This is a genomic window from Streptomyces bauhiniae (assembly GCF_004784475.1).
GTDB classification, from domain to species: Bacteria; Actinomycetota; Actinomycetes; order Streptomycetales; family Streptomycetaceae; genus Streptomyces; species Streptomyces seoulensis.
The window spans coordinates 57,672-113,209 of the sequence record NZ_SRRT01000005.1 but is presented as its reverse complement, the minus strand read 5'-3'; the positions used below and the strand labels follow the sequence as shown (position 1 = coordinate 113,209).

The window sequence follows — 55,538 nt, the reverse complement described above, 5'->3', positions numbered from 1 at the left end:
GTCGTCGTGTCACGGTGTTGTTCCCTTCTGCGGCTCCCGTCGGTCCGGATGGACGCCGTTCGCATGCCCGGGACCACTGCCACCACACCCGATCCCACCGCGCTCCGAGCCGTTCCGCCAGTCGGAAGCGCCCGGCGGCGAAGGCGTGGGCAGCAGCCTGCCCCTCCACGCACCGGAGTAACCCGATTCCGCACCGGTACACCTCCCGGCGCCCTCACCAGGGCAGGAAGACATGGATGTCCTTGCCGTCCTCGACCACCACCACACTGACCTGGTCGCACAGGGTGTGCACCAGATGCCAGCCGATGCCCCCGCCGCCCGAACTCGGCCTGAACGGGCGCGGCTCGGGCACCACCGTGCTGGTGTCGTGCATGGTGACGTGCACCCCGTCGAAGGTGCGCCGCATCCGCAGTCCGAACGGGCCCGGCGCGAACTGGACCGCGTTGGCCGCCAGCTCCGTCACCACCAGCAGGATGTCGTCCCAGTACTCCGGCGCGCTGGGCGGCGCGTCCCGCGCGAGCCTGCGCAGGAACTCCTCCGCGGCCAGCCGCGCGCCCGTGACGTTCGGAAGTTCGCCGGGAAAGGAGTAGGCACGCTCGTGCGCCCTCTCGGAGGGAGGTGTGCCGTCCCAACGCCGCTCTGTCGCCATCTCGCATTCCCCGGCCCGGTCTCCCGGAGCGGGCCCGGATACGGGCCCCGCGCTCCGGGGCGGTCATCGTCGCTGGTCAGTTCACCAGGGCGGGTTCCCAGCGCGACGCGGATTACGCGTGGTCGTGCCACCCAACGGGCGACGGGCTCACCGGAACACGTCGTCCGGCTCGTCCCAGTCCGCCGGTTCCGGAGGCCGCCCGCCCCGCGCGGCCCGCGAACGGGCCTTGTACATCGCGTCGATCTCGGCCGCGTAGTGCCGCGCGATGACGTCCCGGCGCAGCTTCAGCGACGGCGTCAGCAGACCGTTGTCCGGGGCGAACGGCTCCTGCACGACCCGGTAGACCCGGATCGACTCGGCGCGCGACACCGTGCTGTTGGCCGACGCGATCGCCCGCGCCAGCTCCTCGCGCAGCGCGCTCTCCTCCCGGCTCTCCCGTCCCTCGAAGTCGCCCTGCAGCGCGAGCGCGGCCCGCCAGTGCGACAGGAACTCCGGGTCCAGGGTGATCAGCGCGCCCATGCAGGGCCGGTCCTCGCCGACCACCACCGCCTGATGGATCAGCGGGTGCATCCGCAGCCGTTGCTCCAGCGGGGCGGGCGCCACGCTCTTGCCGCTGGAGGTGACGATGAGGTCCTTCTTGCGGCCGGTGATGGTCAGATACCCCTCCCGGTCCAGCCGCCCGATGTCCCCGGTCGACAGCCAGCCCCCGCGCAGCACGCTCCGGGTGCGCGCCTCGTCGCCGATGTAGCCCTGGAACACCGACGGGCCGTGCACCAGGATCTCCCCGTCCTCGGCCACCCGGACGTCGGTGCCCGGCAGCGGCACGCCCACCGTCCCCGACTTCTCCCGCCCGAGCGGCTGCATGGTGATCCCGCCGGAGGTCTCCGTCAGCCCGTACCCGTCGTGGATGTACAGGCCGATGCCCTCGAAGAACAGCGACAGTTCACGGCTCAGCGAGGACCCGCCCGAGGTGCCGCGCCGGGCCCGGCCGCCGAGCGCGGAGCGGAGCTTGCGGTACACCGTCCGCTCGTACAGGGCGTGTTGGAGCCGCAGATCCAGGCCGGGGCCGGTGCCGATGCCGAGCCGGGCGCGCTCCTCGGCCTCCGCGAAGTCCCGCGCGGTCTGCGCCGCCCGCTCGAACAGCGCGCCCCGGCCCGCCTGCTGAGCCGTCCTCAGGAACGTCTTGTACAGCTTCTCGAACACCGACGGCACGCCGTAGAGGTACGTCGGCCGGAAGGTGCTCAGCGCCGAGGCGAGCGCCTCCTCGGTCATCTCCGGCTCGTGTGCCATCAGGATGCCGCCGCGCAGGCACATCGTCTGGATCATGATCCCGTACACGTGCGAGAACGGCAGGAACGCCAGCACCGACGGCTGTTCGCCGGGTTGTGCCGCCGTGTGGCCCCAGCCGGCCAGCAGGACGTCACAGGGGTAGGCGAGACCGCGGTGACTCAGCGCGCAGCCCATCGGGCGGCCGGTGGCGCCGGAGGTGTAGGTGACGGCCGCGGTGGAGTCCGGCAGCACGATCCGGCGCAGCGACTCCACGGTGGTCAGCGGGATGTCCACGCCCCGCTCGGTGAGTTCGGGCAGCGCGCCCGCGTCCAGTTGCCAGACGTGCCTGAGCCGGGGGAGCGCGGCGCACACGGTGCCGACCGTCATCACGCCCAGCTCGTCCTCGACCGCGATGGCCACACAGCCCGCGTCCCGCAGAATCCACTCGACCTGGTCCCGCGAGGACGTCGGATGGACCGGGACGATCTCCGCGCCCACGGTCCACAGCGCGTGCGCGAGCGCCGTCCACTCGTAGCGGTTGCGGGCCATCAGGGCGACCCGGTGGCCCGGTGAGATCCCGGCCGCCACCAGCCCCTTGGCAAGACCGACCACCTCGTCCCGCAGTTGGCCCGCTGTCACCGTCTCCCAGCCGCCGGGGGCACCCTTCGCGTGCCGGGCGAGCAGCGGGAGTCCGGGGTTCTCCCCGGCTCTCTGGAAGACAATGTCGGCGAGCCCGCCGGCTTGCGGGGGGAACGCTGCCGGAGCGGAGGCGACGTCGCGCATGCGCTGCTCCTGGAAGTACGGAGGGTGACCCCGCCGATCGGCTCTGTGTCGGCGGTGCACGAATGTAGCGCGGGGAAGCGGTTTCGGTGCGGGGAAGGAGAAAGTCGTGATCCCCTGATGACCTGCGGGTGTCCGGTGGGTCCCGGGTGCCGCCGTTCCGTACGGGTATCGGCGCCGCCGCCGGGGCACGCCGAGAGGGGCGGCCGGGGATCGTGGTGACCCCTGGCCGCCCCTCGTCGGGCGCCGGTCGCGGTGGGCTCAGCGGGCGGGCGTGAGCCAGACCGTGGCGAGCGGCGGCAGCGTCAGGCGCAGCCGGCCGTCCTCGGGGCAGAGCTTGCCCGCGTCACCGGCCTGGACACCGCTGCCGCCGTAGCGGACCGCGTCGGTGTTGAGCGCCTCCTGCCAGGCGGGCACCTGCTCGGGCGCCCAGAGCCGGTAGTCCTCCCGGACCACGGGCGAGAAGTTGGACACCGCCAGCAGGGGAGTGCCGTCCTCGGCGTACCGGACGAACGCGAAGACGTTGTCGTCGGCCGCGTCGCACATCGACCACTGGAAGCCGCCCGGATCGGTGTCCCGCTGCCACAGCGCCGGGGCGTCCCGGTACACCGTGTTCAGATCCCGCACCAGATCCCGCATGCCCCGGTGGTCGGCCGCCGAGTGATAGTCGTCGGCCAGCAGCCACCACTCGGGCCCGTGCTTCTCCGACCACTCCGCACCCTGCGCGAACTCCTGCCCCATGAACAGCAGTTGCTTGCCGGGGTGGGCCCACATGAAGCCCAGGTACGCCCGGTGGTTCGCGCGCCGCTGCCACCAGTCGCCGGGCATCTTCGACACCAGCGCCTGCTTGCCGTGCACCACCTCGTCGTGCGAGATGGGCAGCACGTAGTTCTCGCTGTACGCGTAGACCATCGAGAACGTCATGTCGTGGTGGTGGTACTTGCGGTGCACCGGCTCCTTCTGCACGTACTCCAGCGAGTCGTGCATCCAGCCCATGTTCCACTTCAGCCCGAACCCGAGACCGCCGCTGTCGGTCGGCCGGGTCACGCCCTCCCACGCCGTCGACTCCTCGGCGATGGTCACCACACCCGGGCAGCGCCGGTACACGGTCGCGTTCATCTCCTGCAGGAACGCCACCGCGTCCAGGTCCTCGCGCCCGCCGAAGACGTTCGGCGCCCACTGCCCGGAGTCCCGCGAGTAGTCCAGGTAGAGCATCGAGGCGACCGCGTCCACGCGCAGCCCGTCGATGTGGAACTCCTCGCACCAGTACACCGCGTTGGCGACCAGGAAGTTGCGCACCTCGGTCCGGCCGAAGTCGAACTCGTACGTCCCCCAGTCCGGGTGCTCCGCCCGCCGGGAGTCCCCGGGCTCGTACAGCGGGTCCCCGTCGAACCGGGCCAGCGCCCAGTCGTCCTTGGGGAAGTGGGCCGGCACCCAGTCCATGATCACGCCGATGCCCGCGCGGTGCAGCGCGTCCACCAGGAACTTGAAGTCGTCCGGCGACCCGAGCCGCGGGGTGGGCGCGTAGTACGAGGTGACCTGGTAGCCCCACGACCCGCTGAACGGGTGCCCGGCCACCGGCATCAGCTCGACATGCGTGAAGCCCAGGTCCCGTACGTACGCGGGAAGTTCCTCGGCCAGCTCGCGGTAGGTCAGCCCCGGCCGCCAGGACGGCAGATGCACCTCGTACACCGACATCGGCGCCTCGTGCACGGGCGTGTCGCCCCGGTGCGCCATCCACTCGGCGTCGTCCCACGCGTAGCGGGAGGAGGTGACGACCGAGGCGGTGTCCGGCGGGACCTCGGTGAGCCGGGCCATCGGGTCCGCCTTCAGGAACCGGTGTCCGTACCGCGAGGTGATCTCGAACTTGTACTTGGCCCCCTCGCCGATCCCCGGCAGGAACACCTCCCACACCCCGGCCGCGCCCAGCGAGCGCATCGGGTACTGCGTGCCGTCCCAGAAGGTGAACTCCCCGGCCAGCCGCACCCCCTGGGCATTCGGAGCCCACACGGTGAACCGGGTGCCGGCGACGCCCTCGTGGATCATCGGCTCGGCGCCCAGCGCCTTCCACAGCTCCTCGTGCCGGCCCTCCCGGATCAGATGCAGATCCAGCTCACCGAGCGCGGGCGCGAAACGGTACGGGTCGTGCACCGTGCGCTCACCGTCGTCATAGGCCACCACCAGCTCGTAGGCGGGGATCTCCGGGTACGGCAGGACGGCCGAGAAGAGACCGTCGCCCTCCGAGGCGAGCGGCGAGCGCACCCCGTCGGCCAGGACGCTCACCTCCCGCGCGTTCGGGCGCAGGGCGCGGAACAGCACGCCGCCCGGTACCGGGTGCGCGCCCAGCAGGGCGTGCGGGTCGTGATGCGCGCCGCCCAGCAGACGGTCGCGCTCCTCGCCCACGAGGGCGGTGCCCGAGGTGCGGACGGGGCCCGAGGTCTCGGGCAGCGAAGTGTCGCGCAGTGCCATGGTTCAGCCTCTCCACTCGGCGAGCCGCTCGATGGCCGCCATCGGGACCGGAAGCCAGTCCGGCCGGTGTCTCGCCTCGTACAGCACCTCGTACACCGCCCTGTCCGTCTCGTGCGCGCGCAGCAGCGCGTGCTCCTTGCGTGGGTCCCAGCCCGCACGGGTCGCGTAGCCCGCGCAGAACGCCTCCCGGCAGCGGCTCGCCCACTCGGGCCGCCAGGGGCGGCGCTGCCGGGCCGCGTAGTCGAAGGAGCGCAGCATCCCGGCGATGTCACGCACCGGGGACTGCGCGGTCCGCCGCTCGGCGAGCGGACGGGAGGGCTCGCCCTCGAAGTCGATGACGAACCAGTCGGCCCCGGCGCGCAGCACCTGTCCCAGATGCAGATCGCCGTGCACGCGCTGGGCCGCCGGACCGGAGTCGCGGGCGGCCAGCGCTCCGAACGCGGCCCTCAGGCCCGGCACATAGGGCCGCAGCCCCGGCACCGCCCGCGCCGCCGCGTCCAGCCGGACACACATCGCGTCGGCCGTGACGCCGTTCTCGTCCCCGCGGGCCGCCGGGAACGCCCCGGCCAGCGCGAGGTGCACCTCGGCCATGGCGCCGCCCAGCTCGCTCGCCTCGGCGGTGAAGTCGTCGCCCCGGGCCAGCGCCCCGAGCGCCAGCTCCCAGCCGTCGACCGCGTCCGGCAGGAACGGCTGGAGCACGCCCAGGGTCGCCGGGCGCGGCGCGGTGGTGCAGAACCAAGCGACCGGCGCGGGCACCCGCGCGCACCCCTGTGTGGCCAGCGCCTGCGGCACCTCCAGATCCGGGTTGACGCCCGGCTGGATACGGCGGAACAGCTTCAGGATGTACGCGTCGCCGTACACGATCGAGGAGTTGGACTGCTCGCTGGTCAGCAGCCGGGGCGCGAGACCGCCGGGCACCCGGGCGGCCTCGTCCACCTCGAAGCGCAGCGGACCCGCCTTGCCGGGCTGCCGCAGCCGCTCCAGCAGCAGGTGGGCGCAGCGCGGGTCGTGCAGCGCGTCGTACACGGCGAACCCGGCCAGCGGGCCGTGCTCGGCGCGCCCGATGTACGCCCGGTCCAGGCTCGGCTGCGGCCGCTCGCGCAGGCCGAGCAGCAGTTGGTAGCAGTCGCCGGGCGGGGGAGTGCCGCCGGGCGTGGGCACGGGTGCGTGCGAGGCGTTCACCAGCAGGTGCAGGCAGCCCGGGAACAGCTCGGTGACGGACAGCACCGACAGATCGGTGGCCGGGTGGTCCTTGCCCGCGAACCAGCGCTGCCGGGGCAGCCATTCGCGCAGCAGGCCGCCGAGCGAGGCCAGGAGCCCGTCGGCACCGGTCGCCGCCGGGGGGCTGAGGGTGATGGTCTTCGGCATGGTGACGCGTCCTTTCCTCGGCGCCGGGCGCTCAGCGGCGGCGGCCGATGCGGGATGCGGGTCGGGTGAGCCGGAACCAGTAGAAACCGTGGCCCGCGAGGGTCAGCAGGTACGGCAGCTCGCCGATGGCCGGGAACTTCACCCCGCCGATCAGCTCCACCGGGTGCCGTCCGTCGAAGGCCCGCAGGTCGAGTTCGGTGGGCTGCGCGAACCGGGAGAAATTGTGCACGCACAGCACCAGGTCGTCGCCGTACTCGCGGAGGAAGGCCAGCACCGCCGGGTTGGACGAGGAGAGTTCCGTGTACGAGCCCAGGCCGAAGGCGGGGTTCTGCTTGCGGATCTCGATCATGCGGCGGGTCCAGTGCAGGAGGCTGGACGGGGAGGACATGGAGGCTTCGACGTTGGTGACCTGGTAGCCGTGGACGGGGTCCATGATGGTCGGCAGGAAGAGCCGGCCGGGGTCGCAGGAGGAGAAGCCCGCGTTGCGGTCGGGGGTCCACTGCATGGGGGTGCGGACGGCGTCGCGGTCGCCGAGCCAGATGTTGTCGCCCATGCCGATCTCGTCGCCGTAGTAGAGGATCGGCGAGCCCGGCAGGGAGAGGAGCAGGGCGGTGAACAGCTCGATCTGGTTGCGGTCGTTGTCGAGCAGGGGGGCGAGCCTGCGGCGGATGCCGATGTTGGCGCGCATACGCGGGTCCTTCGCGTACTCGGCCCACATGTAGTCGCGTTCCTCGTCGGTGACCATTTCGAGGGTCAGCTCGTCGTGGTTGCGCAGGAAGATGCCCCACTGGCAATTGGTGGGGATCGCGGGGGTCTTGGCGAGGATTTCGGAGACCGGGTAGCGGGATTCCCGTCGCACGGCCATGAAGATGCGGGGCATGACCGGGAAGTGGAAGGCCATGTGGCATTCGTCGCCGCCGGTGGAGTAGTCGCCGAAGTAGTCGACCACGTCCTCGGGCCACTGATTGGCCTCCGCCAGCAGCACGGTGTCCGGGTACTGGGCGTCGATCTCGCTCCGGACGCGCTTGAGGAAGGCGTGCGAGGCGGGCAGGTTCTCGCAGTTGGTGCCCTCGGCCGCGTACAGGTACGGCACCGCGTCGAGCCGGAAGCCGTCGATGCCGAGGTCCAGCCAGAACCGGAGGGCGGCCAGGATCTCCTCCTGCACGGCCGGGTTCTCGTAGTTGAGGTCCGGCTGGTGCGAGAAGAAGCGGTGGAAGAAGTACTGTCCGCGCACCGGGTCGAAGGTCCAGTTGGAGACCTCGGTGTCGACGAAGATGATCCGGGCGTCCTGGTACTGCTTGTCGTCGTCGGCCCACATGTAGTAGTCGCCGTAGGGGCCCTCGGGGTTGGCGCGGGACTCCTGGAACCACGGGTGCTGATCGCTGGTGTGGTTCATGACGAAGTCGATGATGACCCGCATGCCCCGCTGATGGGCCGCGTCCACGAACTCCACGAAGTCGGCCAGGTCGCCGAACTCGGGGAGGACGGAGGTGTAGTCCGCGACGTCGTAACCGCCGTCCCGCAAGGGGGACTTGAAGAACGGCGGGAGCCACAGGCAGTCCACGCCGAGCCACTGGAGATAGTCGAGCTTGGCGGTCAGCCCCTTCAGGTCGCCGACACCGTCGCCGTCGCTGTCGTGGAAGGAGCGGACCAGCACTTCGTAGAAGACGGCGCGCTTGAACCACTCGGGGTCCCGGTCCTTGGCCGGAGTGTCCTCGAAAGTGTCCGGCACGGGTTCGTTCACGGTCATGACGCTGAAGGCCCTCCGATCTGTGACGTCGCCGGCTCGGCACGCAGGACGTGCGCGGGGGCGCGGCCGGGGCTCAGGCGGACATAGTTGTCGCGGCCCCAGTGGTAGGTCTCGCCCGTCAGTTCGTCGTGCACGGACAGGGCGTCGTGCCAGTCCAGGCCGAGTCGCGGCAGGTCCAACGAGACCGTGGCCTCCTGGGTGTGGTGCGGGTCGAGACTGACGACCACGAGGACCGTGTCGTCGCCGGTGCGCTTGCTGAACGCGAGCACCGCGTCGTTGTCGGTCCGGTGGAAGCTGAGATTGCGCAGCCGGCGCAGTGCGGGGTGCCTGCGGCGGATCTCGTTGAGGCGGGTGATCAGGGGCGCGATGGTCCGTCCCTCGCGGGCGGCCGCCTCCCAGTCCCGGCGTTCGAGCTGGTACTTCTCGGAGTTGAGGTACTCCTCGCTGCCCGGCTGGAGCGCCTGGTTCTCGCACAGCTCGTAACCGCTGTAGATGCCCCAGGTGGGGGAGAGGGTCGCCGCGAGTACGGCACGGATCTCGAAGGCGGGCCGGCCGCCGTGCTGGAGGTAGCCGGGCAGGATGTCGGGGGTGTTGGCGAAGAAGTTGGGCCGCATGTAGGCGGCCGATTCGCCCGACAGCTCGGTCAGGTACTCGGTGAGTTCCTGCTTGCTGTTGCGCCAGGTGAAGTACGTGTACGACTGCTGGAAGCCGATCTGGGCGAGGGTGTGCATCATCGCGGGGCGGGTGAACGCCTCCGCCAGGAAGATGACGTCGGGGTCGGCGCGGTTGATCTCCCCGATGACCCGTTCCCAGAACACCACGGGCTTGGTGTGCGGGTTGTCGACGCGGAAGATGCGGACGCCGTGCTCCATCCAGTGCCGGAGCACTCGTACGGTCTCGGTGACCAGGCCGTCCATGTCGGCGTCGAAGGCGATTGGGTAGATGTCCTGGTACTTCTTCGGCGGGTTCTCCGCGTACGCGATCGTGCCGTCCGGACGATGGTGGAACCACTGGGGGTGCTTCTCCACCCAGGGGTGGTCCGGGGAGCACTGGAGGGCGAAGTCCAGGGCGACTTCGAGGCCCAACTCGCTTGCCCGGCCCACGAAGTGGTCGAAGTCCTCGAGCGTGCCGAGATCCGGGTGGACGGCGTCGTGGCCGCCCTCGGGGGAGCCGATCGCCCACGGGACGCCGACGTCGTCCGGGGTCGCGGTCAGGGTGTTGTTGCGGCCCTTGCGATGCGTGGTCCCGATCGGATGGATCGGCGGGAGGTAGACCACGTCGAAGCCCATCTCCGCGATGGCCTCAAGACGCTTCGCCGCCGTACGGAACGTGCCGTGGGGCTGGTCGACGGTGCCCTCGGAGCGGGGGAAGAACTCGTACCAGGAGCCGTAGAGGGCGCGCTCGCGCTCCACCAGCAGCGGCATCGGGTCCGAGGCGGTCACCAGATCCCGCAGGGGGTACCGGGCGAGGACCGCCGCCACCTCCGGGCCCAGGGCGTCCTTCAGCCGGTGGTTCACCGAGAGGGTGTCGTCGCCGAGGGCGTGGGCGGCGGCCAGGACGAGGTCGCGCTCGGGGCCCTTGGGCGCTCCGGCGGCCGCGCGCTCGTAGAGTTCCGCGCCCTCCTCCAGCACCAGGCCGGTGTCGATCCCGGCCGGGATCTTGATGCCGGCCGCGTGCCGCCAGGTGGCGATGGGATCGGACCACGCCTCCACGCGGTAGGTCCAGCGGCCGGTGGCGTCCGGGGTGATGTCCGCGCCCCACACGTCGCTGCCGGGGAACAGCTCGCGCATCGGGGTCCACGGGCCGCGCCGGCCCTTGGGGCCGCGCAGGACCACATTGGCGCCCACCGCGTCATGTCCCTCACGGAACACGGTCGCGGTCACCTGGAACGTCTCCCCGGCCACCGCCTTCGCCGGGCGCCTGCCGCACTCCACGGCCGGCCGGACATCACGTACCGGTACGCGGCCGATGGCCGGGGTCCTGCGCATGGATCTCACCTCCGCCGTGCGCGAAGCCGGGCACACGGGGCCCGGCTTCGCGGTCCTGGATACGGGGCCGGCAGGTGCCGTCCCGTAGGGGAACGCCAGTTACGGTGCCAGGTCAGGGGCTTGGCGCCGTGGATCGCCGCTCCGGTGACTGCGCGCGTCGCGCCGCCCGGCCGGGCTGCGGCCGCCCGTCCTGCTCGCTCAGCCGGCCGGGCGGGGTGGAGCGCAGATACCGCTCCGCGGCGTCCGCCGCCTCCCTGGCGCAGCGTTTTCCCATCAACACGCACAACGTGTAGCCCGAGTCCTCGAAGGTGCTCCGGACCGTGCGGTCGTGGGGCGAGGCGAGCATCACGCGCTCCCACGCCCGGTAACGCCGCAACTGCCGGGCCACTTCGGCCTTGGCGGGTAGCAGCATGGTCCCCTTCACCTTCCACGGCTCTCGACGTCGCGTTCCCGACGGTCGGGTGGTGTCCGAGCACAGGGGGGCGCGGAACCGTTACGGCGATCGAGGGCTTTCACTCATGGTGCACGTGTAAACACACTCCGTCCTGTTGGAGCTTCAACGACCCCGCCGTTCGTGATGCTCGTGTTGCACGAATGGCGTAGCAGTCGCAGTGTGGATGGTGACTCAGAAGCGACTGGCGTTCACGCTGAGTGTCCGGTGATCCCGCCGGACGGCCGTGGAGCAGGAGCTTCGCCGGTGAGGAGCAAGCGACAATGGAGACCGCAGTGCCTCGCTACTACCACCTCGACGTGGAAGTCAGCCCGGAACGGGTGGGACAGGTCAGCCGCATCCTGGCCGCCCACCTCAGTCACTGGGACCTCGACAATCTCGTGGACCCCGTCCGCCGCGGCACCGAGATTCTGCTGCGCGCCATCGACCAGCACGCCCCGGACACCACCACCTCCATCGAGATGTGGTGGAACGGCCAGCACCTCATCACCGCCATCGGCGGCGGCGACCGCGACCTCGGCCCGGACGAGGGTCTGCGCGCCTGCCTCGCGGACATCGCCGCGATGAGCGACGGATGGGGCTGCTGCGCCACCGAGACCGGGGCCAGGATCATCTGGTTCTCGCAGCGTGCCCGCGCCGACCAGCGGGTCCCGCTGGTCCCGACCGCTCCCTCGCCGCACATCCGCCGGATGCTGCGCGTACCCCGCGCGGCCCCGGTACCCGAACGGGTCGCCGAGGTGCCCGCCGGCGCTCTGGCGGGCGCCCGGTGACGGCCAGGAAGTCCCGGAAGGGGGTGCCCGTGTGGAGCGGGCACCCCTATCCGTTGGGCGCCTCCTACGACGGCCAGGGCACCAACTTCGCGCTGTTCAGCGAGGTCGCCGAACGCGTGGAGCTGGTCCTCGTCGACGACGCGGGCGCCGAGACGCCCGTACCCCTCCACGAGGTCGACGGCTTCGTGTGGCACGGGTATCTGCCGGAGGTCGGACCGGGCCAGCGCTACGGCTACCGGGTGCACGGCCCCTGGCAGCCCTCCCTCGGCCACCGCTGCAACCCGGCCAAGCTGCTGCTCGACCCCTACGCCCGTGCCGTCGACGGCCAGATGGACAACGACCTCTCGCTGTACGAACGCGACCCGCACGGCCCGGCGCCCGCCGACAGCGCCGGGCACTCGATGCTGGGCGTGGTCACCGACCCCTACTTCGACTGGGGCGACGACCGCCCGCCGGGGCACCCGTACTCCGAGTCCGTCATCTACGAGACCCATGTGCGCGGCCTGACCCGGACCCACCCCGACGTGCCGGAGCGGCTGCGCGGCACCTACGCGGGGCTGGCGCACCCCGCGATCACCGGGCATCTGACCTCGCTCGGGGTCACGGCGGTCGAGCTGATGCCGGTCCACCAGTTCGCGCAGGACGGGGTGCTGCGCGACCGGGGCCTGTCCAACTACTGGGGCTACAACACCATCGGCTTCTTCGCCCCGCACAACGCCTACGCCGCCCTCGGCTCGCGCGGCCAGCAGGTCAACGAGTTCAAGGCCATGGTCAAGGCGATGCACGCGGCCGGCCTCGAAGTCATCCTCGACGTGGTCTACAACCACACCGCCGAGGGCAACGAGATGGGCCCCACCCTCTCCTTCCGGGGCATCGACAACGCCTCGTACTACCGCCTGGTCGACGGCGACTGGGCGCACTACTACGACACCACGGGCACCGGCAACAGCCTGCTGATGCGCCACCCCTACGTACTCCAGCTCATCATGGACTCGCTGCGGTACTGGGTCACCGAGATGCATGTCGACGGCTTCCGCTTCGACCTCGCGGCGACCCTGGCCCGGCAGTTCCACGAGGTGGACCGGCTCTCGGCGTTCTTCGACCTGATCCAGCAGGACCCGGTGATCAGCCGGGTCAAGCTCATCGCCGAGCCCTGGGACCTGGGGGAGGGCGGCTACCAGGTCGGCAACTTCCCCCAGCTCTGGTCGGAGTGGAACGGCAAGTACCGGGACGCCGTACGGGACTTCTGGCGGGCCGAGCCCGGTTCGCTGGGCGAGTTCGCGTCCCGGCTCACCGGCTCCTCCGACCTCTACCAGGCCAGCCGGCGCCGCCCTAGGGCCAGCGTCAACTTCGTCACCGCGCACGACGGTTTCACCCTGCGCGACCTCGTGTCGTACAACGACAAGCACAACGAGGCCAACGGCGAGGGCAACCGGGACGGCGAGAGCGACAACCGGTCCTGGAACTGCGGCGTCGAGGGCGACACCGACGTCCCGGCCGTGCTCGAACTGCGGGCCCGCCAGCAGCGCAACCTGCTGGCCACCCTGCTGCTCAGCCAGGGCATCCCGATGCTCGGCCACGGCGACGAACTCGGCCGCACCCAGGGCGGCAACAACAACGCCTACTGCCAGGACAACGAGGTCTCCTGGATCGACTGGGACCTCACCGACGAGCAGCGCGCCCTCGTCGACTTCACCCGGCGCCTGATCGGCCTGCGCGCCGAGCACCCCGTGCTGCGCCGGCGCCGGTTCTTCCGGGGCGAGACCGCGACCAAGCGGAAGCAGCCGCTGCCCGACCTGATCTGGCTGCGGCCCGACGCCCGCGAGATGACCGACCAGGACTGGCGGCGCGGCGACGCGCACTCGGTGGGCGTCTTCCTCAACGGCGACGCCATCGCCGAGCGGGACGCCTACGGCGGCAGGGTCGTCGACGACTCCTTCCTGCTGCTCCTGAACGGCTTCTGGGAGCCCGTCGACTTCCGCCTGCCCGCCGCCTCCTACGGCGAGCGCTGGACGACCCTGATCGACACCGCCGACCCCGAGGGCGTGCCGGACGAGCGGGAGCGCAAGGCGGGCACCCGGCTGCGGGTCGAGTCGCGGAGCCTGGTCCTGCTGTCCCGGCCGTCCCGCGTCGGCTGAGCGGGGACAAGAAGAGGGCGCCCACCGGAATCCGGTGGGCGCCCTCTTCGCCGTCCGTCAGCGCGGCTCGCGCGCGGTCACCGTGAACTGGGCGCCGTCCTGGTCCCGCAGGACCGCCTCCCGCTCGCTCTCGCTCAGCACACTGCCGCCGTGCTTCTCGGCGCTGCGGGCGCAGCGCGCCACGTCGTCGACGGAGAAGTGGATCTGCCAGTGCGGCCGTACCGAGGGGTCCGGGGCCGCCTCCACCGCGCCGGAGTCGATCCGCGCCACCACCGTGCCCTGGCTGCGCAGCACGACCTCGCCGCCCTCGTACTCGACCTCGCAGCAGCCCGGCTTCCCGGTGGCCCAGTCCAGCACCTCGCCGTAGAAGATCGCCGCGTCGAAGGCGTTGCGGGTGTGCAGGCGGATGAAGGCGGGGGCGGAGCGGCGCCAGGACTCCCAGTCGGAGAACAGCTCGCCCTGCCAGATGCCGAAGGTCGCCCCGTCCCGGTCGGCGAGCAGCGCGCCCCGGCCGGGCGGGAAGGACAGCGGGCCCACGGCCGCCGTGCCGCCGCGCTCGCGGACCCGCGCCACCGCCACGTCGGCGTCGGGGACGGCGAAGTACGGGGTCCAGGCCACCGCCGTCTGCCACATCCCGGCGACCGCGGCGATCCCGGCGATCGGCACGCCGTCCGCCAGCGCGATCCGGAAGTGGTCGCCGAGGCGGGCGTCGCGCCAGCGCCAGCCGAGCACGGCGCTGTAGAACTCCTCGGTGGCGTCGAGGTCGCGGCTGGTCAGGCTCACCCAGCAGGGGGCGCCGAAGACGGAGTGCGTCGAAACGGCGTCCTTCTTCTTCCTCAAGCCACCGCTGACGGATGTGTGGTGATTCATGACGGTCGCGTCCTGCTCTCGGGGCCCGGCGGCCACCGGTCTCGACCAGTGTCCGGCCGAAAAGGGGTCGGCTGCCTCCCGACTACCCCGCGGGAGGGCCCTGATGTGCGGTGACATCCCCCGGCCACGCAGCGCGTCCGGGGCGTCACGAAGACGGGCGGCTCTCGCCCGAAAGAGTGAAAGGCGCGGTGACGCGGGAGAGACGGGGCTTCAGCCGGACTCGGTGAGCAGTTCCTCGCGCAGCCGGTCGAAGCAGCCGCTCAGCAGCCGGGAGACGTGCATCTGGGATATGCCGAGCTGCTCGGCGATCCCGCTCTGCGTCATCCCCCGGAAGAACCGCAGGTAGAGGATGGTGCGCTCCCGCTCGGGCAGCGCCGCGAGGCAGGGTTTCACGGCCGCCCGGTCCACCACCAGGTCGAAGCCCGGGTCCGGCTCGCCCAGGGAGTCGCCGAGCGCGTACCCGTCCGTACCGGCCACGTCGGCGTCCAGGGACAGCGCGGAGAAGCACTCCAGCGCCTCCATGCCGGTGCGCACCTCGTCCTCGCTGAGCCGGGTGTGCGCCGCCAGCTCCGCCACGGTGGGCGGGCGGCCCGGGATGGTCTGCGCCAGTTCCTTGCCGGCGCTGCGGACCCGGTTGCGCAGGTCCTGCACCCGGCGCGGCACATGCAGGGTCCACATGTGGTCCCGGAAGTGGCGCTTGATCTCGCCGGTGATCGTCGGCACCGCATACGCCTCGAAGGCCCGGCCGCGCTCGGGGTCGTAGTGGTCCACGGCCTTCACCAGGCCCAGGGCGGCCACCTGGTACAGGTCCTCCAGGGACTCGCCGCGGCCACGGAAGCGGACGGCGATCCGCTCGGCCATGGGCAGCCACAGGCGCACCAGCTCGTCCCGCAGCGCCGCGCGCTCGGGACCCTCGGGGAGCCCGGAAAGGCGCTCGAAGGCATGGGCCGTGTCAGGGGCGTCGTCGTGAGGGTGGGTTTTCGTGCTGCCAGTTACAGACATCGCGTGCACTTCTCTCGCGGGCTGGGGCGACAGGCACATTCAGCACTGCAGTCCCTCTTCCCCAGTGTGCGGCAAAAACAAACAAACATGCCAATAAGGGACGAAACCCGTGTCGGTCTTGACCCGGTTTTGGACTGGGTGGCTCCATGGACGCGGGCCGTGAGAGGCGGTCGCCCGGAGTGATGTGCGGCACGCGCGCGAGCGGTGCCCGCGCACCCGCCCGGACGGTTTCTCCTGGGCACGGCTTGATCACCGAGCGAAGCGGGCGAACCGCCTGGCCATGTGGCATTCCGCTCATTTGACAGTGTGCTGAGCACACGGATAGACAGCAGCTCGCGGATGGTCGAGAGGGGCACTGTGTACGAGCCGAACGTGGTCGGTGACTGGCAGGAATACGGCGAGCACGCCGGTCTGCGGGTCCGCGTCCACCGTCTGGAGACGGCCGAACCGCCCCGGGGGCGTGACGACGCCGCGGCCGGGCTGACGTACTTCAGCGTCCGGGTGACCATCGAGAACCGCGGCACCCGCCCGTGCAGCGTCCAGCTCGAGGACGGTCAGATCGACGTCCGGGTCGGCGCCGACGGCGAGGGCGCCTTCATCGACTGGCGCAATTCGCAGTTCATCGAGGGCTTCGACGTGTACCCGCTGCGCCGGGCCACCGCCGTGGTCCACGCGGCCGCCGCCGAGGACGCGCTCACCCATGTCGACGTCCAGGTCCATCTGCGGGTGGACGACGAGTGGACCGACCGCAGGCTGTGGGCCGGCGGCATCGGCCTCACCGAGACCGCCCAGGTGGCCACCGCCGCCTGCGGGCCCGACAGCCTGGCGCACCAGCTCACCGCGTACCTGGAGGAGCGGACCGAACCCGGCACCGCCTGACGGGTGCCGGGCCGGCCCGCGAGAGGGTCAGGCGTTCGGGTCGAAGGGGATGCCGGCCGGCTTCGCCGACGCCAGGTGCGAGGCGAAACTCGCGTCCTTCAGGCCGAAGTTGGCGCTGCCGAAGTCATACGTGCTCAGCTTGTCGCGCAGACCGGGCGGGTAGCCGTCCCAGCCGACCAGCGCCGGGTACTGCCAGGTGTGCTTGTGGTTCTCCGGCGGGTCGTCATTGGTGTTGGCCAGCCGGAAGCAGTGCGTGCCGATGCCGTCCTTGTGGTAGACGACCTTGGCGTGGGTGCCCTCGAAGCGGACCTCGGAGACCGGGTGCACGGTGAAGGAGCCGTGGTTGGACGTCGACACGTACCGCGTCTGTCCGTCCTGCACCCACACCACCACGTGCTCCCAGTCGTTGCGGTGGCCGCCGATGCTGCTGCCGGGCAGCGCCTGGTCCTTCTCGAAGTACAGCCCGTAGAGATAGCCGCACCAGCCGTTGTTGCACTTGGCGCGCGAGTAGCCGTTGGTGTTGTCCAGGTCCGAGGCGTCCCGGCAGTTGCCGTTGAGCGCGCCGGTCGGGTTCAGGCCGGGGTTGACCGTGCCGTCGGGGCCGATCGCGGGCGTCGAGTAGCAGCCGTCGGTGTCGTAGTCGAACGCGGGCTGGTACTTCAGCTCCTCGGCCGTGGCGTTGACCGGGAGGGCGAGCGGGGGAGCGGCGAAGGCCGCGGCCGGGAAGGCGATCACGAGGGTGGCGGCGCCGGTGAGCGTGGCGAGCCATCTGCCGCGCCGTCGGCGGGACGTGGACGAACCCACTTCAATCTCCAACTGCGTTGGGGGACAAGGCAGTTCAGCATCCCGGCCGAAGGCCCCGCTGTGAAGCCGTCCCACCTGTCCCACAGGTGAAATCCTGTCAGCCGAGTGTTCAGAGATCCTCGGGGAGGTCCGCCGTCGACTCCTCCGGGGTGAGGTCGGTGCGCAGCCGCAGCCAGCTCGGCTGGCGCAGCAGCCCCGCCCGCGTCCGGGTGCTGAAGCCGACCTCGCCGACCAGCCGGGGCAGCACCCAGCGCGCCCCCGGAATCCGGGGCACGGGGTCGAAGGGGCACCGCTCGCTCGCCGAGGCCGCCAGCAGTGCGGCCAGCTCGGTGCGCTCCCCCTCGCTCCACCCCGTGCCCACCCGGCCCGCGTACACCAGCCGCCCTCCGGCCCGCCGGCCGACCAGCACCGCGCCCGGCAGCCCGGACAGCCGGCCCTTGCCGGGCAGCCAGCCGCCGACGATCACATCCACGCTCCGGGTGTTCCGGATCTTGATCCAGTTCCGGGAGCGGGTCCCCGGCTCGTACACCGAGTCCAGCCGCTTGCACACCACCCCCTCCAGGCCGTGCTCCCGCGTCATCCGCAGCGCCTCGGCACCGTGTCCCACCACCGCGCCCGGCACCGACCAGCGCGGACCGTTCAGGTTGAGGCCCGCCAGCAGGTCCCGCCGCCGCGCGTAGGTGGCTGCCATCTGGGGCCCGGAGAGGTACGGCACGTCGAACAGCACCAGGTGGACCGGTGCCCGTGCCGCCCGGTGTGCGGCCAGGGCCGGGGTGTGCGCGAGGCCCATCCGGTTCTGCAGCGCCTGGAAGTCGGCCCGGCCCTCCGCGTCCAGCGCCAGCACCTCGCCGTCCAGGATGGCGGGCGTGTCGCCCAAGGCGGCGGCCAGTGGGCCGAGTTCAGGGTAGGCGGCGGTGATGTCCTCCCCGGAGCGGGCGCGCAGCAGCAGGGTTCCGTCGCCGGGCAGGTAGACCATCACCCGCTGCCCGTCCTGCTTGGTCTCGTACGCCCAGCGCGCGTCCTGGGCGGGCGGCGGCAGGGTGCCGGGGGTGGCGAGCATGGGGCGGACGAACGGCAGCGGGGCGACGGTCACGGCAGAACATGTCGACCACGCCGGACGCCACCACGCCCACCGCGCCGAGGGTTCCCCCGAACGGCTGCCGCCGCCGCACCCGTACCCGAGCCGCCGACCTGCCCCTACCGTCAAGTAATATCCGGCGGCAGGCCATCGAAGGAGACATCGTGCCCCCACGCTCGCCCCTGCTGCTCGCCGGTCTGCTGGCCTCGGCCGGGATCGCCCACTTCGCCGCCCCCAAGATGTTCGACGGGCTCGTCCCCCGCTCCCTGCCCGGCTCGCCCCGCACCTGGACCCACGTCAGCGGGGTCGCGGAACTCGCCCTGGCCGCCGGGATCGCCGTGCCCGCCACCCGCGCACCGGCCGCGAAGATGGCCGCCGCCTTCTTCGTCGGGGTCTTCCCCGCCAATGTGAAGATGGCCGTCGACTGGCGGCACCGCCCCGCCCCGCAGCGCACCGCCTCCCTCGCCCGGCTGCCCCTCCAGGTGCCGCTGGTGCTGTGGGCCCGGGGCGTCGCCCGTACCGCGAAGGGACAGTCATGAGCCTCCAAGTCGGCGACACCGTCGAGGACTTCACGCTGCCGGACGAGACCGGCACCGAACGACGGCTGACGGAACTCCTGGCCGACGGCCCGGTCGTGCTGTTCTTCTACCCGGCCGCCCTCACCGCCGGCTGCACCGCCGAGGCGTGCCACTTCCGCGACCTGGCGAGCGAGTTCGAAGCCGCCGGGGCCCGGCCCGTGGGCATCAGCGGTGACACCGTCGAGAAGCAGCAGGAGTTCGCCGGGCGCCACACCCTCGGCATGCCCCTGCTCTCGGACACCGACGGCACGATCCGTGAACGCTTCGGCGTCAAGCGGGGCTTCACGCTCGCGCCCACCAAGCGGGTCACCTTCGTCATCGGGCAGGACCGCACGGTCCTGGAGATCGTCCGCAGCGAACTGCGCATGAACACCCACGCCGACCGGGCGCTGGACGCGCTGCGAGCGGCGAAGGGCTGAGCGCTGCTTTTGCATGGCAGGTGTCAGCCGTCGCGCTCGCCAAGGGCGCCGTCGGGCTGACACGATCACGGTGAGGCCCGTACGACGACCTTCGGGAGCGCACACATGACCACGGACAGCACCTCGGCGGAGCGGCCCGAGCGCAGCGCGGGCGTGGCGGTGAAACCGGTCGCGGGGCACATCGGCGCCGAGATCACCGGCGTCGACCTCGCCGCACCGCTCGACGACTCCCTGGTGGCGCTGATCAGGGACACGATGCTGCGCTGGAAGGTGGTGTTCTTCCGCGACCAGCGGCTCGACCACGCCGGGCACGTCGCCTTCGCCCGCCGCTTCGGCGAGCCCGTGGTGCTGCGCAAGCGGGGGAGTGCCTCGCCGGAGGGCTTCCCCGAGGTGGAGACGACCGCCGACCGGCTGGAGCTGGGCGGCCGGTTCGGCATGGAGCACGAGGAGTGGCTGCGCCGGCGCCGGCACACCCTGCTGCGCGGCTGGCACTGCGACCACGGCGCCCGGATCGACCCGCCCGCCGCGACCATCCTGCGCGCCGAGACCGTACCCCCGTACGGCGGCGACACCACCTGGGCCAACCTGGCCGCCGCCTACGCCGGGCTCTCCGCGCCGGTGCGCGCCTTCGTGGACGGCCTCAGGGCCGAGCACCGGCTCGGGGTCGGCTACCAGCCCCGGCCCGGCGACGACGCGTACCTGCGGCATCTGCTGGACCACCAGGTCGCCTCCGAACACCCCCTGGTGCGGGTGCACCCGGAGACGGGGGAGCGGGTGCTGTTCGTCAACGGGTATTACCTGGAGCAGATTTCCGGCGTCTCCCGGCCGGAGAGCGCGGCCCTGCTGGAGATGCTGCTGGAGCAGGTGGTACGGCCGGAGTACACCGTCCGCTTCCGCTGGGAGCCCGGCAGTGTCGCCTTCTGGGACAACCGGGCCACCGTCCACCTCGCCCCCAGCGACACCGCCCACGTGGACCACCCCCGGATCATGCACCGGGTGATGCTCCAGGGCGACGTGCCCGTGGGTGTGGACGGCATCGCCTCCAAGCCGCTGGTGGGCACGGAGCCCGGACGCTGGTAGTCCCGCCGGGTCACCCCGGTGTGACCAGCCGCGCCTCGTACGCGAACACCGCCGCCTGGGTGCGGTCCCTCAGGCCCAGCTTCACCAGGATGCGGCTCACATGGGTCTTGACGGTGGAGTCGGCCACCACCAGCCGCTCGGCGATCTCGGAGTTCGACAGGCCCTGCGCGATCAGCACCAGCACCTCCGTCTCCCGCTCGGTCAGCTCGCCGTAGGCCGCGTGGGCGGCCGGCATCAGGCGCGGAGCCTCGGAGAGGCGGGAGAACTCGTGGATCAGCCGCTTGGTGACGGTCGGCGCGAGCAGCGCCTCTCCGGAGGCCACCACCCGCACGCCGTCCGCGAGTTGGCGTGCGGAGGCGTCCTTCAGCAGGAAGCCGGAGGCCCCGGCCCGCAGGGCCTGGTACACGTACTCGTCCAGGTCGAAGGTGGTGAGCACCAGCACCTTGGCCGTCGCGTCTGCCGCGATGATCTCGCGCGTCGCCTCGATGCCGTTCATCTCCGGCATGCGGATGTCCATCAGGACGACGTCCGGGGCGAGTTCACGCACCCGCGCGACGGCCTCGCGGCCGTTGACCGCCTCGCCGACGACCTCGATGTCCGGCATCGCGTTCAGCAGGACCGAGAAGCCCTCGCGGACCATCATCTGGTCGTCGGCGATCACCACGCGGATCGTCATGCCCCACCCTCGCTCGGGGCGGCCGCCGGGACCGGCAGGAACACGGCGACTTCGTAGCCGCCCTCGGCCGTCGGGGCCGCCGTCATCTCGCCGTTCAGCATGGAGACGCGTTCGCGCATGCCCGTGATGCCGTGCCCGGCGCCGGGGGAGGGCTTGATCAGACTCGGCGCGGGCGGCGCCCCGTTGACCACGCGCAGACCCAGACCGCCGAGCACGTACCCGATCTCCACCTTGGCGTCCGCGCCCGGCGCGTGCCGCAGGGTGTTGCTGAGCGCCTCCTGCACGATCCGGTACGCCGACAGCTCCACGCCCTGCGGGAGTTCGCGCACCGCGCCCGTCACCGTCCTGGTGACGTCGAGCCCGGCGTCCCGGACGTTGGCGAGCAGGGCGTCCAGGTCCGCGAGGGTGGGCTGCGGGGCGTCCGGTGCCTCGTAGTCCTGGGCGCGGACCACGCCCAGGACCCGGCGCAGCTCGGTCAGGGCGGCGACCGCGTTCTCCCGGATGGTGGCGAACGCCTTCTCCAGCTCCGGCGGCGGGTTCTGAACCCGGTAGGGCGCGGCCTCGGCCTGGATGGCGACCACCGACATGTGGTGGGCGACCACGTCGTGCAGCTCGCGGGCGATGGTGGTGCGCTCCTCCAGCAGGGTGCGCCGCGAGCGCTCGTGCGCGGTGACGGTCTGGTGGACGCTCACCTCCCGGCGGGCCTGCCTGAGGGTCTGCCGGACCGAGACGGCCAGCAGGAAGGCGCCGGCGAAGAACAGCATCGGTCCCAGGTCGGACCCGTGGCCCAAGTCGTCGCTCCAGCCGAACAGACCGTAGGTGAAGAACCCGTAGACCGCGGTCAGCAGCCACATCCAGGCGGCCGTCCGGGGGCGGGTGCGCATCGCGACGACCGTCACCACGGCCAGGTGCGCGACGAAGCCGCCGGGCAGCCAGGGGGATTCGCGCGTGGTACCTCCGTCGAGGAACAGGGCCAGGGCGTTCCCCGCCAGGGAGACCCAGAAGGCCCCCACCGGACGCACCAGCGTCAGCAGCACCGGCGCCCCGGCCAGCAGCGCGCACAGCAGTCCGAACAGGCCGTCGGTGTACGTGCCCACCACGGAGACGAACGCCGACAGCCCCGCGACGGCGGCCACCGCCATGTGCGGTGCCCAGGCCCCGTACTCCCGCATACGCGCGGAGCCGCTCCGGGTGAAGCGGCCGCCGGGTTCGGTGGGCGGCAGCGGGCGGTAGGCGAAGGCCTGGTGGAACAGGTCCTGCCGCAGCCCGCGCAGGGCGTCCGCGGCGAACCGGAACTCGGGGCTGCGCTGCCGCGCGGTCCGGCCCGGCGGTATCGGCTGGGTGTGCGTCGTATCGGTCACGGAAGAGACGGTAGGGGGAGAGCGGGGGTGCGGTCGTCCCCTCACAGGCGGGTTCTCGGGGGTCCGTCTCAGGGGGGAGGCGGGGTACCCCTCGGAGACCCGCTCCGGGAAAACCGGCACTCCGGAATGCGGACGGTCATGGTGATTTCTTTGTCCGGTTGTCAAAAAGGTTTTACACAGCGAGGTTTGAGGTCGAATTCATTCGCCGGAATCCCTGCGACCTCCTAGGGAAAACCCTCGCTTGCCCCGGCGCTTGGTGACATGACCTAGTCAAGGTGCCATTCTCGCCCCGTACGCGCATCCTCCCCACTCCCTTCACAGGAGGAGTACGAGTGAGACGCCTTCCCCACAGACCCCTTTCCGGCCGGGTTTCCCGCAAGGGAGCCACGGTCGGGGCCGCCCTGCTGTCCACGGCGGCGCTCCTCGCCGTGGCCGTCCAGGCGACCCCCGCGGCCGCCCGGCCCGCCGCCCCCCACGCCCCGCTGCGCACCGGCGCCCTGGAGGCCAGGCTCAGCCCCGCCCAGCACGCGGCGCTGCTCAAGACCGCCAAGCAGGGCACCGACGACACCGCCCGCTCCCTCGGCCTCGGCGCCAAGGAGAAGCTGGTCGTCCGGGACGTCGTCAAGGACAACGACGGCACCGTGCACACCCGTTACGAGCGCACCTACGCGGGCCTGCCGGTCCTCGGCGGCGACCTCGTGGTGCACACCCCGCCCGCCTCCGTGGCCAAGGGCACGGTGAGCACCACCTTCAACACCAAGCGGGTCATCAAGGTCGCCTCGACCACCGCGGCCGTGACCAAATCCGCCGCGCAGTCCACGGCGCTCAAGGCCGCCAAGGCCCTGAAGGCGGAGAAGCCCGCCGCCGACAGCGCGCGCAAGGTGATCTGGGCCGGCTCCGGCACCCCGACGCTCGCCTGGGAATCCGTCATCGGCGGCTTCCAGGACGACGGCACCCCGAGCAAGCTGCACGTCATCACCGACGCCACCTCCGGCAAGGAGCTGTACCGCTACCAGGCGGTGCAGACCGGCACCGGCAAGACCCAGTACAGCGGCACGGTCAGCCTCAACACCACGCTGTCCGGGTCGACGTACCAGCTCTACGACACCACGCGCGGCGGCCACAAGACGTACAACCTGAACAAGGGCACGTCGGGCACCGGCACCCTGTTCACCGACGCCGACGACGTGTGGGGCTCGGGCGCGGGCTCGGACACCCAGACCGCCGCCGCCGACGCCGCCTACGGCGCCCAGGAGACCTGGGACTTCTACAAGAACACCTTCGGCCGCAGCGGCATACGCAACGACGGCGTCGCCGCCTACAGCCGCGTCCACTACAGCAACGCCTACGTCAACGCGTTCTGGGACGACTCCTGCTTCTGCATGACCTACGGCGACGGCACGAGCAACACCCACGCCCTCACCTCGCTGGACGTCGCCGGCCACGAGATGAGCCACGGTGTCACCTCCAACACCGCCGGGCTCAACTACACCGGTGAATCCGGCGGGTTGAACGAGGCGACCTCCGACATCTTCGGCACCGGTGTGGAGTTCTACGCGAACAACACCAGCGATCCCGGTGACTACCTCATCGGCGAGAAGATCGACATCAACGGCGACGGCTCGCCGCTGCGTTACATGGACAAGCCGAGCAAGGACGGCGCGTCCAAGGACAGTTGGTCCTCCAGCCTCGGCGGCCTGGACGTGCACTACTCCTCGGGCCCGGCGAACCACATGTTCTACCTGCTCTCCGAGGGCAGCGGTACCAAGGTCATCAACGGCGTCACCTACAACAGCCCGACCTCGGACGGCGTCGCGGTCACCGGCATCGGCCGGGACAAGGCCCTCCAGATCTGGTACAAGGCGCTGACGACGTACATGACGTCCAGCACCAACTACGCGGCCGCCCGCACCGCCGCCCTGAACGCGGCCACCGCGCTCTACGGCGCCAACTCCGCCGAGTACGCGGCCGTCGGCAATGCCTTCGCCGGGATCAACGTCGGCAGCCACATCAACCCGCCGGCCAGCGGGGTGACCGTCACCAACCCGGGCAACCAGTCCGCCACCGTGGGCAAGGCGGTCAGCCTCCAGATCCAGGCCAGCAGCACCAACAGCGGCGCGCTCAGCTACAGCGCCACCGGGCTCCCGGCCGGGCTGTCGATCAACGCCTCCACCGGCCTGATCACCGGCACCCCGACCAGCGCGGGCTCCTCCAGCACCACGGTCACCGTGACCGACTCCGCGGGCAAGACCGGCACGGCCGCCTTCACCTGGACGGTCAGCGCCACCGGCGGCGGCTGCTCGGCGACCCAGTTGCTCGCCAACCCCGGCTTCGAGTCCGGCAACACCGGCTGGACCGCGAGCAGCGGCGTCATTACCACCGACAGCGGCCAGGCCAGCCACGGCGGCTCGTACAAGGCTTGGCTGGACGGCTACGGCTCCACGCACACCGACACCCTGGCCCAGTCGGTAGCGATCCCCGCGGGCTGCAAGGCGACCCTGACCTTCTACCTGCACGTGGACTCGGCGGAGACCACCACCAGCACCCAGTACGACAAGCTGACGCTCACCGCCGGTTCGACCACCCTGGCGACCTACTCCAACCTCAACAAGGCCACGGGGTACGTCCTGAAGACCATCGACCTGTCCTCGCTGGCGGGCTCGACGGTCAGCCTGAAGTTCACCGGGGTCGAGGACTCCTCGCTCCAGACCAGCTTCGTCATCGACGACACCGCCCTGACGACCGGCTGATCCGCACCTCCCCGCACGACAAGGGTCCCGCACACGGGTGTGTGCGGGACCCTTCGCGTTCCCGTCAGTTCAGCGGGTCCAGCGTGAGGTACGCCTGCTGCGGGTTGCCGTCGTTGACGAGCGACTCGTGGGCGCCGACGTCGTCGAAGGCGAAGGCGTACGCCTTGCCGTCGGCCATCTGCGCGTGGATGGCCTTCGCGTACTGGTTGGTGACCCCGTCCTGGTAGAAGCCGGCGTCGGAGCTGTCCGGCTGGTTGGGGTTGCTCAGCAGCGTGGAGCGGTTGTAACCGGCGCACAGGGTGCGGGAGATGGGCCCGCGCACCTGGTCGTTGGGCGCGTCCAGCAGCTTGTGGCAGCCGAAGATGCTGGAGGCGTCCGGCTTCTGGAAGCTGGTGACCACCGCGCCGGAGGAGTTGGTGAAGTTCATGACGTTGCCCGAGACCCGGCCGAAGTACTTGGTGTTCGGCTGGTCGGTGAACGGCGTCACGGTCAGGGTCTGCGAGGAGTACTTGGACCAGACCCGGTTGACGTAGTCGTCCATCACGTTGGCCGGCAGCGCCCCGGTCTCCACGCCGTACAGCGGGGAGAGGGCGCGCAGCACGGTGCCGTCCGAGCGGGTCTGCACCAGGCCCGACCAACCCGACTTGCTCTTCAGCGAGTTCATGACGGCCGAGTAGCCGCCCGCCTTCAGGTGGCCGGTGGTGGCGACCTGGCCGTTGCCCCGCTTCACACCGACCGCGTAGGGCGCCGAGAACATGTCGACCTGGGTGCTGTTGAGCCAGAGCCCGGCGTCGTTGAGCGTGTACTCGGACCAACTGAACAGGATGTCCCGGTTCGGGTCCGAGGGGTTCTGCACGGCCGGCTGCACCAGACCGCCGGTGGTGAGGCGGAAGTCCAGCTTGCGGCCGTAGGAGAAGTAGATCCGGCCGGAGAACTTCGGTATCCGGATGGTCGTCGACTGGCCCGGACCGGGCCCGGCGATGGCCGCGTCCGGCGCCGGGGTCGGCGGGTTGCCGCCGGCCGGCCAGGCGTGGAAGGTGCCGCCTGCGTCGGCCCAGCCCTGCTGCCCGGAGGACAACTGGGTGCCGAGGTCGTAGATGTACACCGGCTCGGAGCGGCCCGAGTTGTTGGTGATCTGGAGCGGGATCGTGTCCGGCACCGCGGCACTGGCCTGGCCGGCGGCGCCGAACGTCAGCACTGAGCCGACCAGGGCGGCCGTGGCCGTGGCCGACAGCGCGGAACGAGCGATTCTTCGAGTCAACTCTCCACCTCCGTGTGGGGGTTCGGGGCGGCACGGATACTGGTCCGTACCTTGTTGAGAGCGCTCTCAGAGTGCTTGTGTGTCACGGACGTGTCAATCAGTTGAACCGAACACGTTCCGTGACGTGAGCAAGCGTCAGAAAGTGCGCCGCAGAAGGGAGTTGAGTGCCGCCCAGTGACGCTCCTCGGCCGCCGCGTCGTAGGACGGGGTGTCCTTCTGGGTGTAGCCGTGCGGCGCGCCCTCGTAGACCTCGCTGGTGTGGCGTACCCCGGCGGCCGTGAGCGCGTCGTCCAGGCGGCGCATCTGCTCCTCGGGCATCGAGGAGTCCTGGTCGGCGTGGCCGAAGTACAGCTCGGCCGTGATGCGGCCGGCGCCCAGGTGCGGGCTGTCCGGGTCCTCGGTGGCCAGGTTGCCGCCGTGGAACCCGGCGGCCGCCGCCACCTGCTCGGGATGCGTGGCCGCCGCGCGCAGTGCGAGCCGGGCGCCCATGCAGTACCCGGTCACCGCCACCGGCCCGGCCGCGACCAGCGGGGACTCCTCCAGCCAGCCCAGGAACGCGTCCGCGTCCACCTCCGCCTGCTCAGGGGTGAGCGAGTGCACCAGCGGGCCGAGCCGCTCCCAGATCGTCGGGTCGGACTCCGGGTCGATGAACTCGGGCAGGTCCAGCACCGGGGCCGTGCCCTGCCGGTAGAACACATTGGGGACCAGCACGGTGTACCCCCCGGCGGCCAGCCGGTCGGCCATCCCGTTCAGCCAGGGGCGCAGCCCGTAGGCGTCCTGGTAGAAGAGGACACCGGGATACGGACGTCCGTCGGCGGGGTGGGTGAGATAGGCGTCGGCGTCCCCGTCCCGCGTGGGGATGGTGACGGTCGTTCCCTGTACGTCGGTCATGATCAGCACGCTTCCTTGTCGGTCTGGGCCGGGCTCGGCCGGTCTATTCGAACCGCGCGGGGTCGCCCGCGCCCACCCGCACGATCTCCGCCTCGCCGCTGGAGAAGTCCACCACCGTGGTCGGCTCGGTGCCGCACTCGCCGGAGTCCACCACCGCGTCCACCACGTGGTCGAGCCGGTCCTTGATCTCCCAGCCCTGGGTCAGCGGCTCCTCCTCGTCCGGGAGCAGCAGGGTGCTGGACACCAGCGGCTCGCCCAGTTCGGCCAGCAGCGCCTGGGTCGCCACATGGTCGGGGATGCGCACACCCACGGTCTTCTTCTTCGGGTGCATCAGCATGCGCGGCACCTCGCGGGTGGCCGGCAGGATGAAGGTGTAGCTGCCCGGCGTCGCCGCCTTCACCGCGCGGAACACGTCGTTGTCGATACGGACGAACTGGCCGAGCTGCGCGAAGTTCTGGCACATCAGCGTGAAGTGGTGCCGGTCGTCCAGCTTGCGGATGGAGCGGATGCGCTCCATGCCGTCCTTGCTGCCCAGCTTGCAGCCGAGCGCGTAGCACGAGTCCGTGGGATAAGCGATCAGCGACCCCGACCGGACCGCGTCCGCGATCTGCGCCACGGCGCGGGGCTGCGGGTTGTCGGGGTGCACGTCGAAGTACTTGGCCATCCGCCGAGCTTAAGCGGTTCCCCTCCGTCACTCGCGCACCCCCACCCGGCCAGGCGTAGGACGCGCGGACCGGGGCATCCGCACGTCGAGGCACCCGGAGCACTCCCCCCCCCAGCTCCGGGCCCCGCCGTCTCCGCCGGTGGCCAACGCCCCCCAGGCCACCGGCGGAGCTTTGTCCGCGTTCACCCGGAGACGCGCGGCGGAGGTGTCGGGTAACGTCGGCCGTCGAACGTCGAGGCCGAGACGGGACGAGGTGCACGACGTGGCCGCCCGAGCCGGCGAGGGCACCCACGCCCCACCGCCGTACGACACCGCCGCCACCTGGGCGGAAGAGCTGCTCGACCAGTTGCGGCCCGCCGTACGGCACCCGCGCCGGGTCATCGCCTGGCTCGCCCGCACCGTCCACGCCACCGCAGGACTCGAGGACGCCGACGGCCGGCTCCTCGCCGGCGACCGCCTCCCCGCCGACACGGCCGTCCGCGCCGACGTGGCCACCGGACGGATCTCCGCCGCCGCCCTGGAGGACGGCGGACGCCATGTCCACCTGGTCGGCATCCGCCACCCCGGACCGGGCCGCGCGGCCGGTGCCGTGCTCACCGTGGCCCGGCCCGAGCCCTTCGACCGGCGCGCCGCCGAGATCGTCCACCGCACCGCGGGCGTCCTCGGCCTGCTGCTCCGGGAGGGCGAACTCGCCCGCTCCGCACGCCGGTTGCGCCGCGCCTCCGCCGATCTGCGCCTGGCCATCCTGCAACTGCTCATGGTGGAGGACGTGGTCTCCGCCCGCCGCGTCGCCGCCGGACTCTGGCCCGGCCTGCTCGAACAGGACACCGCCCGCGTCTATGTCGTCGAGGGCACGCCCGCCGGACGCGACGCCCTCGCCGAGGAGTGCGCCGACGTCACCGAGGGCCGCGCGCTGGTCGTGCGCTGCCCCGCCATGGACGGCCATGTCATCGTCGTCAGCCCCGCCTCCGCGCCGGGGGAGCGGCTGCGCACCCTCGTCGCCGACCGTCCGGACACCTACCTCGGCGGCAGCCTCCACCAGCGCCTCGCCCGGACCGCCACCGCCTACGGCCAGGCCGTCAGCGCCCTCGCCGTCGCCCGGTTCAGCCCCGGCCGCAGCGCCGTCTACGCCGAACGCACCCACCCCGAACGCCTGCTGGACCCGGCCGCGCTGCGCACCTGGTCCGCCCGGACGCTGCGCCCGCTGGACACCCTGCCCCACCACACCCGCGCCGAGCTGCTGGCCACCACCCGGCTGGGCCTGGACTTCACCGCGGTCAGCGCCGCCAAGGTGCTCGGCGTCAGCCGCAACACCGTCCGCGCCCGCATGGACCGGCTGCAGACCCTCCTCGACACCGACCTGACCGACCTCACCACCCGCACCGCCGTCCGCCTCGCCCTGCTCACCGAGGCGGCACACGGCCCCTACGCCCCCGGCACCACCCCGCACACCGGCCCCCGCTTCACCGACCTGCTCGACTCCGCCGCCCTGCGCGACTGGGCCCGCGACCTGCTCGGCCGGCTGGACGGCGACGGACGCGACCTGCGCGCCACCCTGAGCGCCTGGATCGCGGCCGGCGCCAACGCCGAACGCGCCGCGAAACAGCGGGGCGTGCACGCCCAGACGGTCCGCGAACACGTCCGCGCCGCCGAACCCGTCCTGGAACGCCAGCTCCTCGCGGGCGGCAGCGACCTGTACGAGGTGGTCCTCGCCCATCTCGCGGACGGCACCCTCGCGGCCCCCGAGGCAGCCGCGAACGGGGACCAAGCGGACGCACCTGTGCACGGCTGAGTGCTCACCGGCGCCGACCGGGCACCGCTGCGATGGCCACCGCCGGGCCCCGCGGTTAAGTTCGGCAGTCCAGCGGGGGTACGACCGGAGCGGGGGACCGGTCGTACCCCTCTCGCATGCCCGCGCACCGGCCGCGTGAGCGGGCTCAGTGCTGGGTGTTCTGCGCGGGCAGGTCGTAGACGTGGCCGGGGGAGATGACCTTGGTGACGGCCTGCCCGAACAGGGTGCTCGGCTCCTGGCCGTTGTGCGAGATGTCGGTGTTCAGCAGCACCACCAGCGAGGTGCTCGCCGAGGGCAGATACACCGTCAGCGACTCGTACCCGGGCAGTGAGCCGTTGTGGCCGATCCAGCCGTGCACATTGAAGATGCCCAGGCCGTAGCCCGCGTCGGGGTAGCCGGTGGGCGGGGTGAGCAGGCGCTGGCGCTGGGTGGCGGGGGTGATCATCCGCTCGCCGTCCGGGAACCGCCCGGTGGCCACCGTCCGGGACCACACCCGCATGTCCTCCAGGTTGGAGACCATCGCGCCGGCCGCCCAGCCCCAGGACGGGTTCCAGCCGGCCGTCTCCGCGATCTTCCCGTCCGCCGTCTGGTCGGTGTACCCCTGCGCGTGCGGCTTCGGGAACTCGGTGCCTTCGGGGAACGAGGTGTGCTTCATCCCGGCCGGGTCCAGCACGTGCTGCTGGATGTAGTCCCCGAGCCCCTGCCCGCTCTGCTGCTCCACGACCAGGCCCAGCAGGATGAGGTTGGTGTTGGAGTACTCGAACTTGGTGCCCGGCTCGAACTGCACCGGGTGCTTGAAGGCGTAGTCCAGCAACTGCTGCGGGGTGAAGGAGCGTTGCGGGTCCGAGGTGAGCGCCTTGAAGAAGTCCGGGTCCTGGGAGTAGTTGAACAGCCCGCTGCGCATGTCGGCGAGCTGGCGCAGCGTGATCTTGTCGCCGTTCGGTACGTCGGCGATGTACCGGCCGATGGGGTCGTCGAGGTCCACCTTGCCTTGGTCGACCAGTTGCAGCAGCGCGGTGACGGTGAACGTCTTGGTCTCGCTGCCGATCCGCATGTAGAGATCCGGGGACATCGGGCGCTTGCTGCTCTTGTCGGCGACACCGAAGGAGCGGACGTAGTTCCCCTTGTCGGGCGTCCAGATCCCGACCGTGACACCGGGGACGTTCGCCTCGCGCATCACCCGCTGTACGGCGTCGTCGATCTGCCGGTTCACCTCGGGGGTGAGGGCCTGTATGTCGGGGCCCGTGGGGGAGGGGGAGGGCGCGGCGGGCGGCGCCGCCAGAGAGGGGGCCGCGGTGAGCGGGACGACGAGTGCGCCGAGCGCGGCCGCGGTGGCGAGCCTCCGGCGCAGGCGTGCTGGGGAACGGGGCATGGCTGACTCCAAGCACATGAGAGCCGGAGCTGCGGCGGGGCTGACGCCCTGGGCTCTCAGCATAGGAGCGCTTCTTCCGCCCCGCCCGTCGGCCGTTCGGGTGAGCGCCGGGAATCAGCGGGGCGACGACGCCGGGGCCAGGACCAGCACGCTCGCGTCGTCGTCCACGCGGTGGCCGAGGTGGCGTACGTCCTCCCAGAGGGCGTCCGGGAGCGCGGCCGTGCCGGTGTTCGCGAGGGCGGCCAGGCGCTCGGGCAGGGGGTAGAAGCGGCCGGAGGTGTCCCGCGCCTCCCACAGGCCGTCGGTGGCGATCAGCAGGCGGTCGCCCGGGTCCAGCGTCACCGTGACCTCCTTCGGCGGCTCGACCCCGAGGAGGCCGATGCCCAGCGGCGGTCCCGGCGCGACCGGCAGCTCCCGCGCCCCTCCCGCGCGCAGCAGTACCGGCGGCGGATGCCCGCAGGTCACCACCCGTACCGTGCGGGTGTCGGCGGAGAACTCCAGCAGCACCGCCGTGGCGAACAGCTCCGCGTGCCGGACCCCGGAGGAGTCCACCACCAGCCTGCGGTCCATCCGGGCGGCCACCGCCTCCAGCGCCCGCTGGTCCAGCGCCGCCTCGCGGAACGCGCCCAGCAGCGCCACCACCGTCCGCACCGCCGACAGCCCGTGCCCCTGTACGTCCCCCATCACCGCCCGCACCCCGTAGGGGCCGTCCCGGACGTCGAAGAAGTCCCCGCCCAGCAGCGTCCCGTCCTGCGCGGCCCGGCTGAACCCCACGCACCGCAAGTCCCCGACGCGCTCCGGCAGCGGCGGCATCACCGCCCGCTGCACCGCCTCGCCGATCTCCCGCTCGGTGTCCAACTGGGCGTCCCGGTGGCTGCGTACATAGGACACGAACACGCTCAGCAGGGCCACGAAGGCGATGGTCAGCAGGTCGGTGTCGCCCGGCCGGTCGAGATGCGTCACCGGCAGCAGCAGCGACACGATCACCAGTACGCCGAGCCCCGCCGTGGCCAGCGGCCCGTACGACAGGACCGCCAGCGGCGGGATCGCGCCGAGCAGGAAACCCAGATCGCTCGCGTGCGGAGTGACGAGGGTGGCCAGCGTGACCGCGATCAGCAGCAGCACCGGAAGCACCCGCACCCACAGCGGCGGGGGAGCACCCCGCAGCCAGCCGCGCCGCTCCCGCGTTCGGCCCGGTGACCAGCCACGCAGCGATCTCACACGCCCACGCTACGCCGCGCCCGCCCCCGCCGCCCGCCCCGTAAAACCCCTGGACGCCCGCGCGGACGTCCCCCTACTGTGGCGTGAGCACGCCCGAGACGGACCGGGAAGGAGGCGAGCGTCATGTACATCACCCAGCACGCGCGCTCCCTCCACTCCGTCATCCGGGTGTGCCCCTGACCGGACCGGGAGCGCCGCCACCGCAGGCACATCTCCCGGAGGACACCTTGACCGCACCGGTCATCCGCACGCTCGACCCGAGCAGTGCCCATCTGTTCCACGACCTGCCCGACCCGCTCGGCCTGAGCGAGCGGCACCGCACCACCCACCACCGCCCCGACTGGCAGCGCGTCGCCCTGCGCGACGGACGCCCCGTCGCCCGCGCCGCCTGGTGGGCCCGCACCGAGGACCCCGCCCCGCTGCTGATCAACTGGTTCGACGTGGCCGAGGGCGAGGAGGCCGCGGGCGCCGAACTGCTGCGCACCGCCCCCTGGACCACCCCGGAACTCGAACTCGACCTCCCGCCGGGCTGGCGCGACGACCCGGCCCTGGCCTCCGCCGTCGCCACCCGCACCGCCGCCGCCCGCCTCGCCGGGTACGAGCCCCTCGTCGAGCGCTTCCTCTACCGCTGGACCCCCGAACAGGGCCTGCCCGAGCAGCCCGGCCGCCTCAAGTTCACCCCGGAACCGGACGACGAGGTCTTCCTCGACGCCCTGCGCCGCATCCACTCCGTCACCCTGGACGCCCACGCCCGCCGTGCCGTCGAGCAGGGCGGTGTCGAACTGGCCGCCCAGGAGGAGCTGGACTTCTTCCACTGGTGCCCGTCGCCCCGCGAGTGGTGGCGTCTCGCCCGTACCCCCGAGGGCGAGACCGTCGGCATCCATGTACCGGCCCGCAACCCCTCCGGGCCCTGCGTCGGCTTCATCGGCGTGGTCCCCGAGCAGCGCGGCCACGGCTACGCCTACGACCTGCTGGCCGACTGCACCCGCTTCCTCGCCGCCCGGGGCGCCGACTTCATCGCGGCCGCCACCGACCAGGGCAACTTCCCGATGGCCGCCCACTTCACCACGGCCGGCTATCCCGTCGTACGGGAGCGCGTGAACTTCTGGGCGGAGAGGGGACCGGCTGCCTAGTCGACCGGTTCGCTCAGGCGCGCCTGTGCCGTCGCGAGGATCTCCGTCACCCGGAGTCCGAACGCGGCGTCGCAGGCGTGCCGGCGGCCGGTGCGGGCGGCGGCCGCCAGCGCGTCCACGGCACGGGCCAGCGCGGGCACCGCGCCCTCCGAACTCCTCGGCAGCAGCGCCACTCCCGACTCGCCCCGCAGCTCCACATCGGCCCCGGCCGCCGAGGGCGGCGCCGACAGACTCAGCGTCAGCGTGCTCGACGCCCCGGTGGCATGGTCCAGCACCAGATGCACGGTGTCGGCGGGCCCGTGCACCGCCGCGAGCACCTGCCGTACGTCCCCCAGCACCGGCAGCAGCACCGACAGGGCGTGCGGGCCCACGTCCCACAGCGCGCCCTTCTCCCGCCGCCAGGGCGACGCCGCGAACGGGCTGTCGCTGGTGAACACCGAGCCCATCCACTGCGCCCGCGCCGTGAACCACCCCGCCTCGGCGGCCTGTTCCTCGATCCACGCCTCCGGCTCCTTCTGGAACCGGGTGGTGAAGAAAACGACCGACGCCACCTGGGCCCGCTCCGCCGCCTCGGCCACCGCCCGCGCCTCCGCCACGCCCAGCGCCAGCGGTTTGTCCAGCAGCAGATGGCGTCCGGCCCGCGCCGCGCGCACCGCCAACTCCGCCTGCACCGACGGCGGGAGCGCCACCGCCACCGCCTCCACATCGGCCAGCAGCTCGTCCACGTCCGGGTACGCCCGCACCCCGTACTCCCCGGCCAGCGCGGCCGCCGCCTCCGGGCGGCGCCCCCACACCCCGGCAAACTCCACACCGGGGTGACCGGCCAGCGCCGGTGCGTGTGCGGCGCGCGCCCAGGGGCCCGTTCCCAGCAGTCCGATGCGCATCGAGCGCTCCCTTCTCCCAGCCGTGCTCCACGGCATCAGGGCACGGCGTCCCTGTTCTCGTGGGTATACGGCTCCACGGGCCGGTCGTCTCCGGCCAGCCAGTGGGCGATCGTCTCCGCGATCGGCTGACCGGTGTCCAGCTCCACGAAACCGAACTGGCCCGACTGATTGCACTCCAGGAACCACCAGGTGCCGTCCGCGTCCTCCGCGAAGTCGAAGGCGCCGTAGGCCAGCTCGGCGCTCTTCAGATAGCGGCGGACCGACACCGCCACCCGAGGGGGCACCTCGGCGGCGAGCCAGGGGGAGACGGACGGGGCGAACCGGACGTCCACATGGTCGGGGTGGGCATCCGGATCGACCGGTTTGCGCGCCGCCAGCAGCCGGTCCCCAACCGCCGTCAGCCGGATGTCGGCCCGCTTGGCCACCCGCCGCTGCAGCAGCGTCGGCCCGAAGGCCACCGCGCTGAAGTCGGTGCCCGGTGCCACCCGGCTGGTCGGCACCGCGCGCGGCGGCTCCTGCGGATGCGCGCCGGAGACCGGCTTGACCACCACGTCCCGGTGCCGCTCGGCGAACTCCCGCGCGGTGTCGGGGAATGTGGTGATCAGCGTGGCCGGCACCGGCAGCCCGCTGCGCTGGGCGAGCCGCAGTTGCCACGGCTTGTGCCGGGCGCGGCGGGCCGCGTCCGGATGGTTCATCCAGCGGGCGTCGCTGCACCGCAGCATCCCGTACAGCGCCTGCGCCGACTCCTGGGTCAGCCAGGAGGACGGCTGGGCGGCACGGGCGGCCGCGTCGCCCGGCCTGCGCACCCAGATGGAGCGCAGGCCGCTCATCCCGACCAGACGTCCGCCGACGGACAACTGCCCGCCGCAGTCCTCCCCGGCGTACTCACCGGAGAGCGCCACCCCGTTGGTGAGGTCGGCGGGGTCGAACCGGACGACGGGCACGCCCGCCTCGCCCAGCCGCAGGACCACCATGTCGGCCGTGACGTCCTCGTCACTGGTCAGGATGAGCACGGTCATCGTCGAAGGCCCGCGATCAGTCGTCGAAGTGCGTCTTGGAGCCCGCCGTGGAGGTGGTCGTCCCCAGCGTGAGCAGGATCGCGTGGTCGGTCGCGGCGATCCGCCCGTCCGGCAGGACGTTCAACTGCAGCGTGGAGTCGTACGCGTACGGAGTGGTGACATCCAACTGCCCGGCAGGCCGTGCGTAGTTGAGCGTGAACGGTTGCATGGTCTCTCCCCTGTTTCGTCCTTCACGTCCTTATACGAATCGAACGAGTGGTTGGTTTCCTCACACTCCGTGACCAGAGCCCGGAGGGAGGCACCGTGAACCGATGGGTCAGCAGGAAGGACGCCGCGCGGGGCGCGGTGGCTGCGCCCCACCGCACATTCGTCTGCCCCGTCGGCCCTCGGTGCGACCCTGGTTCACCCGGCCAAGGTGGCGCGTGCGGCGGACAGGGCCTGTTCCGCGTAGCCCCGGCCGAACAGCACCGCGTGCACCAGCAGCGGGAAGAGCTGATGCGCCCCGACCCGGTCGCGCCAGCCGTCGGCGAGGGGGCTCGTCTCCTCGTACCCGTCCAGCACCTGTTCCAGGTGCGGGCAGCCGAAGAGGCGGAGCATGGCCAGGTCGGTCTCCCGGTGGCCGCCGTGCGCGGCCGGATCGATGACGCGGACCTCGCCGTCGGCGCCCCACAGGACGTTGCCCTGCCACAGGTCGCCGTGGAGGCGCGCGGGGGGCTCGGCGGGCCCGGCGAGCGCGGGCAGCCGCTCGCACACCGCCTCGATCACCCCGGCCTCGCCCAGCCGGACCGTCCCCGCGTCCACGGCGGAGCGCAGGTACGGCAGCACCCGGTGCTCGGCGTACCACGAGGGCCAGTCGTCGCCCCGGACGTTCCGCATCGGCGCCCGGCCGATGTACGCCTCCACGGGCCCGTCGGGCGGGGCGGCGCCGAACGCGGGGGCGCCGGCGGCGTGCAGCGCGGCCAGCGCGCGGCCGAAACGCGTCGCGGCTCCGGGATCGGCGGCGCCGGTCGGCACCCGTTCGCTGACCAGGGACCACTCGTCGTGCCCCAGCACCTCCGGCACCCGCACCGCACGCGCGGCACCGAGCCAGCGCAGCCCGGCCGCCTCGGCGCGCACCGCGCCGGGGCCGTCGCCGTGCTTGACCATCACCGTCGTGCCGTCCTCGAGGGTCACCTCGGCGGGCGATCCCGCCCCCACCGGGCCGCCCGTGACCCGGCGCCCGGTGAGCCGGGACGCCGTCAGCGCTGGATCTTCGACTCGCTCGACCACGGCCCCAGAGTACGGCCCGCAAAAGCCCCGCCACGTCAGGAACTTCGAGCATTGCTACGACGGTTTTCGGCCAAGTTTGCCCGGAATGCCGGGCGGTGACGTCCGTTTCGCCCCCGAGGGCCGACCGGGGCCCGCGTCCGCCCGCCGGACGGGTAATCGGCTGGCCCGTTCGGGGGTCGTACCGGCGTGTCGCTGCGACAGACGGGTGGAGAGCTGACCCGGCTGGACGGCCCGGATGGTGCGCGGCGCCGGGCGGTCCGACGGTGGATCATGTCGAGGCCGGGTCATGTCAGCCGATGAGGAATCCGCTGCCCGGCCGCGGCGGAAGGACACCGACATGCGCTCTGCCCGCATTCTTCTCGCCACGGCGGCCGCGTCCGCCGCCCTCGCCCTGGCTCCCGGCGCCGCGCTCGCCGGGGACGACGGCGGCCGGGACGACTCCGGCTACAACAAGCAGCACGACAGCGACTCCGACCGGGACAAGGGCTCCGGTGACAAGGAGTCCGGCGGCCGGGACTCCGGGGGCGAGGACTCCGGCGGCAAGGACTCCGGCCGCGACTCCTACGACTCCGACTCCGACAGCGACGGCCCGCGCGGCGGCATGCACACCGGCGGCGGCGCCCTCGCGGCCGTCAGCAGCGACGACTGGAGCTCCGACTCCGGCGACGACAGCCGCTTCGACCCGGAGAGCTACAAGGACAAGGGCGACGGCGGCGGCAGCGGAGGCAAGGACAGCGGTGGCAAGGACTCCGGCGGCAAGGACGACTCCGACGAGCCGCGCGGCGGCATGCACACCGGCGGCGGCGCCCTCGCCGGCTCCGGTGGCGTGACCACGGGCGGCGTCGCCGTCCTCGCCGCCGGTGCCGTCGGCGCCTACGCGCTGCGCCGCAAGAAGGCCGCCGGTTCGGCCTCCTGATTGTCCCGAACCCCAGGGGCCGTGGCCGCCGTCGACGCCGTACCGCGTCGGCGGCCCGCGCCCCCCTGACCCAGATCCCTGCGCTGCCGTGCCCGAGCGAGGTGGTGTCCGATGGCAGCAGATCCTTCCGGTGACAACGCGGGCCGGGGCGGCCGGCTGACGCTGTGGGGGGCGGCCGTCGCGATCCTGGCGCTCAGCGTCTTCGGCGGCCACCACGGCACGGGCGACGGCACCGACACGGCCCGCACCGAGACCGCGACGGCGGGCGCGGTCCAGGCGGGAGCCCCGCTGCCCCGCTCGGCGCCGACCCGGCTGCGCATCCCCAAGATCGGCGTGGACGCGCCCTTCACCGCCCTGGTGCTCGCCTCCAACGGCCAGTTGGAGCCCCCGCCCGCGGGCAACACCAACCTCGTCGGCTGGTACGGCAAGGGCGCCTCGCCCGGCGAGAAGGGCACCTCGGTCATCGCCGGCCACGTGGACACGACCACCTCGGCGGCCGTTTTCGCCAACCTCGACGACCTGGTGCCCGGCGACCGCTTCTCCGTGGAGCGCGCCGACGGCAACACCGCCAACTTCGTGGTGGACAGCGCCGACACCTTCGCCAAGGACGACTTCCCCAGCGAGCGGGTGTACGCGAACGCCAAGCGCCCCGAGGTCCGGCTCATCACCTGCGCCGGGGACTACGACCACTCGGCCAAGGACTACACGGAGAACCTGGTCGTCTTCGGCCACCTGGTCTGAGGCCCTCCCCTCACCGGGTACGGGGCGCCAGCGGGCCGTCGGAGGCGAAGGCGAGCTTGGCGAACCGCTCGCCGATCCGCCGGTGCGCGGCGCCGTCCGGGTGGAGCCCGTCGGGCAGCGGCAGCTCCGCGAAGTCGGCCTGACCGTACAGCTCGCGCCCGTCGAGCAGGTGCAGATGCGGGTCCTCGGCGGAGCGCTGCGCCACGATCCGGGCCAGCTCCGCCCGTACGGCGTTCAGCGTCAGCTTGCCCTGGGCGGCCTCCGCCGGGTCCCCGGCCGCGCGGAACGCGAGCCGGCCCTCGCTCAGCGCGGCGAGGTCCGGCATGGTGGGGCCGGGGGTGTCCTCGTGCATCGGGCACAGGATGGGGGAGACCACGAGCAGCGGGGTGTCCGGGTGCCCCTCGCGGACGGTGTCGAGGAACCCGTGCACGGCGGGCCCGAACGCGCGCAGCCGCATCAGGTCGGTGTTGACCAGGTTGATGCCCAGCTTGACGCTGATCAGGTCCGCCGGGGTGTCCCGCAGCGCGCGGGCGGTGAACGGGTCCAGCAGGGCGCTGCCGCCGAGGCCCAGGTTGACCAGCTCGACCCCGCCGAGCGAGGCGGCGACGGCGGGCCAGACACCGGTCGGGCTCGCGGCGTCCGAGCCGTGGCTGATGGAGCTGCCGTGGTGCAGCCACACCGGCCGGTCCGAGGCGGGTACGGGCTCCACGGGCGCGTCGGTGCGCAGGGCCACCAGCTCGGTGGTCTCGTTGTGCGGCAGCCAGATCTCCACGGCCTTGTCCTCGGCGGACAGCCCGTCGAAGCGCGCGGTGCCGACCGGGCCGGGGGTCAGTTCGGCGGCCCCGGTGGTCATGTCGATGGTCAGCGTGTCGCCGCCGGTGACCGTGGCGCTGCCCGCCGGGCGGCCGTCCACCAACAGGTCGTAGACACCGTCCGGGCGCGGCGGGACGCCTGGGTAGACCCGCTTCGTGGGCACGGTGTCCAGCTCGATCGAGGTGGCACGGGTGCGGAACACCAGCCGTACGCCGGAGGGCTGGGACTCCACCATGTGCAGTTGCGGGTCGGCACACTGGGCGCGGGCCCGCGCGGGCAGCCGGTGGGGGAGCAGACCGCGCTCGGTGCGCTCCAGCTCCAGGGCGCCCCGGACGAGGGCGGCGGTGAGGGGAGTGGTGGTCCAGTCGGTGGTCATCAGGGGTCCGTCGGCAGTAGGGGCGGGGGAGTTCAGTTCAGGGGGCGGGCCAGTTGCGCAGGAGGGTGTCGAGCGCGTCGAGGACGCGGTCCCAGGACTCCTGCGAACCGGGGGCGCTGTGGTCGAACCCGCCCGCCGACTCCAGGCCGACATAGCCGCTGAACACACTGCCCAGCAGGCGTACGGCATGGGTCTGTTCGGGCTCGGCGAGGTCGTAGCCGCGCAGGATCGCCCGGGTCATCGCCGCGTGCCGGACGCCCGCGCTCGCGGCGGCGGTCTCCGGGTCGAGCCGGTACCGGGCCGCCTCGAAGCGGCCGGGGTGCGCGCGGGCGTAGTCGCGGTAGGCGTTGGCGAACGCGGTCAGGGCGTCCTTCCCGGCCCGGCCGGCGAGGGCCTCGGCGGCGCGGTCGGCCAGCTCCTCCAGGGCGAGCAGCGCGATCCGGGTGCGCAGGTCGTGGGAGTTGCGCAGATGCGAGTACAGGCTCGCCGTCTTCACGTCGAACCGCCGGGCCAGCGCCGACACCGTCACCTGCTCGAACCCGGCCTCGTCGGCCATCTCCGCCCCGGCCCGCACCAGCCGCTCCGCACTCAGCCCCGCCCGCACCATGAACCCGCCTCCTTTAGGAACCTGACCGATTATGTATTTGCCTAAAGGATTTAGGCAAATGATGGTCAGTCTTAGGAAGGAACGCCGACGGCCGCCGACCAAAGTGCGGTCGGCGGCCGTCTGGAGCGGGGTCTCTCAGACCTCCGGTGCGGGGGTCAGTAGCTGCGTGGCCGCGACCGCGCAGAGCGCCGGTCGAGCGGCGATTGACAGGGAGGCGAGCAGACGGTGATGGTGACCACGCCGGTCCCGGTCTCGATGTGGATCACTTCCGGCTTGCCCTGAACGGGCCGCCCGCATCGGTCGCAGAGCATCAGTGGTTCGTCTCCATGGCGCGGTGGGCAATGGACTCGCAGCCGGTGCCCGGTTGGCACTGAAAGACGGGCACTGCCACGACGTGCGCGCCGATCTGCCCGCGTGCTCGCCCGGCGGGAGCACCGCCCCGCCAGAGAGGGGCGCCGCACCAGGTGCAGTCCTGGCCGGAGTACTGGGCGCTGGTCAGCGCGTGGGTGGTCGGAAGCGGGCGGGTCGCCGTCGGGTTCATGCGGGTCGCTCCTCGCCTACGCGGGGCCCGAAGGCATCGGTGACAGCGGCCGCGAGGGCGCCGGGGTCGGTGAGCCAGCTGTTATCGCCCGGGCAGACTCGCCAGTACGCCCCAGGCCCCTCGGTGCGGCGCGTGGGCGGGATGGTGACGGCCGTGCCGATCGGGAGCGCGACGGTGTTCTCGACAGCCCACGTGCCAGACGTGCCCGCGAGGGTGAAGAAGTAGAGCACCCCGGAGGACGTCAGCGGGTCCTCAATAGCAGCGGCGCAACGAGGCCCCAGGATCGCCAGAGCCGACAGGCCGACACTTCGGGGCACCCGGATCGCATCCCAGTCCAGGCCGGACTTCACGAGCTTGGCTCCGGCGGGGGACGGCAAACGCGTACTGGGCATCGCGGCTCCTGAATATCAGGCGGTGACTGTGGTGCGTACAAGCGTGGCCCTAGGCGGTGCCGTCCCAGGCCACCGCCGTGCAGCCCGCCACCGCCGCCGACGACTACGAGGCCGTCACCCGCTCGCACCGGCGGCTGTACTGGTCCGTAGCCCCGGCCACCCTGCACCCGGCCGCCGTCGCGCACGCCACGCTGGGCTGCGCGCTGCTGCCGGAGACGCACGGGCAGACACGGGCGCGGGTCGCGGCCGCGCTGGCGGAGACCCTGTTACTGGCGGGCCGCGTCGAGTTCTTCGACATGCGCGAGCCCGACCGCGCCGCGCACACCCTGCTCCGCGCGCTCCAGGCCGCCGGCGAAGCCGACGACGTCCTTCTCGGCGCTGCCATCCTGGCGCACTCCGCGTTCATCCCGGCCTGGACGGGCGAGCGGGAAGCGGCCGTTGAGCGGATGACGGCTGCCCGGACCTACGCCCGCAGGGGCCCCGCGTCGGCCGAATTGCTGGCGTGGCTGGACGCCGTTGAGGCCGAGTGCGAGACCCGCTGTGGGCACACGCGGACCGCACTGCACCTGATCGGGCACGCGGAGGACGTCCTCGCGCGCGGCGGAGAAAACCCGAGCCCGGAGTGGCTGGACTGGTTCAGCCCCGTCCGGCTCGCGGCGTTCAAGGGCAACGTCCAGCTCAAGGCCGGGCACCTGCCGCAGGCCCGGACCACGCTCCTTCAGGTCCTGGACGCGCTCGATCCGAGCGAGGAGAAGCAGACCACGGTCATTCTCGGCGACTTGGCCGCTGTCGAGGCTAGGGCCGGTGAGCCTGAGGCCGCGTGCGGGTACGCGGTCCGCGCCCTGGAGCAGTTGGAGCGGACCTGGTACGCGACGGGCATGGAGCGGGTGCGGGACGTGCGGCGGGCGCTCGTGCCGCACCAGCACGAACGGTGCGTCCGGGAGTTGGACGACCGGCTGTACGGCTGGTCGACGACAGTCAGCGCTCTCGCTCGTTGAAGTCGCGGATCAGCGGCGACAGTTCGAGGAGGCTCTCCACCCGGAAGGTGGGGAGCTTCTTCGCGTCCTGGTTGTTCCATTGGATCGTCGCCCACGGGCCACGCCGTACGAGCGCGGTGTGCATGCCGGCCGTGCGGGCGGGTGTGATGTCGTTGTCGACGCGGTCGCCGACGTACAGCATCTCGCCGGGCTCGGCCGGAACTACCTCGGCAACGCGGTCGAAGAACGCCTGGTGGGGCTTGGAGGCGCCCCAGTCGTCGCTCGTGCCAATGAGGTCGACGTTCGGCGTGAACAACTCGCGGAGGATGCCGCCGGCGCGCACGGTCTGGTTCCCGGCGATGCCGAGCCACAGGCCGTCCGCGCGGAGGGCGGCGAGCGCGTCGCGGACGTCGGGGTAGAGGTCGTCCTCGTCGAAGTGCTCCGGTTTGCCCGCAGCCGCGCGCTTCTCCCGCTCCTTGTAGAGGTCGAAGCCGGGCTGGAACTCCTGGAAGACCTCGCGGTAGTCCCGACCTTGGGCGATGACGGCGCCGAACATGGCGGCGAAGGTGTGGCGGGGGACGCCGAGCCAGTCGGCCCAGGTGCCGTACTCGGTGGTCTCGTCTACCAGACACTCGCCAACGTCGAAGATCACAGCGCGAATCATGGGCCGAGAGTAGCCTGGCCCCGGAACACTAAGAAATGTCCCCGGCCTCCGAAGAGGGCGGGGACGCGTACCGAGCTTTACTGAACGGGATTCTCATCCAGCCAGTCCGACAGGTCATGTGCAGTCCCGAGCACGGTGGCCCGGTTTCGGTGCTTGAAGTCGGCGGGCTTGTCGGCGCCTTCGTCGTCGCCGACGGCCATCCCGTCTTCCATCGTGTTGATCAGGGCATAGGCCCCGGACCAGAATTCAGCTCCCACGGACTTGTCCGCGTGCATAGCTGTCCGCAGCGTGCGAGCTGGCTTCATGACCGACTGCATTACGTCCCAGCACGTGCCCGGGTCGGGCGAGTAGCACTGCCCAGAGCTGTTCATCACCGCCGTCTGGAACTGCTCAGTTGCCGCGGCCACGCTCACGGTCTTGGGCTTCGCGGCGAAAGGCTTTGCCGCCGCGTCGCTTGATGAGCTGCAGCCGCTGGCAGCCGCTATGACTGCCAGGCTGAGAGCCCCAGCCCTGATCCCCCACATATGATTCCCCATAGCCAGTGATCATCGCACGGTGATGCGCGCAGGTCACCAGCTTGCCGCCGCTGATTGAGACCTCAATTTGATGGCATGAGAACGGAGAAGAGCCCCGCCCTCCCGAAGGAGAGCGGGCCCATGGTCACAGGTGAGTGAGATCAAGTTCGGCGGGCGGGTCCGGCGCTGGGCCTGCCGGAGTGTTGGGGCCGACGCGCCGAGCCCAGCCCTGAAGCTCAAGGTAGCCGCGGGTTACCAGGGGCAGCCGCTCCTCACACTTCGCCAGGTCCCGGTCGAGCCGTCGGTGATCGCCTGGAAATCGGACCTCCTGTTGGCAGCCCGGTTCTGGGTTCAGCCGAGCACTCCGACCACCAGGGCGACGGCGTCGCCGCTCAGGGCCGCGATGTCCATCAGCGACTCCTCGCCTTTCTCAGGTACGGCGGAAGCGAGTCGTCCATGCCGGACACCAGCATCACGCCGATGGTGAACGCCCCCCACCCACACGCGCTGCCCACGGTGGGCGGGTAGCTGGTGGCTGCCGAGTAGGCGAACGCCCACGACCACAGTCCGGCAGGGGTGCCGAGCGCTGCGTAGTCGGGGGCGTGCATGCGCGAGTGTCCAGCGAGTAGGCCAGCCACGTCTGCCATGGTGTCGTACACCACCCACATCCAGCCGAGCGTGTTCAGGGACACGTGTCGGGTGATGTCGGCGAGGCCCCTGGTGGTGCCGTACCTCGGGTTGCCGATGATGCCGAGTCCGCCGTACAGGGCCCAGCCGGTGCCGGCGACGGTGAGGAAGGCGCGTCGGCGCGAGATCACCGGTCGCGCCGACGCGCCCCACATCACGCGTCCGGCTTCGGCGACACCTGGCCGCGAGTCACCAGACCGAGGACGGCCAAGACGCAGGCGTTCAGGGCGCCGACGGTCTCGGCGGAGACGTTCAGGCCATACGCCGCGAGGAGCGCTACGGCCGCGACGATCGCGGCGGCCTGCTCGGCGGTGAGACCGAAGACGAAGCTGACGACGAGGGAGAAGGCGGCGCTGACGGCCGCGAGGATGAGCGCGGGCTCTCTGCCGAAGATGCGCATGGAGGGCCTCACTTTTGAGGAGCTGGAGCCTCTGGCCGGGCGCGATGTCGTCGGCGTTGGCGAGGTGGTTGAGGGTGGCGATCTCGCGCCAGGCGGGCTCCGTCGCTGAGCCGGGAGGCGGCGATGGACCAGAGGGTGTCGCCCTTGGCGACGGTGTACGTGGTGGTGCCACCCGGCGACCAGGACGCGGGGTGCTTGAGCCGCTCGGCCGCCCGCTCGCGGGTCCACCTTGCCGGGCTGTCACTCCTTGTGGCCGATGATGGAGGTCAGACCGTCCTCGCCCCAGCCGTGGTGGCGGTAGACCGCGGCGGAGGTCCGCACGATCGCCTCCACCTGGACCTCCGGCCAGGGGTCCTCGCCGTCGCCGAGGTTCTCGCACTCGAAACCGTAGAAGTGCCGGTTGCCCCCGGTGTTCGCCTCGTTCGCGGGCGGCAGGGCCTTCTCGGCGATGACGGCCTGGAGGACGTCGTCGTCGCCGAGTCCGGCGTGGTTGGTCCGGCCGTAGCCGACGAGGAACATCGAGGCCGTACGTGTCGGCGATTGCCCGATCCCCGGGAAGAGTAGGCGCACCCGCAGCGTCACCCGGCCGCAGGCCATCGACGCTCTCCGCGAGCAGGTTCCGGCCTGCCCGCTATGCCGCCCGGATACCGCGCTCGGCATCCTCGACTAGGCCCCTGAAATCCGAAACGCGATTTTCTGGACGACGCAGTAGCGGGGGTCGGATGCTGTCCGTATGACCACGCTGAAGATCGCCATCGAGGTGACCCAGGGCCAGGTGCCCCCCTACGACGAGGGTTCCGTCGTCCACGCCCGCGACACCGAGAAGGGCACGTTCCCGGCCCACGAGTCGATGGACATCACGTACACCGTGCTGCCCGACGTGAGCTGGGAGTTGGCCGTGGCCGAGCGGCGGCCGAACCTCTGCAACGTCTGCAAGGCGTACACGCAGAACTGATCACGGCCCGGCCGATAGGTCGGGCGTCTCGGGGTGCGGGCCCGCAGCAGGGCCCGCACGCTGGGGCCATGACAGCAGTGATCGTGTACCCGCCGAACGACGAGGGCGGTCGGCGCGTCTGAGCTCGGCGGCGAGCCCGCGCACCAGTTGCTCGCCACCGCCTTCACGGACCGCGTCTGCCCGCCCTAGGAGCACTGCTTGTCGAGGGAGGACAGCTACGCCAGCGTGGACATGTATCCCCTGCCGTGGAAGGCAGGTCTGCTGCTGGAGCCGGGCGGCGCTCCCCGGCCGCTGCCCGACCACCTGACGCCGGAGCAACGAGACCTCGCTGTGCGAACGGCGACCAAGGCAGTCTGGATTCGACGCGAGGCGCACCGTCGAGGCATAGGCTGATCAGCGAGGTGCGGTCCATGTGTCTGGTCCTCCGCCGCGCCACTCGATCAGGTCGAACCGGACCACGTCCATCTCGTCGAAGCCGTGGAGGCTGACCTCCTGCATGAACGCCGCCACGCCCGCGCGCGGAAGGCCCGGCCGGGGATTGTGCCGTTGCCTCACGGTCTCGTGAGGCTCCGGCAGAAACCGACTGATGAACTTGGCGGGCGCTATGCGGCGGCCGTAGACCATGGGATCTCCCATGCGAACGCAACCGTGCCTCGGCTGCTGTAGGCCCGCGCCTGACGCCACGGTACAGCCCGGCACCGACAAGCGTTCCCTGCGCTCCAGTTGGCCGTGAGCCCGCTGGGGCCCAGTAGGCGGCGCGCTCTGGACCTGGCCACTGGAAGCGCTGACGGCCCGTTGTCGATGCTCCGGGCTATCTTCCTCGCATGAACTGGGGAGACATACCGGCGTGGGTTGCCGCCGTGATCGCGCTCGGCGCTCTGTGGGTAAGCCTGAAGGCACGCAAGGACTCATCAACTTCCGCTGGGGCCTCCGTGAGGTCCGCTGAAGCTGTCGAGGCGTCGCTGGGTCTACAGCGTCAAGTGGCGCGCGAGCGCCGAGGGGCCGAGATTGAAGCTGCACGGCCGCGGGTCGAACTTCGGGTGGAGAAGGTGGGGGGCGTGCTGTACCGACTGGTCAACTCGGGCAAGGCGTCTGCAACGAACCTCTCGTAGGTCACTCCTCACGAGCTCGTCCGTGGTCTCTCGGATTCGTTCAACGTACCGAAGGGCGAGGCCTACGAGTTCCGAGTCTTGTCGGCCATGGGGTTCGCGCCTCCCACCGCACTGAGCTTCACCTGGGACGGACAGGAGGAGCCCGTCCGGCTGCTGATGCCGCCCGTCTAACTGCGCCGCAACCGCGCCGCCCTCTGCCCATTTGCAGCATGCCGTCTCATTCCTGAGCGGAGAGAGGGCGAGGCCTGGAGATGGGACCCGTGCCGGGAGATGATGCACCACCGGTGGCGGCGCACGTACGCCAGCGTGCAGCTCGGTGCGGGGGAGGATCCGGTCTCGGTGTAGCACTGGATGGGGCACGCCTCTGTCACCATCACGCTTGAGACGTACGCCCACTTCATGCCGGACAACGGGATGAAGGGGCGAACGGCCATGGAACGCCTGACTGGAACGACCGGCAGGCCGCACACCCGCCGCGGACCTTCGTACTGTGGAACCCGTTGCCTTCGTCGAGTTGAGCCCCATTTCGCTGTCGGCCGACAGGCTCGGCGGCGAGGTGGAGCTGGTGCTCACGGGCGCGCGCTACGGCGGGGCTTGGGCTGTGGGCGTACAGCTTGCATCGCTGGGCGCGCGGAGCGTTCTGCTGGGGGAGATCCGAATAGAAATCATCAAGGATCCCGATTAGGCACTCGCCGCTGGGCTGGCGTGGGTGGAGGAGGACTGTGCGTGAGAGGGGCTTGCCGTGGCCCGGGTTGTGAACCGGAACGGCGATTTCCCGGAGGCGGCCCGGCCCTTTCAGGCGCTCGGGCGTCTGCGTGTCGTTCCCTGGGACGCCTAAGGCGCGGACCGGTGGAGACCCCCTGAGAACTCCCTGAGCCTTGTGACAAGACCCAAGGACCGCCACCCGACTTCGGGTAGGCGGCCCTCGGCGTATCCGTCTTTCTGGTCAGTTTGTGCAGCTCAGGGAGCCTGTTTGGGTCGCTATGCCTTGGTCTGAGTGGTGCGCGCTTCGGCGGCTAAGGGGTCTCTCAGACCTCCGGTGCCGGGTACGTCGGGTACTCCACGCCCGAGACGTGCTGGACGACGCGGACGACCTGGCAGGAGTAGCCGAACTCGTTGTCGTACCAGAGGTAGAGGATCGCGTTGTCGCCGTCGACCTTCAGGGCGCCGCCGTCGACGATGGAGGCGTTGCGGGAGCCGATGAAGTCGCTGGAGACCGCGTCGGGCGCCGTGGTGAAGTCGATCTGGCGCTTGAGCGGGGAGGTCAGCGACACCTCGCGCAGGTAGTCGTGGACCTCCTCGCGGGTGGTCTCGCGGCCGAGGCGCAGGTTGAGGATGGCGATCGAGACGTCCGGCACCGGCACCCGGATCGAGCTGCCGGTGATCGGCGCCTTCAGCTCCGGCAGCGCCTTCGACACGGCGGACGCGGCACCCGTCTCGGTGATCACCATGTTGAGCGGCGCGGACCGGCCCCGGCGCTCGGCCTTGTGGTAATTGTCCAGCAGGTTCTGGTCGTTGGTGAACGAGTGGACCGTCTCGACGTGGCCGCGCAGCACCCCGTACTCGTCGTCCATGGCCTTCAGCGGCGGGACGATGGCGTTGGTGGTGCAGGATGCGCAGGACAGGATCTGCTCGTCCGGCTTGATGGTGTCGTGGTTGACGCCGTGCACGATGTTCGGCACGTCACCCTTGCCGGGCGCGGTCAGCACGACCTTGTCGATGCCGGGCCGCAGGTGCTTCGACAGGCCCGCGCGGTCACGCCAGTTGCCGGTGTTGTCGATCAGGATGGCGTCGCGGATGCCGTACTCGGTGTAGTCCACGGAGGACGGGTCGTCGGCGTAGATCACCTTGATCTCATTGCCGTTGGCGATGATCGTGCTCGCGTCCTCGTCCACCGTGATGGTGCCCTGGAACTGGCCGTGGATCGAGTCGCGGCGCAGCAGCGAGGCCCGCTTGACCAGGTCACCGGCGGCCTTGGCGCCACCGCCCCGGACCACGACGGCCCGCAGGCGCAGACCGTTGCCCGAACCGGCCTTCTCGATCAGCAGGCGCGCGACCAGCCGGCCGATCCGGCCGAAGCCGTACAGCACCACGTCACGCGGCGCGCGGCGCTCGATCTTCTCGGCGCCGGTGGCCCCGGCGACCGCCTCGGCGGTGAACTCCGCCACGCTCAGTCCCCGGTCGTCGGCCTTGTAGGTCGCGGCCAGCATGCCGAGGTCGATCTGGGAGGGGCCGAGGTCCAGGGCGGTCAGCGCCTGGAGGAACGGCATCGTCTCGGTGACCGACAGCTCGGCTCCCGCGATCTGCCGGGCGAAGCGGTGGGTCTTGAGGATGCTGACCACCGACTTGTTCACCAGGGAGCGGCTGTGCAGCAGGACGGTCACGTCCCGCTCGCGGTGCAGCTTCCCGATGATCGGGATCATCGACTCCGCGATCTCCTCGCGGTGCATCCAGTTCGTGAACGAGTCGTCGTTGACAGTCACAGATCTATCTTTCGAGCTAGGCGGCGCTCATATGGTAGGCACACCCTACTTTGATCACCAGAGCCGCCCCTCAGGGGGGTCGGCCGGGACGCCGTTCCTGAATCAGGGTGGAAGAACGCGCGACACCCTGGCACCGCATTGCACCGCCCCTACCCCGTGACCATGGTCGGAGCGTGATCACGTCTTCCGCACCCCGGCCCGGAGCGGCCACCGCCCCCGGCCCGGCGCGCCGCCGCGCCCTGCCCCGGATCGTCCGCCACCGCGCACCGCACGGCGCCCTTCTCGCCCTCGCGCTGTTCGCCGCGGTCCGCGCGGCGGGCATCGCCGCCGTGATCGCCACCAACGCGCTGACCGACCGCCCCCTGGTGCGCAGCCTCGCCCACTCCTGGGACTCCCGCTGGTACCTCAACATCGCCGCCCACGGCTACGGCCGGCTCATCTGGATCACCCCCACCGGGGGAGTGCAGAGCGACTGGGCGTTCTTCCCGCTCTACCCCGCCCTGGTCCGCGCCGCCGGCACCGTCCTCCCGCTCACCCCGGCCGCGGCTGCCCTGCTCGTCTCCTGGACGGCCGCCGTCGTCGCCGCGTACGGCGTCTACCTCATCGGCCACCATCTGTACGGCCGCGCCACCGCCACCGCCCTCGTCGCGCTGTGGGCCGCGCTGCCGCACGCGGTGGAGCTGACCATCGCCTACACCGAGTCCCTCTTCGCCGCCCTGGCCGCCTGGGCCCTGTACTGCGTGCTCAAGGACCGCTGGCTGTGGGCGGGCACGCTCGCCCTCCTGGCGGGGCTCGCCCGGCCCACCGGCTTCGCCGTGGCGGCCGCCGTCATCGCCGCCGCCGCGCAGCAGCTCTGGCTACGGCGCGGGCAGGTCGCCCCCGGCGTATGGGCGGCCGCCCTGCTCGCCCCGCTCGGCTGGCTCGGCTACGTCCTCTGGGTCGGCCGGTGCACCGGCGACCTGACGGGCGGCTACTTCGCGGTGCAGGGCGCCTGGGGCTCCCGTATCGACTTCGGCGCCGGTGCCGCCCGCTTCGTCGGCGCCCTGCTCGCCCACGGCGGCCAGGTCATCTATCCCGTCGCCCTGGCCCTCGTGCTGATCAGCCTGGTGCTGTTCGCGCTGCTCTGCCTGGAACGCGCCCCGCTGGCCCTGGTCGCCTTCGCCGGTGTCCTGGTGCTGCTGGTGGTCTTCGGCTCCGGTTCCTTCTCCTCCAAGCCCCGTTTTCTGCTGCCGGCTTTTCCGCTGCTCATCCCGGCCGCCCGCGCCCTCACCCGCACCTGGCGCACCCGCCCCGCATCGGCCCTCCTGGTCGGCGGCGCCCTGGCCGTCGTCTCCGTGCTGTACGGCGCCTACGTCACGGTCCTCGTCCATTCACCCCTGTGACCCACGCCGGTGCGAAGGCCCGGAAAGCGGGTAGGCGGGGGCTTCGAGGAAAGGACGACCATGACGACCTACGTGATCACCGTGCCCGGCACCTTCACCGCGGACATCGAGGCCGACACCCGTGCCCGGCTGGGCAGGGCCCTGCGTCCCGCCGACCCGCACGGCACCGACCTGGGCAGCGCCGAGGACCTCGACACCGTCAACGTGAACGAGGACGGCACCTTCACCCTCCACCTCACCGTCGAGGCCGACAACAACAAGCACGCCGAGCAGGAGGCCCGCCGCCTCGCGGACGAGGCCCTGCGCACCGTCGGGCTGGACGAGAACACCGCGCCGCTCGGGCCCGCCGTGATCACCGGCATCGACTCCCAGGTGCACTGACGGTCCGGGGCGGGCCGTCCCGGACGCCGAAAGCGCCCGAATGGGTAAAATCCAGACAACGGCCCGCCAGGATCACCGCCCACCGGAAGTGAACGATGTTCCGCAAGCGCCCCACGGACGACGGCGACGAGCTGCTGGCCAGACTCGGCTCACTCACCGCCCAGGCGCGTGAGCGCGCGGAACAGCAGCGCAGCCAGGTCGAGCTGGCCATCGCCCTCCAGCGCGGCATGCTCCCGCGCGACCTCCCCAGCCGCCCCGGCCTCCACCTCGCGGTGCGCTACGCCCCCGCCAATCAGGGTCTCAACGTGGGCGGCGACTGGTACGACGCCTTCGCCATGCCGGACGGCAAGATCGGCCTCACCATCGGCGACGTCCAGGGCCACAACATCGAGGCCGCCGCCTTCATGGGCCAGGTCCGGGCCGCGCTACGGGCGCTCGCCTCCGTCACCAGCGAGCCGGGCGAACTGCTCGCCCGTACCAACGACCTGCTGCTCACCCTCGGCAGCGATCTCTTCGCCACCTGCACCTTCCTCCGGCTGGACCCCGTCACGGGCGTCCTGGAGAGCGCGCGGGCCGGGCACATCCCCTTCGTCTGGGCCACCGCCGACGGCAAGTCCGGCGTCGTCCACGACATGGGCGGCCCGCCCCTCGGCATCCAGCCCGGCATGGACTACCGCGTCACCCGGCACCGGCTCTCCACCGGCGGGGTCTTCGTCCTGCTCACCGACGGCGTGGTGGAAGGGCCCTCGCTGCACGTCGAGGACGGTCTCGCCCAGGTGGTCCGCCTCGCTGGCATCGCCGCCGTCGCCGGCCTCAAGGTGCACGCGCTCGCCGCCGCCGTGATCAAGGGCGCCGACCATGTGGGCCACGACGACGACGCGGCCGTACTCGTCGTCGGCCACGACGGCCCGAACACCCCGCCACCGCCCGCCCAGCCCCGCGTCGTTAGGCCATAGGCGCCGTTCGCCTCGCCGCGCCCGGCCGACCGGTGTGAGAGTTGCCGGGTGGTGGCATTCCCTGAAGCGCGTCGGCCGGGCGGCCATGTCGCCCTGGTCGTGGCCGTCGCGGTCTGCTACTTCGCGGCCGGACGCCTCGGCCTGCTGTGCAAGCTCACCGTCGACGGCGCCGTCGTCACCCCAATCTGGCCGCCGACCGGCGTGGCGGTCGCCGCCCTGCTCATCCTCGGCGTGCGGTACTGGCCCGGCGTCACGATCGGCGCGTACCTGATCGTGCTGTCGCTGGACACGCCGGTGCTCTACTCGCTCGGCTACATGGTCGGCAACACCCTCGCCCCGCTGGTGGCGGTGGCGCTGTTGCGCCGGGCCGGGTTCCGTACCGATCTGAGGCGGCTGCGGGACGGGCTCGCGCTGGTGTTCTTCGGGGCGATGGGCGCCATGCTGATCAGCTCGACCCTGGGTGTCGTCCTGCTCGTGGCGACCGACCGGATGCCCTCGCACACCTTCTGGACGGTGTGGCTCGCCTGGTGGGTGGGCGACGCGATGGGTGTCCTGCTGGTCACCCCGCTCCTGCTCCTGTTCAGCCACGCCCAGGGGCTGCGGCCGACGCCCCGCCGCTGGGAGGCCGCCGCGCTGGCCGTGGCCGCCGTCTGCGTGGTGCCGCCCGCCGTCTACAGCCACCTCAGCCTGCTGTTCCTGGTGTATCCGCTGATCATCTGGGGTGCGCTGCGCTTCGAGCTGGTCGGCAGCATGCTCTGCGCGCTGGCGACCTCGGTGCTGGCCGCCGTCGCCGCCACCGACGGGGCGGGCGCCTTCGGGGGGCTGAGCCGCGTCGAGGTCATGGCCAAGCTCCAGGGGTTCAACGGCACCATGGCGCTGACCGCGCTGCTGCTGTCCGCCGTGATCACCGAGCAGCGGCACACCCGGCGCTCCGTGGAGAAGGCGTGCGAGGAACTGGTCGAGGTGCTGGAACACCTCACCGCGGGGGAGGCCCCGCCACCCCGCCCGGCCCCCGAGGACGCCGACCCGCTGCTCCGGCCCGACCGACGGGACCCTCTCTAGGCCAGCGCCACCGACGCGGTGACCCGCTTGCCGCGGCCCAGTGGAGTCACCTCCAGGGAACCGCAGAGCAGGCTCACCAGCCGCAGCCCGTGGCCGCCGACCCGCTCGGGGTTGGGCGGGCGGTGCCGGGGCGGGCGCGGTGAGGAGTCCGTGACGCTGATCCGCAGCGCCGTCGGCTCCAGTACCACTTCCATGTGCAGCGTGAACGGCCCCGGCGCGTGCTTGAGCGCGTTGGTCACCAGCTCGCTGGCGACGAGCTGCGCGTCCTGCACCGCACGCGCCGAGGGGGTGGGGCGGACCCGTGCAAGCAGGTCGGCGACCGCGTCCCTGGCCTCCGGGAGGGACGCGGTGTCGGTGTCCCAGCGGCGGCTGTAGCGCGGCAGCTCCGGCGTGGTCCGCGTCATGGTGTCTGCCGTGAGGGGGAGGTCCATGCGGAATCGCCCTTCTCCCGTGGTGGCCGGTCAAGGCCCCGTCGTGCGATCGCGGAGGATCGTCCCTTCTTCACCCGGCTACCCCCAGCTCGGCCGATCAAGGGGCGTCCGGGCGGGAATCCCCCGGACGCGTGAGAACGGCCCGGTAAAACACCAGGCACACAAAGCGGCGGGCCCGGAAATCCGCGAAAGGGATTTCCGGGCCCGCCCCGGTACGGCATCGCACCGACTCAGTGTTTGAACGTGTCCTTCGTCTTTTCCTTGGCCTGGCGGGCATCGCCCTTGGCGCCTTCGGCGCGGCCCTCGGCCTCCATGCGCTCGTTCCCGACGGCCTTGCCCATGGTCTCCTTGACCTTGCCCTTGAGCTGCTCCGCCTTGGCCTTGCCCTTCTGGTCACCAGCCATGGGGTATTCACATCCCAACGTTTTCGGTGCGTGGTCGACATCCGGCTATCCCCACCGCCGCCGGCCAAACCAGAAAAGCCGAAATTCATTGACCGGCGTCGTTCCGGTCGTCGTTCCGGCGGGCCCGCCGGCGCCGCACCAGATGCCGGACGACCAGCGCCGCCACCAGCAATCCGACGGCGATGAGCACGTAACGCTGATAGCGGACGATCTCGTCGTACACCGCCGTGATGTGGCTGCCGGCCAGGTAGGCCAGCGAGGACCACAGGCCGACCCAGAGGGCCGCGCCGAGCGCGTTGAAGGCGAGGAAGCGGGGCCAGGGCATCCCGGTCGTGCCCGCGATGATCCCGTTGGCCTGGCGCAGCCCCTCCACGAACCGGGCCACCGTGACGATCTTGCCGCCGTGCCGTCGGAAGAACGCCTCCGCCGCCTCGAAGCGCTTCGGCGTCAGCAGGATGTACTTGCCCCAGCGCTCCACGAACGCCCGGCCGCCCGTACGGCCGATCACATAGCCGACGTTGTCCCCGAGGACCGCCGCCGCGAACGCGATGGCCGCCACGGCGACGATGTTCAGCTCGCCCGCACCCGCGTAGACCCCGGCCGCGAGCAGGATCGTCTCGCCCGGTGCCGGGACCCCGAAGTCCTCCAGGAAGACGACCGCGCCGACGGCCCAGTAGCCGTAGTGACCGAGCAGCGGGGCCAGCGGCGCCAGCGGGCCGGGGAGGGGAGGCGGCATGGCATCACCGTACGCCGCGCCGCGCTCCCGCCCCTCTGTGACCTGCGCGAAGGGCCGTGCTCAGGACCGGCCGACCGCGTCCTGGTCGCGCACCTCCGCCGGGGCGGACGGCTCAGCGGCCGGCTCGGCGGGGGCCGTGCGGGCCCGGCGCCACTTGGCGATCCCCAGGGCGACCTGGTCGGTGTAGCGCGCGGTGAGCGGGCCGACGACCACCAGGATCAGCACGTACGCGGTGGCCAGCGGGCCCAGCCGGGAGTCGATGCCCGAGGTGACCGCCAGACCGGCGATGACCACCGAGAACTCGCCGCGCGCCACCAGCGTGCCGCCCGCCCGCCAGCGGCCCCGCACGGAGACACCCGCGCGCCGTGCCGCCCAGTAGCCGGTGGCGATCTTGGTGAGCGCGGTGACGACCGCGAGGGCCAGCGCGGGCAGCAGCACCGGCGGGATGCTCGCCGGGTCGGTGTGCAGCCCGAAGAACACGAAGAACACGGCCGCGAACAGGTCCCGCAGCGGGGCCAGCAGGTTGTGCGCGCCCTCGGCGACCTCGCCGGAGAGCGCGATGCCGACCAGGAAGGCGCCGACCGCCGCCGAGACCTGGAGTTGCTGGGCGAGTCCGGCCACCAGCAGGGTGAGGCCGAGGACCACGAGCAGCAGCTTCTCCGGGTCGTCGCTGGAGACGAAGCGGGAGATGACCCGGCCGAAGCGCACCGCCAGCAGCAGCACCAGACCGGCCACGCCGAGCGCGATGGCGAGCGTGATGCCGCCCGCCACGAAGCCCGTACCGGCCAGCAGGGCGGTGACCAGCGGGAGGTAGACCGCCATCGACAGGTCCTCCAGCACCAGGATGCTGAGGATCACCGGGGTCTCCCGGTTGCCGATCCGGCCCAGGTCGCCCAGGACCTTGGCGATGACGCCGGAGGACGAGATCCAGGTGATGCCGGCCAGCACCACGGCGGCGATGGGACCCCAGCCCAGCAGCAGCGCCATCACCGCGCCCGGTACCGCGTTGAGCGCGAAGTCCACCAGACCGGCGGGGTACTGCGTCTTCAGGTTGGAGACCAGGTCACCGGCGGTGTACTCCAGGCCCAGCATGAGCAGCAGCAGGATCACGCCGATCTCGGCGCCGATCGCCACGAACTCCTCACTGGCGCCCAGCGGCAGCAGCCCGCCCTCGCCGAAGGCCAGCCCGGCGAGCAGATACAGCGGGATGGGGGAGAACCTCAGCCGGGCGGCGAGCCGGCCGAGCAGGCCGAGGGCCAGGATGATGGCGCCGAACTCGATGAGGAAGACCGCGGAGGAATGCATCCGGATCACTCCCTGCCGAGGATCTCGGCGGCCGCGTCCACGCCCTCGCGGGTGCCGATCACGATGA

General features: G+C 71.6%; 56 protein-coding genes and 2 pseudogenes (2 of these 58 cut by a window edge). 19 read left to right on the top strand and 39 right to left on the bottom strand.

The genetic code is table 11. The annotated features are described in order from the left end of the window. The 8 genes from E5083_RS17460 to E5083_RS17425 form a co-directional block, all read right to left on the bottom strand. A protein-coding gene (locus E5083_RS17460) for an NAD(P)/FAD-dependent oxidoreductase (RefSeq protein ID WP_244317535.1) crosses the window boundary here: on the bottom strand, nt 1-13 show its 5' end (the start). The gene continues 1,382 nt to the left of window position 1, outside the view; the window shows 13 of its 1,395 coding nt (coding positions 1-13); it begins with the start codon at nt 11-13; the stop codon falls past the left edge of the window. A 201-nt stretch (nt 14-214) separates the two neighbouring features. Next, on the bottom strand, nt 215-649 hold the full coding sequence (locus E5083_RS17455; protein WP_135786632.1) for an ATP-binding protein: 435 nt from the start codon (nt 647-649) through the stop codon (nt 215-217). Nucleotides 650-796: 147 nt separating this feature from the next. Continuing rightward, the gene (locus E5083_RS17450; RefSeq protein WP_135786631.1) at nt 797-2,701 is read right to left on the bottom strand and encodes an AMP-dependent synthetase/ligase; all 1,905 of its coding nucleotides are present in this window, start codon (nt 2,699-2,701) and stop codon (nt 797-799) included. 258 nt (nt 2,702-2,959) lie between these two features. Further along, nucleotides 2,960-5,167 (bottom strand): 1,4-alpha-glucan branching enzyme, encoded by a 2,208-nt coding sequence (glgB, locus tag E5083_RS17445; RefSeq protein WP_135786630.1) that lies wholly within the window; start codon nt 5,165-5,167, stop codon nt 2,960-2,962. A gap of 3 nt (nt 5,168-5,170) precedes the next feature. Beyond that, nucleotides 5,171-6,535, bottom strand: coding sequence for a maltokinase N-terminal cap-like domain-containing protein (locus E5083_RS17440; RefSeq protein WP_135786629.1), 1,365 nt, complete (start codon nt 6,533-6,535; stop codon nt 5,171-5,173). 31 nt (nt 6,536-6,566) lie between these two features. Then, the gene (gene treS / locus E5083_RS17435) at nt 6,567-8,285 is read right to left on the bottom strand and encodes a maltose alpha-D-glucosyltransferase (protein WP_135786628.1); all 1,719 of its coding nucleotides are present in this window, start codon (nt 8,283-8,285) and stop codon (nt 6,567-6,569) included. Then, nucleotides 8,282-10,273, bottom strand: coding sequence for an alpha-1,4-glucan--maltose-1-phosphate maltosyltransferase (locus tag E5083_RS17430; RefSeq protein ID WP_135786627.1), 1,992 nt, complete (start codon nt 10,271-10,273; stop codon nt 8,282-8,284). The genes treS and E5083_RS17430 overlap by 4 nt, the downstream gene beginning before the upstream one ends. Nucleotides 10,274-10,385: 112 nt before the next feature. Then, complete coding sequence (locus E5083_RS17425) at nt 10,386-10,685, bottom strand: DUF5133 domain-containing protein (RefSeq protein WP_130336045.1); 300 nt, start codon at nt 10,683-10,685, stop codon at nt 10,386-10,388. A 302-nt stretch (nt 10,686-10,987) separates the two neighbouring features. On the opposite strand from E5083_RS17425, the gene E5083_RS17420 reads away from it, so the two are divergent. Together E5083_RS17420 and glgX are read left to right on the top strand one after the other, a co-directional pair. Then, on the top strand, nt 10,988-11,494 hold the full coding sequence (locus E5083_RS17420) for a pep a2 (protein WP_135786626.1): 507 nt from the start codon (nt 10,988-10,990) through the stop codon (nt 11,492-11,494). A gap of 23 nt (nt 11,495-11,517) precedes the next feature. Continuing rightward, nucleotides 11,518-13,632 carry a glycogen debranching protein GlgX gene (glgX, locus tag E5083_RS17415; protein WP_167513565.1) on the top strand — a complete coding sequence of 705 codons (2,115 nt, stop codon included), beginning with the start codon at nt 11,518-11,520 and terminating at the stop codon, nt 13,630-13,632. Nucleotides 13,633-13,689: 57 nt separating this feature from the next. On the opposite strand, the gene E5083_RS17410 is transcribed toward glgX, so the two are convergent. Both E5083_RS17410 and E5083_RS17405 read right to left on the bottom strand, forming a co-directional pair. Then, complete coding sequence (locus tag E5083_RS17410; RefSeq protein ID WP_167513564.1) at nt 13,690-14,502, bottom strand: VOC family protein; 813 nt, start codon at nt 14,500-14,502, stop codon at nt 13,690-13,692. A gap of 210 nt (nt 14,503-14,712) precedes the next feature. Continuing rightward, nucleotides 14,713-15,504, bottom strand: a complete 792-nt coding sequence (locus E5083_RS17405; RefSeq protein WP_135786623.1) for an RNA polymerase sigma factor SigF — start codon at nt 15,502-15,504, stop codon at nt 14,713-14,715. Nucleotides 15,505-15,861: 357 nt separating this feature from the next. Between E5083_RS17405 and E5083_RS17400 the strand changes: the two genes are divergently transcribed. Then, entirely contained in the window at nt 15,862-16,383 is a 522-nt protein-coding gene (locus tag E5083_RS17400; RefSeq protein ID WP_135786622.1) for a hypothetical protein, read from the top strand. Between the two features lie 27 nt (nt 16,384-16,410). Here the strand turns inward: E5083_RS17400 and E5083_RS17395 are convergent, their stop codons facing one another. Together E5083_RS17395 and E5083_RS17390 are read right to left on the bottom strand one after the other, a co-directional pair. Beyond that, the gene (locus E5083_RS17395; protein WP_135786621.1) at nt 16,411-17,187 is read right to left on the bottom strand and encodes an NPP1 family protein; all 777 of its coding nucleotides are present in this window, start codon (nt 17,185-17,187) and stop codon (nt 16,411-16,413) included. Between the two features lie 109 nt (nt 17,188-17,296). Beyond that, nucleotides 17,297-18,247, bottom strand: coding sequence for an ATP-dependent DNA ligase (locus E5083_RS17390; protein ID WP_135787019.1), 951 nt, complete (start codon nt 18,245-18,247; stop codon nt 17,297-17,299). 179 nt (nt 18,248-18,426) lie between these two features. Between E5083_RS17390 and E5083_RS17385 the strand changes: the two genes are divergently transcribed. The 3 genes from E5083_RS17385 to E5083_RS17375 all read left to right on the top strand — a co-directional run bounded on the left by E5083_RS17385 (nt 18,427) and on the right by E5083_RS17375 (nt 20,342). Continuing rightward, the gene (locus E5083_RS17385) at nt 18,427-18,804 is read left to right on the top strand and encodes a DoxX family protein (RefSeq protein ID WP_425276736.1); all 378 of its coding nucleotides are present in this window, start codon (nt 18,427-18,429) and stop codon (nt 18,802-18,804) included. Then, on the top strand, nt 18,801-19,262 hold the full coding sequence (locus E5083_RS17380) for a peroxiredoxin (RefSeq protein WP_135786620.1): 462 nt from the start codon (nt 18,801-18,803) through the stop codon (nt 19,260-19,262). The genes E5083_RS17385 and E5083_RS17380 overlap by 4 nt, the downstream gene beginning before the upstream one ends. 105 nt (nt 19,263-19,367) lie before the next feature. Continuing rightward, complete coding sequence (locus E5083_RS17375; RefSeq protein WP_135786619.1) at nt 19,368-20,342, top strand: TauD/TfdA dioxygenase family protein; 975 nt, start codon at nt 19,368-19,370, stop codon at nt 20,340-20,342. Between the two features lie 10 nt (nt 20,343-20,352). On the opposite strand, the gene E5083_RS17370 is transcribed toward E5083_RS17375, so the two are convergent. Both E5083_RS17370 and E5083_RS17365 read right to left on the bottom strand, forming a co-directional pair. Then, on the bottom strand, nt 20,353-21,018 hold the full coding sequence (locus E5083_RS17370) for a response regulator (RefSeq protein WP_135786618.1): 666 nt from the start codon (nt 21,016-21,018) through the stop codon (nt 20,353-20,355). Then, entirely contained in the window at nt 21,015-22,379 is a 1,365-nt protein-coding gene (locus E5083_RS17365; RefSeq protein ID WP_135786617.1) for a sensor histidine kinase, read from the bottom strand. The genes E5083_RS17370 and E5083_RS17365 overlap by 4 nt, the downstream gene beginning before the upstream one ends. Nucleotides 22,380-22,711: 332 nt before the next feature. On the opposite strand from E5083_RS17365, the gene E5083_RS17360 reads away from it, so the two are divergent. Then, on the top strand, nt 22,712-25,129 hold the full coding sequence (locus tag E5083_RS17360; RefSeq protein WP_425276730.1) for a M4 family metallopeptidase: 2,418 nt from the start codon (nt 22,712-22,714) through the stop codon (nt 25,127-25,129). Nucleotides 25,130-25,193: 64 nt separating this feature from the next. On the opposite strand, the gene E5083_RS17355 is transcribed toward E5083_RS17360, so the two are convergent. The 3 genes from E5083_RS17355 to E5083_RS17345 form a co-directional block, all read right to left on the bottom strand. Next, a complete protein-coding gene (locus E5083_RS17355; protein WP_135786616.1) occupies nt 25,194-26,390 on the bottom strand; it encodes a glycoside hydrolase family 64 protein in 1,197 nt (398 codons plus the stop codon). 135 nt (nt 26,391-26,525) lie between these two features. Then, nucleotides 26,526-27,281, bottom strand: coding sequence for a dienelactone hydrolase family protein (locus E5083_RS17350; protein ID WP_135786615.1), 756 nt, complete (start codon nt 27,279-27,281; stop codon nt 26,526-26,528). A gap of 43 nt (nt 27,282-27,324) precedes the next feature. After that, a complete protein-coding gene (locus tag E5083_RS17345; protein ID WP_161190925.1) occupies nt 27,325-27,945 on the bottom strand; it encodes an L-threonylcarbamoyladenylate synthase in 621 nt (206 codons plus the stop codon). Between the two features lie 262 nt (nt 27,946-28,207). Here E5083_RS17345 and E5083_RS17340 point away from each other — a divergent pair, with 262 nt between their 5' ends. Continuing rightward, entirely contained in the window at nt 28,208-29,737 is a 1,530-nt protein-coding gene (locus E5083_RS17340; protein WP_135786614.1) for a helix-turn-helix domain-containing protein, read from the top strand. A gap of 145 nt (nt 29,738-29,882) precedes the next feature. Here E5083_RS17340 and E5083_RS17335 read toward each other — a convergent pair whose 3' ends face one another. Both E5083_RS17335 and E5083_RS17330 read right to left on the bottom strand, forming a co-directional pair. Next, nucleotides 29,883-31,109, bottom strand: coding sequence for a serine hydrolase domain-containing protein (locus E5083_RS17335; protein WP_135786613.1), 1,227 nt, complete (start codon nt 31,107-31,109; stop codon nt 29,883-29,885). A gap of 114 nt (nt 31,110-31,223) precedes the next feature. After that, nucleotides 31,224-32,330: a PP2C family protein-serine/threonine phosphatase gene (locus E5083_RS17330; RefSeq protein ID WP_135786612.1), complete on the bottom strand. Its 1,107-nt coding sequence runs from the start codon at nt 32,328-32,330 to the stop codon at nt 31,224-31,226. Nucleotides 32,331-32,557: 227 nt separating this feature from the next. Between E5083_RS17330 and E5083_RS17325 the strand changes: the two genes are divergently transcribed. Further along, nucleotides 32,558-33,463, top strand: coding sequence for an N-acetyltransferase (locus E5083_RS17325; protein ID WP_135786611.1), 906 nt, complete (start codon nt 32,558-32,560; stop codon nt 33,461-33,463). Here the strand turns inward: E5083_RS17325 and E5083_RS17320 are convergent. From E5083_RS17320 to E5083_RS17305, 4 genes are all read right to left on the bottom strand, one after another. After that, a complete protein-coding gene (locus tag E5083_RS17320; protein WP_135786610.1) occupies nt 33,460-34,347 on the bottom strand; it encodes a Gfo/Idh/MocA family protein in 888 nt (295 codons plus the stop codon). The genes E5083_RS17325 and E5083_RS17320 overlap by 4 nt on opposite strands. 35 nt (nt 34,348-34,382) lie before the next feature. Next, the gene (gene tgmB / locus E5083_RS17315) at nt 34,383-35,366 is read right to left on the bottom strand and encodes an ATP-grasp ribosomal peptide maturase (protein WP_135786609.1); all 984 of its coding nucleotides are present in this window, start codon (nt 35,364-35,366) and stop codon (nt 34,383-34,385) included. Nucleotides 35,367-35,382: 16 nt separating this feature from the next. After that, nucleotides 35,383-35,574 (bottom strand): putative ATP-grasp-modified RiPP, encoded by a 192-nt coding sequence (tgmA, locus tag E5083_RS17310; protein WP_135786608.1) that lies wholly within the window; start codon nt 35,572-35,574, stop codon nt 35,383-35,385. Between the two features lie 194 nt (nt 35,575-35,768). Next, on the bottom strand, nt 35,769-36,635 hold the full coding sequence (locus E5083_RS17305) for a fructosamine kinase family protein (protein ID WP_208754075.1): 867 nt from the start codon (nt 36,633-36,635) through the stop codon (nt 35,769-35,771). 337 nt (nt 36,636-36,972) lie between these two features. On the opposite strand from E5083_RS17305, the gene E5083_RS17300 reads away from it, so the two are divergent. After that, a complete protein-coding gene (locus E5083_RS17300; RefSeq protein ID WP_135786607.1) occupies nt 36,973-37,551 on the top strand; it encodes a hypothetical protein in 579 nt (192 codons plus the stop codon). Nucleotides 37,552-37,662: 111 nt separating this feature from the next. Continuing rightward, nucleotides 37,663-38,292: a class F sortase gene (locus E5083_RS17295; protein ID WP_135786606.1), complete on the top strand. Its 630-nt coding sequence runs from the start codon at nt 37,663-37,665 to the stop codon at nt 38,290-38,292. Between the two features lie 10 nt (nt 38,293-38,302). Here E5083_RS17295 and E5083_RS17290 read toward each other — a convergent pair whose 3' ends face one another. The 4 genes from E5083_RS17290 to E5083_RS17275 all read right to left on the bottom strand — a co-directional run bounded on the left by E5083_RS17290 (nt 38,303) and on the right by E5083_RS17275 (nt 41,021). Then, the gene (locus E5083_RS17290) at nt 38,303-39,481 is read right to left on the bottom strand and encodes a GDSL-type esterase/lipase family protein (protein WP_135786605.1); all 1,179 of its coding nucleotides are present in this window, start codon (nt 39,479-39,481) and stop codon (nt 38,303-38,305) included. A gap of 37 nt (nt 39,482-39,518) precedes the next feature. Next, nucleotides 39,519-40,088 carry a TetR/AcrR family transcriptional regulator gene (locus E5083_RS17285; protein WP_135786604.1) on the bottom strand — a complete coding sequence of 190 codons (570 nt, stop codon included), beginning with the start codon at nt 40,086-40,088 and terminating at the stop codon, nt 39,519-39,521. 310 nt (nt 40,089-40,398) lie between these two features. Beyond that, nucleotides 40,399-40,629 (bottom strand): hypothetical protein, encoded by a 231-nt coding sequence (locus E5083_RS17280; protein WP_135786603.1) that lies wholly within the window; start codon nt 40,627-40,629, stop codon nt 40,399-40,401. Continuing rightward, nucleotides 40,626-41,021, bottom strand: a complete 396-nt coding sequence (locus E5083_RS17275; protein ID WP_135786602.1) for a hypothetical protein — start codon at nt 41,019-41,021, stop codon at nt 40,626-40,628. Before E5083_RS17275 ends, E5083_RS17280 begins: the two co-directional genes overlap by 4 nt. 53 nt (nt 41,022-41,074) lie before the next feature. Between E5083_RS17275 and E5083_RS17270 the strand changes: the two are divergent. Beyond that, nucleotides 41,075-42,019, top strand: a pseudogene (locus tag E5083_RS17270) (NsdA family TPR-like regulatory protein); the annotation flags it as partial. Here E5083_RS17270 and E5083_RS17265 read toward each other — a convergent pair. From E5083_RS17265 to E5083_RS17235, 5 genes and pseudogenes are all read right to left on the bottom strand, one after another. Continuing rightward, entirely contained in the window at nt 42,000-42,662 is a 663-nt protein-coding gene (locus tag E5083_RS17265; RefSeq protein ID WP_208754074.1) for an HAD family hydrolase, read from the bottom strand. The pseudogene E5083_RS17270 and the gene E5083_RS17265 overlap by 20 nt on opposite strands. Nucleotides 42,663-42,739: 77 nt before the next feature. Continuing rightward, nucleotides 42,740-43,075 (bottom strand): hypothetical protein, encoded by a 336-nt coding sequence (locus tag E5083_RS17260; protein WP_135786601.1) that lies wholly within the window; start codon nt 43,073-43,075, stop codon nt 42,740-42,742. Nucleotides 43,076-43,587: 512 nt separating this feature from the next. Continuing rightward, nucleotides 43,588-43,995, bottom strand: coding sequence for a hypothetical protein (locus tag E5083_RS17250; RefSeq protein WP_135786600.1), 408 nt, complete (start codon nt 43,993-43,995; stop codon nt 43,588-43,590). Between the two features lie 23 nt (nt 43,996-44,018). Next, nucleotides 44,019-44,264 carry a hypothetical protein gene (locus E5083_RS17245; RefSeq protein ID WP_135786599.1) on the bottom strand — a complete coding sequence of 82 codons (246 nt, stop codon included), beginning with the start codon at nt 44,262-44,264 and terminating at the stop codon, nt 44,019-44,021. Between the two features lie 243 nt (nt 44,265-44,507). Further along, nucleotides 44,508-44,780: pseudogene (locus tag E5083_RS17235) on the bottom strand (peptidoglycan recognition protein family protein); the annotation flags it as partial. Nucleotide 44,781: 1 nt separating this feature from the next. On the opposite strand from E5083_RS17235, the gene E5083_RS31715 reads away from it, so the two are divergent. After that, nucleotides 44,782-44,934, top strand: coding sequence for a DUF6233 domain-containing protein (locus tag E5083_RS31715; RefSeq protein ID WP_279632500.1), 153 nt, complete (start codon nt 44,782-44,784; stop codon nt 44,932-44,934). 63 nt (nt 44,935-44,997) lie between these two features. Beyond that, nucleotides 44,998-45,219, top strand: coding sequence for a hypothetical protein (locus tag E5083_RS17230; protein WP_135786598.1), 222 nt, complete (start codon nt 44,998-45,000; stop codon nt 45,217-45,219). A 393-nt stretch (nt 45,220-45,612) separates the two neighbouring features. Here the strand turns inward: E5083_RS17230 and E5083_RS31230 are convergent, their stop codons facing one another. After that, the gene (locus E5083_RS31230) at nt 45,613-45,843 is read right to left on the bottom strand and encodes a hypothetical protein (protein ID WP_167513561.1); all 231 of its coding nucleotides are present in this window, start codon (nt 45,841-45,843) and stop codon (nt 45,613-45,615) included. A 978-nt stretch (nt 45,844-46,821) separates the two neighbouring features. Here E5083_RS31230 and E5083_RS31225 point away from each other — a divergent pair. After that, nucleotides 46,822-47,016 (top strand): hypothetical protein, encoded by a 195-nt coding sequence (locus tag E5083_RS31225; RefSeq protein WP_167513563.1) that lies wholly within the window; start codon nt 46,822-46,824, stop codon nt 47,014-47,016. A gap of 343 nt (nt 47,017-47,359) precedes the next feature. On the opposite strand, the gene E5083_RS17225 is transcribed toward E5083_RS31225, so the two are convergent. Next, on the bottom strand, nt 47,360-48,814 hold the full coding sequence (locus E5083_RS17225) for a glyceraldehyde-3-phosphate dehydrogenase (RefSeq protein ID WP_135786597.1): 1,455 nt from the start codon (nt 48,812-48,814) through the stop codon (nt 47,360-47,362). A 173-nt stretch (nt 48,815-48,987) separates the two neighbouring features. Between E5083_RS17225 and E5083_RS17220 the strand changes: the two genes are divergently transcribed. The 4 genes from E5083_RS17220 (at nt 48,988) to E5083_RS17205 (ending at nt 52,595) form a co-directional block, all read left to right on the top strand. Then, the gene (locus tag E5083_RS17220) at nt 48,988-50,196 is read left to right on the top strand and encodes a hypothetical protein (RefSeq protein WP_244317534.1); all 1,209 of its coding nucleotides are present in this window, start codon (nt 48,988-48,990) and stop codon (nt 50,194-50,196) included. A gap of 60 nt (nt 50,197-50,256) precedes the next feature. Further along, a complete protein-coding gene (locus E5083_RS17215; RefSeq protein WP_135786596.1) occupies nt 50,257-50,577 on the top strand; it encodes a hypothetical protein in 321 nt (106 codons plus the stop codon). A gap of 95 nt (nt 50,578-50,672) precedes the next feature. Then, nucleotides 50,673-51,533, top strand: coding sequence for a PP2C family protein-serine/threonine phosphatase (locus tag E5083_RS17210; RefSeq protein WP_135786595.1), 861 nt, complete (start codon nt 50,673-50,675; stop codon nt 51,531-51,533). Between the two features lie 48 nt (nt 51,534-51,581). Next, nucleotides 51,582-52,595 carry an MASE1 domain-containing protein gene (locus tag E5083_RS17205; RefSeq protein WP_135786594.1) on the top strand — a complete coding sequence of 338 codons (1,014 nt, stop codon included), beginning with the start codon at nt 51,582-51,584 and terminating at the stop codon, nt 52,593-52,595. Here E5083_RS17205 and E5083_RS17200 read toward each other — a convergent pair. The 5 genes from E5083_RS17200 to E5083_RS17180 form a co-directional block, all read right to left on the bottom strand. Beyond that, on the bottom strand, nt 52,592-53,026 hold the full coding sequence (locus E5083_RS17200; protein WP_135786593.1) for an ATP-binding protein: 435 nt from the start codon (nt 53,024-53,026) through the stop codon (nt 52,592-52,594). The genes E5083_RS17205 and E5083_RS17200 overlap by 4 nt on opposite strands. Nucleotides 53,027-53,256: 230 nt before the next feature. Beyond that, nucleotides 53,257-53,430, bottom strand: a complete 174-nt coding sequence (locus E5083_RS17195) for a CsbD family protein (RefSeq protein ID WP_135786592.1) — start codon at nt 53,428-53,430, stop codon at nt 53,257-53,259. Nucleotides 53,431-53,515: 85 nt separating this feature from the next. Beyond that, nucleotides 53,516-54,166 carry a DedA family protein gene (locus tag E5083_RS17190; RefSeq protein WP_135786591.1) on the bottom strand — a complete coding sequence of 217 codons (651 nt, stop codon included), beginning with the start codon at nt 54,164-54,166 and terminating at the stop codon, nt 53,516-53,518. Between the two features lie 60 nt (nt 54,167-54,226). Next, nucleotides 54,227-55,471, bottom strand: a complete 1,245-nt coding sequence (locus E5083_RS17185; RefSeq protein ID WP_135786590.1) for a cation:proton antiporter — start codon at nt 55,469-55,471, stop codon at nt 54,227-54,229. Nucleotides 55,472-55,476: 5 nt separating this feature from the next. After that, nucleotides 55,477-55,538, bottom strand: the 3' portion of a protein-coding gene (locus tag E5083_RS17180) for a cation:proton antiporter regulatory subunit (RefSeq protein ID WP_135786589.1). Its footprint extends 424 nt past the window's final position; only the last 62 of its 486 coding nucleotides appear in the window; the start codon falls outside the window, past its right edge; the stop codon is at nt 55,477-55,479.

Excerpts from the sequence above, each read along its gene's own strand:
- E5083_RS17375 (WP_135786619.1), top strand. The coding sequence starts at position 19,368 with ATGACCACGGACAGCACCTCGGCGGAGCGGCCCGAGCGCAGCGCGGGC.
- E5083_RS17430 (WP_135786627.1), bottom strand. The coding sequence starts at position 10,273 with ATGCGCAGGACCCCGGCCATCGGCCGCGTACCGGTACGTGATGTCCGG.
- E5083_RS17420 (WP_135786626.1), top strand. The coding sequence starts at position 10,988 with ATGGAGACCGCAGTGCCTCGCTACTACCACCTCGACGTGGAAGTCAGC.
- E5083_RS17190 (WP_135786591.1), bottom strand. The coding sequence starts at position 54,166 with ATGCCGCCTCCCCTCCCCGGCCCGCTGGCGCCGCTGGCCCCGCTGCTC.
- E5083_RS17335 (WP_135786613.1), bottom strand. The coding sequence starts at position 31,109 with ATGCCCCGTTCCCCAGCACGCCTGCGCCGGAGGCTCGCCACCGCGGCC.
- E5083_RS17265 (WP_208754074.1), bottom strand. The coding sequence starts at position 42,662 with ATGATTCGCGCTGTGATCTTCGACGTTGGCGAGTGTCTGGTAGACGAG.
- E5083_RS17370 (WP_135786618.1), bottom strand. The coding sequence starts at position 21,018 with ATGACGATCCGCGTGGTGATCGCCGACGACCAGATGATGGTCCGCGAG.
- E5083_RS17290 (WP_135786605.1), bottom strand. The coding sequence starts at position 39,481 with ATGACCACCGACTGGACCACCACTCCCCTCACCGCCGCCCTCGTCCGG.
- glgB (WP_135786630.1), bottom strand. The coding sequence starts at position 5,167 with ATGGCACTGCGCGACACTTCGCTGCCCGAGACCTCGGGCCCCGTCCGC.
- E5083_RS17200 (WP_135786593.1), bottom strand. The coding sequence starts at position 53,026 with ATGGACCTCCCCCTCACGGCAGACACCATGACGCGGACCACGCCGGAG.
- E5083_RS17350 (WP_135786615.1), bottom strand. The coding sequence starts at position 27,281 with ATGACCGACGTACAGGGAACGACCGTCACCATCCCCACGCGGGACGGG.
- E5083_RS17275 (WP_135786602.1), bottom strand. The coding sequence starts at position 41,021 with ATGCCCAGTACGCGTTTGCCGTCCCCCGCCGGAGCCAAGCTCGTGAAG.
- E5083_RS31230 (WP_167513561.1), bottom strand. The coding sequence starts at position 45,843 with ATGGTCTACGGCCGCCGCATAGCGCCCGCCAAGTTCATCAGTCGGTTT.
- E5083_RS17230 (WP_135786598.1), top strand. The coding sequence starts at position 44,998 with ATGACCACGCTGAAGATCGCCATCGAGGTGACCCAGGGCCAGGTGCCC.
- E5083_RS17320 (WP_135786610.1), bottom strand. The coding sequence starts at position 34,347 with ATGCGCATCGGACTGCTGGGAACGGGCCCCTGGGCGCGCGCCGCACAC.
- E5083_RS17345 (WP_161190925.1), bottom strand. The coding sequence starts at position 27,945 with ATGGCCAAGTACTTCGACGTGCACCCCGACAACCCGCAGCCCCGCGCC.
- E5083_RS17450 (WP_135786631.1), bottom strand. The coding sequence starts at position 2,701 with ATGCGCGACGTCGCCTCCGCTCCGGCAGCGTTCCCCCCGCAAGCCGGC.
- E5083_RS17440 (WP_135786629.1), bottom strand. The coding sequence starts at position 6,535 with ATGCCGAAGACCATCACCCTCAGCCCCCCGGCGGCGACCGGTGCCGAC.
- treS (WP_135786628.1), bottom strand. The coding sequence starts at position 8,285 with ATGACCGTGAACGAACCCGTGCCGGACACTTTCGAGGACACTCCGGCC.
- E5083_RS17455 (WP_135786632.1), bottom strand. The coding sequence starts at position 649 with ATGGCGACAGAGCGGCGTTGGGACGGCACACCTCCCTCCGAGAGGGCG.
- E5083_RS17295 (WP_135786606.1), top strand. The coding sequence starts at position 37,663 with ATGGCAGCAGATCCTTCCGGTGACAACGCGGGCCGGGGCGGCCGGCTG.
- E5083_RS17215 (WP_135786596.1), top strand. The coding sequence starts at position 50,257 with ATGACGACCTACGTGATCACCGTGCCCGGCACCTTCACCGCGGACATC.
- E5083_RS17390 (WP_135787019.1), bottom strand. The coding sequence starts at position 18,247 with ATGCTCGCCACCCCCGGCACCCTGCCGCCGCCCGCCCAGGACGCGCGC.
- E5083_RS17185 (WP_135786590.1), bottom strand. The coding sequence starts at position 55,471 with ATGCATTCCTCCGCGGTCTTCCTCATCGAGTTCGGCGCCATCATCCTG.
- E5083_RS17300 (WP_135786607.1), top strand. The coding sequence starts at position 36,973 with ATGCGCTCTGCCCGCATTCTTCTCGCCACGGCGGCCGCGTCCGCCGCC.
- tgmA (WP_135786608.1), bottom strand. The coding sequence starts at position 35,574 with ATGCAACCGTTCACGCTCAACTACGCACGGCCTGCCGGGCAGTTGGAT.
- tgmB (WP_135786609.1), bottom strand. The coding sequence starts at position 35,366 with ATGACCGTGCTCATCCTGACCAGTGACGAGGACGTCACGGCCGACATG.
- E5083_RS17380 (WP_135786620.1), top strand. The coding sequence starts at position 18,801 with ATGAGCCTCCAAGTCGGCGACACCGTCGAGGACTTCACGCTGCCGGAC.
- E5083_RS17410 (WP_167513564.1), bottom strand. The coding sequence starts at position 14,502 with ATGAATCACCACACATCCGTCAGCGGTGGCTTGAGGAAGAAGAAGGAC.
- E5083_RS17195 (WP_135786592.1), bottom strand. The coding sequence starts at position 53,430 with ATGGCTGGTGACCAGAAGGGCAAGGCCAAGGCGGAGCAGCTCAAGGGC.
- E5083_RS17245 (WP_135786599.1), bottom strand. The coding sequence starts at position 44,264 with ATGCGCATCTTCGGCAGAGAGCCCGCGCTCATCCTCGCGGCCGTCAGC.
- E5083_RS17405 (WP_135786623.1), bottom strand. The coding sequence starts at position 15,504 with ATGTCTGTAACTGGCAGCACGAAAACCCACCCTCACGACGACGCCCCT.
- E5083_RS17210 (WP_135786595.1), top strand. The coding sequence starts at position 50,673 with ATGTTCCGCAAGCGCCCCACGGACGACGGCGACGAGCTGCTGGCCAGA.
- E5083_RS17280 (WP_135786603.1), bottom strand. The coding sequence starts at position 40,629 with ATGAACCCGACGGCGACCCGCCCGCTTCCGACCACCCACGCGCTGACC.
- E5083_RS17425 (WP_130336045.1), bottom strand. The coding sequence starts at position 10,685 with ATGCTGCTACCCGCCAAGGCCGAAGTGGCCCGGCAGTTGCGGCGTTAC.
- E5083_RS17285 (WP_135786604.1), bottom strand. The coding sequence starts at position 40,088 with ATGGTGCGGGCGGGGCTGAGTGCGGAGCGGCTGGTGCGGGCCGGGGCG.